Here is a 57,380-nt window from a genome sequence, read left to right as displayed (position 1 = left end):
CCGGCCAAAAAACCTGGCACGAAATGGAAAGAATCGGCACTTGATTGCTTCCGACGATAAAGATTGATGGCTCCCGGACCAAAGCAGCGTCACATTACTACAAGCCAATGCTGATCGACGCTCCGCCGCGTTACCGCGGCAAACAAGGTCGTCGTCGAGTGGTGGGTCGGCATCGTCTGTCCTGCGCAAGACTCGCCAGCACGGCGACCCTGGCAAGCAATTGGCGCAGCCCATACTTTCGCGTATAGTTTTCGACAACTTGACCATTACCGGTTCAGCTTAAGAGGTTGTCGGCCTATCCATGATCGACTCCTCTGCGCTCGTCGAAGGCGTGATGCTCGGCGCCAGTCTTTTTGCCTCGGTGGGTCCGAAAGACACATTCGTCGTCAAGATTTCCATTCCCAGTGCCTATCCCCTGCTCATCGCCTGCGTTTGTGCAGGCAGTGACGCATTGTTGATCGCGGCCGGCGCCAGTGGTCTCGCGGCCGCGGTGTCGCACAGCCCACGCATCCTCGCCATCTCGCTGCTTGGCGGAATCCTTTATCTCGCGTGCAATGGACTGATCGCCTTGCGCTCGGCGATTCGCAGAAAGCATGCCGATGAGATTAAAGCCGCGGTGAGTCAGCCGCTCCTTCAAACGCTGCTTGCCACGGCGGCTGTTTCTCTGCTCAATCCTTACGCCTGGATCGATACGGTTTTGGTATTCGGTTCAATCGTCGCGAGCCGGCCAGCCGACGCGCGTCTGTCGCTCACAGCGGGTGCCGTGCTGGCATCGCTCATGTGGTTTTTATTGCTGACATATGGCGCGCGATTCTGCCGGTCATTCTTTTCGCGCGCCATCGCCTGGCGGATGCTGGACGGGTTCGCTGCGGTGATGATGATCACTTTGGCGATTCATTTGGCCATATCGAATTTTTGAATCGGGATCGGCGACGCATAGCAGATGGACGCCCTATAAATCGACGCACCGTTTCGATGGGGTTCGCGCATCCAATGAGCGCTTATCGGATTGACCCAATGAAATTGAATTAGCAATGGTTAGCCATCCTGCCAATTAGAGCGGCAACGCCAGCAACCAGCACGGAAATGGGGTGATTCATCGACCCATGCAATCTCATCCACGGAGCGGCCCGCAATTGCCCGGTCCGGTCGCCGATATGAACGTTTGCACGCGCGTCGTCTGCCAGGGCGGCGAGACTACGCGCGCGTGAACTTGCGCCCGCCAATATTTTTATTCTGCGCAGCGGAAATCAACAACGCCAACTCCTGAAACCTTCCCAAGTGGAGTTTCTGCCGCGGCGGACGATTATGCCTTGCAGTCACTGCGCGCTTCGAACGCTCAAATACCTTTATTCCGCTTCCCTTCGCCACGAATCCAGCAATAGCCGTGTTTGCGCACTGACGATCGTTTTCACGAATTCCGCGTTTTCCCCATCGAGATCCGCCCACCCGAGCATCGACAGCGTCGATTCACGCGCGACATGAAACGCGAAGAATTGCCCCCAGATGCTGATCATTCGAACGATGGTGATCGGATCGTTTTCCGCGCGACCCGTAATGCGCGCAACGAGTGCGGCATTGACCTTGTTCATCGGCGAACGCAAGCGATCCCGCAGGATTTGCGAGCCGATTTCCGGCTCTCCGCCGCCCTGCTCGCGCGCGAAAAAGAGCCGCCGGTCGGTCTCGCGCCCCTTCTTGAACATCAGATCGGCAATGGAGCATTGAAGCGTCACGAAAGAATCGATCAGCGCGTCCTGAGTCGCGCCCTCATCGTCCAGCGTGCGTTGAGCCGCCAGCAGCGCGGGTTCGAGCACCTGAAGCGCTTCGTCCGCGATCGACTCCGCGCAAGCCCGGTACACCCCTTCCTTGTTCTCGAAGTAGTACTGCAGCGCGGGTGCGTTGACGCCGGCAAGCGCCGCGATATCGCGCGTCGACGCGCCCGCGAATCCATGTTGCCCAAACAAGGAGATAGCGGCGTCGATGAGCTTTCGGCGGGTTTCTTCGCCGCGCGCATAGCCACCTTCGGTCGAGTGGCGGGGCTTTCGGGATTCAGTCATAGCGGTGGGGAGCTTTCATAACTTGCAAAATATAACACTTGACAGAAATTTACCGACTGGAATAATTCGTCCACTCGGAATAATTTAAGGTTTTCAAACCATGTCGACGACTGCAGGGGCGCCGGTGCGCGATAGCCAGGACACAACACCCACCGCGCCCGCGCGGAGCGCCAAACGGGGCTCGAAGCGCGGCATCGCGATCGGGGCCGCGCTGGTCGCGCTCGCCGGTGCAGCAGGCTGGGCGGGCCACTGGTGGCTCGTCGGGCGCTTCATCGAGAGCACCGACGACGCCTATCTCCAGGCCGATAGCGTGACGATCGCCCCCAAGGTGAGCGGCTATATCACCGATGTTTTCGTGGCGGACAACCAGGCCGTCAAGGCTGGCGACCCGCTCGTGCGCCTCGATACGCGCCAGTACCAGGCCGCGCTCGAACAGGCCAGCGCCACGGTCGATGCGCGTAACGCCGATATCGAACACGCCGACGCACAGCTCGCGCAACAGCGCGCGAACATCGCTCAGGCGGTGGCCCAGGAGGAAGTCGCACGCGTCAGCCTGCGCCATGCTGAGGACGAAGTCGCGCGCTACACGCCGCTCGCGGCCTCGGGCGCTGAAACGGCCGAGAAGCTTTCAGAGCTTAAAAGCTCGCGCGATCAGGCGCAGGCGACGCTCGCCGCCGATCATGCGGCCGTCGAATCGGCACGCTCGCAGGTCGGCGCGCTGACGGCCCAGCTCGGCCAGGCACGCGCCCAGCTCGAAGCGGCCAAGGCGAGCGCCGCGCAATCCCAGCTCGATCTCGACCATACGGTCGTCAAGAGTTCCATTAGCGGCCGCGTCGGCGACCGCACGGTGCGCGTGGGCCAGTTCGTGCAGCCGGGCACGCGGATGCTCTCGGTCGTGCCCGTCCAGGACACGTATCTGACCGCCAACTTCAAGGAAACGCAGATCGGGCGCATGCGCATCGGTCAGCCGGTCGATATCTCCGTCGACGCGCTCCCCGGGCACAAGCTCCACGGCGTCGTGGACAGCTTCTCGCCGGGCACGGGCTCGCAGTTCGCGCTGCTGCCGGCGGAGAACGCCACGGGCAACTTCACGAAAATCGTCCAGCGCGTGCCGGTGCGCATCCGCGTGGAAACCGGGCCGCAAACGCGCAAGGTGCTGCTGCCCGGCATGTCGGTGACCGCCGAGGTCGATACGCGCTCCTCGCGCGACGACGAACGACGCATCGACGTCGAGAATCATCGTGAGTAATGTGAGCAACGCCGCCGCCGGCATGAGCGGCCGCGCCGTGAGCGCCCCGCCCGCGCAGGGCGAACGCGCGAGCGCCTCCGACTGGATCGCCGTCGCCGCGGGCGCGCTCGGCGCGCTGATCGCCACGCTCGATATTTCGATCACGAACTCGGCGCTGCCGCAGATTCAGGGCGAAATCGGCGCAACCGGCACCGAGGGCACGTGGATTTCCACGGGCTATCTGATGTCCGAGATCGTCATGATTCCGCTCGCCGCGTGGCTCACGCGCGTGTTCGGCCTGCGCAATTTCCTGCTCGCCAACGCGACGCTGTTCATCGGCTTTTCGATGATGTGCGGCTGGTCGGGCTCGCTCGCCATCATGATCGCCGGGCGCATCGGCCAGGGTTTCACGGGCGGCGCCATGATCCCGACCGCGCAGACCATCATTCGCACCCGGCTACCGGCTTCGCAGCTGCCCATCGGCATGACGATGTTCGGCCTGACCGCGCTGCTCGGGCCGCTGCTCGGCCCGGTGGTCGGCGGCTGGCTCGCGGAAAACATCAGCTGGAGCTGGTGCTTCTTCGTCAATCTGCCCGTGTGTCTCGCGCTGATCACCCTGCTGCTTTACGGCCTGGGCCCCGATCGTCCGCATTGGGACGCCTTTTTGAAGGCCGACTGGATCGGCATCATGGGACTCGCGATCGGCCTCAGTTCGCTGACCGTGGTGCTCGAAGAAGGACAACGCGAGCGCTGGTTCGAATCGCAGATGATCGTGACGCTCACCCTCGTCTCGCTGTTCGGGATGCTGCTGATCGGCATCTCGCAGTTCGTCGCCAAAAAGCCCATCCTGCGTCTTTCGCTGATGCGTAACCTGCCCTTCGCCAGCGTCAACGTGATCGTCTTCATGGTCGGCGCGGGCCTCTACGGCATTTCGTATCTGCTGCCGCAGTTCCTGAGCCAGGTGTCCGGCTACAACGCCGAGCAATCGGGCATGGTCATGCTGCTTTCCGGCATCCCCGCGATGTTGACGATGCCCTTGCTGCCGCGTCTGCTCGGCAAGTTCGATATCCGTATGCTCGTCGTCACGGGTCTGCTCTTTTTCGCGTGGAGCTGCATGCTCGACACCACGCTCACGGCGCAGAGCGTCGGCCACGATTTCACGTGGTCGCAGCTGTTGCGCGGCGTGGGGCAGATTCTCTCGATGATGCCGCTCAATCAGGCGGCGATGGCCGCGGTCTCGCGCGAAGAATCGGGCGACGCGGCGGGCATCTACAACATGGCGCGCAATCTCGGCGGCTCGGTGGGTCTGGCCATTATCGGCACGCTGATCGACCGGCGCGAAACCTTCCATACGGCCGTGCTCCGCGAGGCCGTCACGAGCAATTCGATCACCGGGCAAACGCATATCGCCGCGAGCGCGGCGAGTTTCTTCGCGCAGACGGGCGACCTGGCCTACGCCAACATGCAGGCGCTCGGGCAACTGGCTGCGCAGATCCAGACCCAGTCGATCGTCATCACCTATTCGGAAACGTTCTGGGTGCTCGGTGTCGCCCTGCTCGTGTGTATTCCCCTGGCCTTTCTGCTCAAGAATCCGCGCCCTGGCGCCGCTCCCGCAGACGGTCATTGAAGCCAACAGAATCGAACATGATGACAAGCTATTCCCTCCGCCCGCGTGCCGCCGCGCTTGCAGCCCCATTTGCAGCCGCACTTGCCGCCAGCCTGCTGGCTGCCTGCACAGTGGGCCCGGACTACCACGGCGCGCCGTCCGTCGCGCCCGACGCGGCCAGCGCCGGCACCTTCGTGCGCGCCCCCGCGAACGGCATCATCGCCACCGCGCCCGCGCCGAACCAATGGTGGCTGGCGCTCGGCGACCCGCAACTGAACACGCTGATCGCAGCCGCGTTCGCGCACAACCCCGATCTGCGCGCGGCCCAGGCGCGGCTGCGCGAATCGCGCGCGCAATTGCAGCAGCAGCGCGCGGCTGAAATGCCCAAAGTGAGCGCCGACGCCGCCGCGATCCGCATGCGCGAGCCCGATATCAGCGCGTTCTCGTCGTCCGGTTCCAGCGCGAGTTCGTCGGGACGCGGCCCGGTCTCGTTCTACACGGCCGGCTTCGATGCCTCGTGGGAGATCGATCTGTTCGGCGGCACGCGCCGCGCGATCGAAGCCGCGGATACGCAGTCCCAGGCCGTCAATGCCGACCTCGCCGATGCGCAAGTCTCGCTGGCCGCCGAGGTTGCGCAGGCCTACATCGATTTGCGCGATCAGCAGCAGCGCCTGATCATCGCGCAACGCACCGCCGAGTTGCAGCAGCAGAGTCTCACGCTCACGGAGCAGCGCCGCGCGGGCGGCACGGCCGCCGAAGTCGATGTCGAACGCCTGACGACCCAGGTCGAAAATACCCGCTCGACCATTACACCGCTCGCGGCGCAGGTCGACATCTCGCTCGATCAGCTTGCGGTGCTCACGGGCAAAGCGCCCGGCGCACTCGACGCCGAACTCGCACAACCGGGCGCCTTGCCCGCGCTGCCGGGCACCGTCGCCATCGGCGATCCGGCCAAAATGCTCGCGCAGCGCCCGGACATTCGTGCCGCCGAGCGTCGTCTCGCGTCGAGCAACGCGCAGATTGGCGAGCATATCGCCGACTTCTTCCCGAAGATCACGCTCTACGGCGATCTGAGCTATTCGGCCGCCGATCCGGGCCACCTGTTCCGCCAGTCCAACGCGACGTGGGTCGGCGCGCCCTATCTCTCGTGGAACCTGCTCGATTTCGGACGCACGCTGGGCGCGGTGCACGGCGCCGAAGCCTCGCGCGACGAAGCCATCGCGAAGTACGAAAAGACGGTGCTCGGCGCGCTTCAGGACGCCAACGACGGACTCTCGCGTTTCGGCTACCAGCGCGAGCATCTGGCGACGCTGGAGAAGGTGCAGAAGTCCGCGCTGCGCTCGGCGGATCTGACGCGCCAGCGGTATCGCGCGGGCACGGTCAGCCTCGTCGATCTGCTCGATACGCAACGTGCCGAGTTTTCGGCGCAGCAGGACGTGATCGCCGGGCAGGCGGAACTGCTCAAGGATTACGTCTCGCTGCAGAAGAGTCTGGGGCTGGGCTGGCAAGGGCAGCAAGAGCCGCAAGCGCAGCAACAGCCGCAACCGGCACAACCGCAGCAGCCACAGGCATAATCGCCGGCCATCGGACGAAAACCGTCGCGTCGATCACGGCAAGCGTGATCGACGCGTCCACCGTGTTCGCGACCTGATGGCCGAACCGCCCGCGCAAATCCGCATGGCGCGCCCGAAGCAAGACGCGGCCAATCCTCGCGGCCGCCACACCTGCCTTTGCCTTACGTAGTCCCGGATGCCCTACTCCAAACTTGTCGCCTGTCGCCACTGTGACGCGCTCTACCGCAAGCCCCGCCTGCTACGACGGCAGTCCGCGCGTTGCTCGCGTTGCGGCACCGCGCTCTACCGCGAAAACGCGGCGCAGCTCGACCGCATCTGCGCGATCACCGTCGCGGCGCTCGTGACCTTCATCATCGCGCAGTCGTTCCCGATCATCGAACTCGACGCCAACGGCATCACTTCGCAGTCGAGCCTGCTCGGCGCGCTCGTGGTCCTGTGGCGCGAGGGCATGCAGTCCGTCGCGTCGATGGTGTTCTGCGCGACCTTCCTGTTCCCGCTGATCGAGATGGTGGCGCTGCTCTACGTCCTGCTTCCCTTGCGTCAGGGCATCGTCGCGCCTGGCTTCAAGCTCGTGATGAAGGCGCTGCGCTTCGTGCGGCCGTGGGGCATGCTCGAAGTCTTCATGGTCGGGATACTCGTCACGATCGTCAAACTGGTGAGCATCGCGCGCGTCATTCCCGAAACGGCCCTGTTCGCGTTCGCCGCGCTGACGCTGATGCTGGCCGTCGTCGCGGCGTTCGATCCGCGCGGGCTCTGGGATCTCGTCGATGCGTTGCGTGCGCGCACGGCGGACGGCTCATCGTCGGCCGACATTCCGGGCACGCCATCGCAACACCATCAGCACCATCAGCACCGCCCGCGCGTCGATGCAGGCGAGCCGAGCCACATTACCGCGCGGGAAGCGGGCCTCGACTGCTGCCACGTATGCGGGCAACTGGAGCCGCAGCAGCCTCATGCACACAATCGGCGCTGCACGCGCTGCGATGCGCCCATGCACACGCGACGCCCCGATGCGCTGCGGCGCACATGGGCGCTGTTGAGCGCGGCGGCGATTCTCTATATCCCCGCGAACGTCCTGCCGATCATGAACACGGCGACGCTCGCACACGATCGCGGCGACACGATCCTGAGCGGCATCGTCCACTTCTGGCTGACGGGCGAATGGCTGATCGCCACCGTCGTCTTCGTCGCCAGCATCATGGTGCCGATGCTCAAGCTCTCGGCACTCGCGCTGCTCGCGTTGACCTCGCAGCGCCGCTCGCAATGGCGCTCGGCGGAACGCACCACGCTCTATCGCATCGTTGAATTCATCGGGCGCTGGTCGATGCTCGACATCTTCGTCATCGCGCTCACCGTTTCGCTGGTGCGCTTTGGCTCGTTCGGCGTCGTCACCGCCGGCCCAGGCGCGATCGCGTTTGGTTCCGTCGTGATCCTGACGATGTTGGCGGCGATGCAATTCGACCCGCGGCTCATCTGGGATCCGGTTCCCGGCGCCACGCAGCGACCCACGCAGCGACCCATGCAAGACACAAAGGAATACACAAAGGAACACGCGAATGACTAGTCCGAAAGGAACCAACGGAACACACCGGCCTTCCGGCGACGCAGATACGCCCGATGCAAACGACCCGGACATCGTCGAGCCGAAACGCTGGCTGCCGTCGCTGATCTGGATCGTGCCGCTGATCGCGGCGCTGATCGGCGTCGGCCTCGTGGCGAAGTCGGTCGCCGCGCGCGGCCCCACCATCACGATCAGTTTCCTGAGCGCCGAAGGGCTCGAACCCGGCAAGACCAAGGTCAAGTACAAGAACGTCGATATCGGCTCGGTGCGCACGGTGAAGCTCTCGCCGAACCTCTCGCACGTGCTCGCGACGGTGGAGCTGACGAAGGACGCCGAGAACTTCGCGCGCAAGGACAGCCGTTTCTGGGTGGTGCGTCCGCGTGTGGGCGCGGGCGGCGTGTCGGGTCTCGGGACCCTGCTCTCGGGCGCGTACATCGGCGCCGACGCCGGCCGCTCGGACGAAACCGATCACGACTTCACAGGGCTGGAGACGCCGCCTGCCGTGACCATCGACGAGAAAGGCCATCAATACGCGCTGCATAGCAAGGACCTGGGCTCGCTCGACATCGGCACGCCGATCTTTTATCGCCGCATGCAGGTCGGTCAGGTGATCGATTATTCGCTCGACAAGGACGGCTCGGGCGTGACCGTGCAGGTGTTCGTGCGCGCGCCCTACGACCAGTACGTGGGCGCCAACACGCGCTGGTGGCATGCGAGCGGCGTGAACGTGCAGCTCGATTCGAGCGGCTTCAAGGTCAACACGCAGTCGCTCGCGACCGTCATGGCGGGCGGTCTCGCCTTCGAGACGCCGCCGGGCCAGTCGGCCGGCACGCAGGCACCGACCAACGCCGCGTTCACGCTCGCCTCCGACGAGAGCGAAGCGATGCACGAACCCGATGGCACGCCCGTGCGCGTGGTGATGAATTTCAACCAGTCGCTGCGTGGGCTGTCGGTGGGCGCGGCCGTGGATTTCCGCGGCATCGTGCTCGGACAGGTGACCGACATCGGCATCGACTACGACGCGAAGAACGGCAATTTCACCATGCCGGTGACCATGAATCTGTATCCGCTGCGCCTCGTGCGCCGCACGCGCGGCAGCCCGACGCCGCCGCCGGATTCGCCGCAGAGCCGCGCGCTGATCGAGCGCCTCGTGCAGCACGGCCTGCGCGGACAGTTGCGCAACGGCAATCTGCTGACGGGGCAGCTTTATATCGCGCTCGACATGTTCCCGAAGGCGGCGCCCGCCAAGGCCGATCTCGACCACGATCCGATGCAACTGCCGACGGTGCCGAATTCGCTCGACGAACTCCAGCAACAGGTCGCCGACATCACGAAGAAACTCAATCAGATTCCGTTCGACAAGATCGGCAACAACCTGAATGAGTCGCTCAAGAGCGCGAACCAGATGTTCGGTCAGGTCAACAACCAGCTTCTGCCGCAGATGCAGGGCACGCTCGCCGAAGCGCAGAAGACCTTCAGCGCCGCGCAGGCCACGCTGCAACAGGATTCGCCGATGCAATCGGACGTGCACCAGGCGCTGCAGGAACTGACGCGCACGCTGCAATCGCTCAACGCGCTTTCGGATTATCTGGAGCGCCATCCCGAATCGCTGCTGCGCGGCAAATCAGGAGACCAGCCATGACGTTTCGCTTCATGCCGCTTTCGGGCGTGTTTTCATCCGCGCTTACGGGCCGCCTTCCAGCGCTTGCCTCGGCGCTCGCCCTCGCGGCGGCGCTCGCGGGCTGCGCCTCGCCCGCCAGCCGCTTCTACACGCTGAGCCCGACCGGCGACGCGGCGCGCACCCAGCCCGCCGCCGCGGCGAACGGCAACCCGGCGTGGCTGATCGAACTCGCGCCCGTCGACGTGCCGCCGCAAGTCGCGAAGACGCAGTTCGTCGTGCAAACCGACGCCGCGCAGGTGCGCGTGCTCGAACAGGAACGCTGGGCGTCGATGCCCGGCGACGAAATCCGCCGCGCGCTCTCGGTCGACCTCACGCAGCGGCTGAACACGATCGACGTGTACGGCTCGCCGCATCCCGACGGCGTGCCGGTCTATCGCGTGAGCGTGAACGTGCAGCGCTTCGAGTCGTGGCCCGGATCGCACGCGTTGATCGACGCGGTCTGGAGCGTGCGTTCGCTCGACTCGCAGACGGTCATGACCTGCCGCACGGTGCTCGATGAACCCGTGGGCGCGGGTTATGACGCGCTGGTGGCCGGGCATCGCGACGCTGTCGGCGCGCTGTCGCAATCCATCGCGAGCGGTCTGCGCGCACTCGCGGCCGGACCGGGACACGCCAGGCCGGTGCGTTGTCCGTTGGACGCGCAGCGCCAGGGCTAACCCTCCCGCCGCTAGCGCATCGACAGCAATGAATTGAACCAATGAATCGGGCCGAGCGCCGCGTCAGAACCGCCGCAGCGCTCGCCCGCCCGTCCGAAATGCATTTCAGGACTCTTATGGATCTTGGCGTTGCCAGCCTCACTGGGCAGCATGACGCTCTCCGGCGCTTTTTACGCCGATTCAAGGTTGCCGCGATCGCAACCCTGATCGCCACCTGCGGCGGCTGCATCGCCCAAACGCCGACGTCAATCTATGTGACCGGAAAAACGATCGAGACGAATCGCGTATGCATCGTCATGCGGCAGACTTCGTACTCCAACGAACTGGTCAGGGTGATTCAGACCGCGCTGCGCGACGAAGGCATTCTCAGCGCGCTCTATAGCCCCGGCACCGAACCCGCCGAATGCAAAACCGTGCTGGACTATTCCGTCTCGATTGCCCTGACCGGCGACGACCCCACCGCCATTGCGAATCAATACTGGGAATCGGTCGATCTCGATGTGTTCCAGAACCACAAGTTTGTCGCCAACGGCCATTTTGACGCGCATGGCTGGAGAAGCCATGCACTGGCGACGCGGATGGTCTCGGCGATGGTGAAAAGCCTGGTGAGACCGGTAAAGGACGGTAGCGTCTGAGCGTCCACCCCGTTCCGGCTCCCCGATAAGTCCCAAAGCGCCTCAGATCTTGACCGCGCTCACGGTTGGCTTCGCGCAGTCGCGCTTCAATGACTGGCCTATAACTTTACGAGGGCCAGACAACCATGAAGCCGACGAAACAACCGACGGAACAGCGGACGAAACAGCGGACGAAACAGCCGACAAACCAACGGACCACAAAGCGCATTCTCCTGGCGGCCGCACTCGGCGCCGCTGCGCTGACAACACAGGCGCAGGCACCGGCACAGGACGCACTGCAACTGCGCGATCTGCGCGGCGTGGTCGACGCAGGCGGCGTGACGGGCTACATCACCGGCACCGCAACCAACGTCACGCGCGCGCGCATCGACACCGCCACCATCACGATCAACCTGCTCGACGGACAAGGCCGGATCATCGGTTCGGCTAGCGCGGCAGGCGGCGGCATTGCGCCGGGCCAGAGCTGGATCTTCCTCGCGCCCACATCGGTGCCCTACGAGCAATCGGTCGTCGCGATGATCAAGACCTCGTAGCACGCCGCGCGCGATCTTCAAACGCGCGCAGCAAAGCGTCAAGCCATCGACCATCGAGACCTGCGCGAAGCGTGCCTTCGCCAAACCGGGGGCGGGTCCGCGCCGCGAGTGGCTTCGCAGGCGCATGGCGATGGCGGCGCGCACAAATCGAGCGATAATCGGCGCAACCCGGCAACCCGCTGCAACTACGCCCCCGCAGCGGAACACCGCCGGCTCATCCGCCCGCACGCCCGATCATGAAACCGCACCACCGCGCCATCGCCACGGCGCTATTCGCCGCCGCGCTGTTCGGCGCGGCCACGCCGCTCGCCAAGGCGCTGCTCGGCGCGATGCCGCCGTTCATGGTCGCGGGCCTGTTCTATCTCGGCAGCGGCGCGGGCCTCGCGACCGCCATGCTGATACGGCGTCTGCGCCGCGCCGCCAGCGCCCCGCACGCCCGGCAGGAACATGCGCCGCTGCGCCTCGCCGAACTGCCGTGGCTCGCGGGCGCGATCGCGGCGGGCGGCGTGGCCGGTCCCGCGCTGCTGATGCTCGGCCTCGTCAGCACGCCCGCCGCCACCAGTTCGCTGCTGCTCAATCTCGAAGGCGTGCTCACGGCGCTGATCGCGTGGGTGTGCTTTCGCGAAAACTTCGATACGCAGATCGCGCTCGGCATGGCCGCCATCGTCGCGGGCGGCGTGCTGCTGTCGTGGAACGGATCGGCCGCCGGCACTGCCAGTGCGCCCGGCGTGGCCCCCGGCGCGCTGTTCGTCGCGGCGGCCTGCCTGTGCTGGGCCATCGACAACAATCTGACCCGCAAGGTCTCCGCCAACGACGCGATGACCATCGCCTGCATCAAGGGCCTGGTGGCCGGGCCGGTGAATCTGGGCGTCGCGCTATGGCTCGGCGCGCACTGGCCCGACGCCGCGCGCATCGCGGGCGCGATGGTCGTGGGGTTCGCGGGCTACGGCGTGAGTCTCGTGCTGTTCGTGGTGGCGCTGCGCCACCTCGGCTCGGCGCGCACGGGCGCGTATTTTTCGGTGGCGCCGCTGTTCGGTGTGGCGTTGTCGCTGCTGATCTGGCCCGAGCGCCCCGCCTTGACGTTCTGGCTCGCGCTCGCGCTGATGGCGCTCGGCGTGTGGCTGCACGTGCGCGAGCGTCACGAGCACGAACACACGCACGAGGCGCTCGATCACACGCATCGGCATCGTCACGACGAGCATCATCAGCACGAGCACGATTTCGACTGGGACGGCACCGAGCCGCACACGCACGCGCACCGGCATCTGCCGCTCACGCATACGCACGCGCATTTTCCCGACGTGCATCATCGGCATTCGCATTGAGCGTGTGCGCCTGAGCGCGCGCGCAAAGCGGCATCGATAGCGATTTTCCCCGGCATCGTGGTCCGGCGCGCGCGCTGGATGACGCTGCGATGCCCGCCTCGTAAAAGACGAAGGAGACAGCGCGATGACTTCCCTTTACCGCGATATTCCGCTGGAAACCACCGCCGAACGCGCCTGGGAGATGTTGCGCGACTCGCGCCAACTGGCGCGCGTCTTTGCTGGCGTGCTGACCGACGCTCGCGTGGACGGCGACGTGCGCACCGTGACCTTCGCGAACGGCGCGGTGGTGCAGGAGCGCATCGTCACGATCGACGAGGCGCGCATGCGCGTGGCTTACGCGGTAATCGGGCCGAATTTCGAGCAGCATGCGGCGTCGATGCAGATCGTGCCGGACGCCGATGGTCGCTGCCGTTTCGTGTGGATCTGCGACTTTCTGCCGGAGGAACGGCGCGCCGTCGTCGAGCCGTTGATGGATGCGGGATGCGCAGCGGCCGCGCGGAATCTGGCCGGTTAGCGCGGTGCTTTAGCGCGGCGTGGCGGTATCTTCGGCGGTCTCCTCGACGGCCGTCTCGCCCGACGTGTCGAATCCCCAATCGCCATAGTCGAGCCAGTCGTCGCCGAGCAGCTCGACGGGATGCTGCGTGCGGCTCGAACCGTTGCCGCAACTGAGCGACGCGGCGGGACAATACCGGTCGCAGCCCCAGCAGACGCGCTCGGGATGCGACGGATGCAGCGGAAATTTCCTGGCCATGACGGTGCGTGAAACGATTCAGACGACAATAAAATCAATATAGGCCGCCGACAAAACCACTCCAGAGGCGCATTGCCGCAGTAAGCTCAGGCCGATTCCACCCTGAATAACGAGATTCAAAACGAGCGTGGAACATCGCCGCGTCACGCCTGCCCGATTGGCCGTGGCATGGCGGGACTGGCAGTTAGTTGCGATTTGACGTCGATCACTTCGCCGCCCAGACCACGTCGCCATCGACCGAATAGAGGCGGCAGCCCTCGTGGCCGTTGCCGCATTGCACCAGCGCCTCGCTGATCGCATCGACGCCCGATGCCTCGCCCCACGCGCCGTCCGGCGCGATGGCGAACGCGCGCGGACGGATCGCCGCCAGATACTGCGCATACGCGCGCCGCCCTTGCGGCTGCAGATACGGCACCGCGCCGACGTTTTGCAGCGCCGCGAAGTTCGTGCGCGGCGGCGCGTCCGGTTGGCGCGGCCACACCACGGTCTTGTCGATCGCATAGATCTGGCAGTACTGCGACGTCTGCCAGCAGCGCGCCAGCGCCGTGCGCGCGGGATCGAAACCGCCCGACGCCCAGATCGCATCGGTGCTGCCGATCGCCAGCGCGCGCGGCAGCGGCGCCGCCAGAAAGCCGACGTAAATCTTCGCCTTCTGCTGCGCGCTCAGGAACGGCACCGCGGCCAGATCGTCGAGCGACGCATAGCCGCTCGGCCGCGGCGCCGCGCGCGGCAGATACTCGGGCGCGACTTCGCGGCCCGGCATGCCGATGGCCGTGAGAAACGCATCGGCCTTTTCGACCCACAGCGGCAGGCCCGCGCCCGAAGCCGTCATCGCGTGCGCGTCTTTCTGGAACGCGCCGTAATCGACGAGTTCGGCACGCGCGCCCGCCGCCGTGTAGCGGCTGTACATGCCGTGCCAGGTCGCGCTCGAAAAGATCTGGTCGTTGTCGCCGTAGAACCAGATCGACGGCAGCCGCGTGCGCGCGCCGAGTTCGCCCGCGCCGGCGACGAGGCTCGCGTCGGGCTGGCGGCAATCGCTCTCCTTCACGCCGCCCGCGAAATTGAGCAGCCCTTTCACATCGGGCGGATTCTGCGCGCCGAACACCAGCGTGTTCCAGCCGCCCATGCTCTTGCCCGCGACGACGACGCGCGTGGCGTCCACGCCCGGCAGCGTCTCGACGACGTCGAGCACCTTGCGGATATCGCGCGCGGCATCGCCGCCGATCGCGAGCACGTCGCAGCCGTGCGGCACCATATGGCCGCCCGATTGCGCAAAGCCGCGCATCATCGGCATGGCGACGGCGTAGCCGCGCGACAGGAAGTACCACGGGATAAATTGATCGGCCACGCGCGGCGCGTTGGGCGGGTCGTCCGACGCGCCGTGATTGACGAGCGCAAGCGGGAACGGCCCGCCGCGCGCGGGCATGTAGACGGTCACTTCGAGCGTCACGCGCGGCGACGCCTGCACCGGCACGCGCAGGATCCTTTCGTTGAGCGGCGCGGCGGGCTCGACGTCCGGGTCGTCGGTGGGCAACGCGGCGCGCGCCAGCGTCGCAAGAAAAACGAAAGCAACCAGGACGAAGAGGACAACGAGGACAAGAAAAACCGGAAGCTTCAGGCGTGACGTCATGGAGCGGCGTGGGTCGGGAGTTCGCTGCGCGCGGCCGCGCCGACTTCACTATCCCCGGCTTCACCGCCGGACAGTCCGCGCACCGCCACGCCATGCTCTACGGCACGTTCTCGGAAAACTTGAGCGCGCTGGCCAAGATGGTTTCAGTGCGCGAATCGCATCGCCGGGAAGCATCGCCGGGAAGCATCGCCGGGAAGCAGCCGCCTGCCGCCCGGCGATTTATTTCGGCATCCCGATTATTGTTCGATCGTCCGCTTCGGTCGACGCACTGCGCGAATCTTGCCGCTCGGGCCGCCGCCGCAGAAAAAGCGCTCGCCGTCATCCGATTCGAGCCCGGAGACGGCCGTCCCCTCGGGCATGTCGATCTGTTCGAGCACCTCGCCCGTGCGCGCATCGATATGGCGCAGGCCGCTTTCGTCGCCTTCCCAGGTGCCGTGCCAAAGCTCGCCATCCACCCACGTCACGCCCGTCACGAAGCGGCTCGACTCCAGCGTGCGCAGCACCGCGCCCGTCTGCGGATCGACCTGATGAATCTTGCGCTCGCGATATTCGCCGACCCAGAGCGTGCCGTCCGCCCAGGCGAGCCCCGAATCGCCACCGCCGCCGGGCGCGGGGATCGTCGCCAGCACGCGGCCCGTTTGCGGATCGATCTTCTGGATGCGGTCTTCGGCGATCTGGAACAGGTGTTGGCCGTCGAAGGCCGTGCCCGCATGCGCGGGCACCTCGATCGCGCGCTGCGTCTGGCCGCTTTGCGGATCGAGCGACTGAATCCGGTCGCCGACCGCGAACCAGACCTGCTGGCCGTCCCACGTGAGGCCGTGGACCTTGTCGATGCCCTCGAACGGCCCATATTCGCGGACGATCTCGGCGCGGGAACGCTTCATGTTGCCTCCTTGCGGTTCGATTGCGATGCGGTTTCGATGCGGTTTCGATGCGGTTTCGATGCGGTTGCGATTCGATTGCGATGCGATTTCGATTCCGGTTCGCTTGCGATGCAAAACGTGCGCGGCGGCGAAGCCCGCACACCAGCGATGCGCACAGCTTAATCGCCCGGCAACGGCGCTGGGAGTAACAAGGTCGTCGCGAATCCCGGCAGCGGCGGCATGGTCCAGCGCCGCGCGCGCCCTTCGCCGAACGACTGCACCTTGTGCGCCGCCGCGAGCGCGTCGAGCGCGCGCTGCACGGTGCGCTGACTCGCGCCCAGCGCCAGCGCGAGCGCCGAACTCGACCACGACTCGCCATCGGCGAGCAGCGCCAGCACGGCCGCGTGTTTTTCTTCGACGGGACGCGCCAGCACGGCCACCTCGGCGGCCTCGCGCGGCGCGAGCGCGAAACCCTGCTGCGTCGCGGCAAACGTCGCGAGCGGACGCAGCAGCGCGCGCAGCCGCCCGATCTCGACGCGCAGACGCGCTCGGTGCGTTTCATCGGCGTGCTTCGTGCGGAAGGCGCGCGCGATCAGCGCATCGCGCGGCACGTCGCCGGGCCAGGCTTCGGCGAGCGCGCGCGCCAGCACGAACAGCACCGGGCGGCGCGCGAGCGCGACCACAACCGCGCCGTGGCGCACGACGTGACGACAGGCATCCACGACGAGCACGTCCGACGCGAGCAGCGCCTCGACATCGTCGAGCCGCAGCGGACGGATTTCGCCGCGCTCGATCAGCCGCGCGGCGGGCGCGCCCAGCAACTGCGCGGCGCTCTCGACTTCGGCGCTCAACGACGCGATGCGCGCCTCGCGGGCGGCCTCGGCCGCCTCGGCGAGCGCCACGCGCGCCGCGCCGGTCTGAATCTGCCGCATCGCAATACCCGCGACGATCAGCGCATGCGTGGCGCGCATCGCGGCGGGCAGGCGCTGCGGATTCATCGCGTCGATCCGGCGCGCGGCCTCGTCGATCTGGCCGATCAGCAGCAGGCGGCGAATGCCGAGGTAACGCGCGTGCGCGGCGTTGAGGACGTCGCCGTGCGCATCGAGCGCCGTTCGCGCCGCGTCGAGCGCGCCCTCCTCCCAGCCGAGATCGCGTGAGGCGAGCGCGATTTCCGCCTGCGCGACCACGCAGCGCGCGCGGGCCACGGCCTCGCGCGGACCGAAGGCGCGCGCCGCGTCGCGCAGCAGCGTCTTCGCGCGCGCGAGGTCGCCGAGCTGCGCCATGGCGATGCCGCGCAGCGCCAGCGCGGGCGCGTCGTCGCGCAAGGCCACGCGGTTGAGCGCGCCGAGCGGATCACCGGCCGCGAGCGCGCGCGCCGCCGCCGTGATCAGCGAATCCATGCTCATGGGAATCCCGCCACACTTGTCACTCCCCACCGCCCGTGGTCCAGACCTAATCTAACACGGCACTTCCGCTCATTCGCTCGCTGCGTCGCTGCATCGGCGCGGCAAACCACAGGAGGACTGAACAATGGCCACGAACCCGACCCAGCCGACTCACCCGACCCACCCCACCGCCAGCCGCGACGCCTGGCTCGCCGCGCGTCTCGATCTGCTCGAAGCCGAAAAGGCGCTCACGCGCCAGAGCGACGCCCTCGCGCGGCAACGCCAGGCGCTGCCGTGGGTGCGCGTCGACAAGACCTACAGCTTCGATACCGAAGCCGGTCAGGCGAGTCTCGCCGATCTGTTCGCGGGACGCTCGCAACTGCTCGTCTATCACTTCATGTTCGGCCCCGATTACGCGGCGGGCTGCCCGTCGTGCTCGTCGATCGCGGACGGCATCGAAGGCGCGGCCACGCATCTCGCCCACCACGACGTGATGCTGATGGCGGTCTCGCGCGCGCCGCTCGCGAAACTGCTGGCCTATCGTGCGCGCATGGGCTGGACGTTTCCGTGGGCGTCGTCGAACGGCAACGCCTTCAATTACGACTTCAACGTCGCGTTCACCGAAGCCCAGCAGCGCGACGGCGCGATCGAATACAACTACGCGCAGCAGGGCCACGCGATGGACCTGACGCCGCCGCCCGAACCCGTCGCGCAGTTCGCGGCGAGCTGCGGCACCGACGCCGCCACCTACACGCGCGACCGTCCCGGACTCAGCGCGTTCGTGCTCGAAGACGGCGTGATCTATCACACCTACTCGACCTACGCACGCGGCCTCGACGGCGTGTGGAGCATGTATCAATGGCTCGACCGCGCGCCGAAGGGACGCAACGAGACCGGCGTGTGGTGGCACCGTCACGACGAATACGCGAAGGCGTGAGCGCGTCATGAACGGCATCGGCGAACGGCTCGCGGCGCCCGTTTCCAGGCGCTGGCGCATCTTCATCGTCTCGTCGGCGTGGCTCGCGGCGAGCAAAGCGATGAACAGCGTGCAGCCCGCCTCGTTCGGCGCGATGGGCGGCATGCCGATGCCGGGCGGCTGGATGCTCTCGCACGTCTGGACGCCGACGTGCGGACACACCTGGCTCGACGCCGCCGTCACGTTCGCCGCGATGTGGCTCGCGATGACGATGGCGATGATGCTGCCATCGCTCGCGCCTGCGCTCTATCGCCATGCGCTTGCGACCTATGCAACGCGCGCCACGCGCTTAATGCGTGCGCCGTCGCTCGCGCTGCTGGTGGGCGCGGGCTATTTCGGCGTGTGGCTGCTCGCGGGCTTGCTGCTGTTTCCATGCGGCGCGGCATGCGTCGCGCTCGCGCTGCACGTACCCGCCCTCGCACGCGCGACGCCAGGGATCGCCGCTTGCATCGTGATCATCGCGGGCGCGCTGCAATTCACACGCTGGAAAATGCACGCGCTGATGTGCTGCCGGATCGAGGCGCATGGCGAGCGCATCGAACATGACGTCAAGTTCGTCTCTTCAATTTCGTTAGTTGCATTAACTTCGTTAGTTGCATTAACAACATGGACGGCGTTGCGCGACGGCACGCGTTTGGGCCTGCATTGCGTGGTGTGTTGCGCGAACTGGATGGCTGCGTTGATCGCCATCGGCATGATGAATCCGCACGCGATGCTCTGCGTGACGGCCGCTATCACCGCCGAACGCGTGCTGCCAAATCAGAGACTTATCGCACGCGCGACCGGTGGCGTTTGCCTCGCTTGGGGCGCGTGGATGATCGCGCGCGCGGCCATCGTTTAACGCATCACGCAAAGCGATGCACATCACGCTGGCGGCAAGCGTGACGAACCGCTAACATCATCGCCTTTTCGTATTTCGGCGCTCGCGCATTTGCCCGATGAAGGCCCCGCTTCTAACCGCCCTCGCGCTCGCTTCGGGCAACACCGTGACGTGGCTGCTCGGCTTGCGCGTCGTCGGCGCGACCGACTGGCTGCCTGGCTGGTATCGGCTGCATCATTGGGGCGATACGACCGTGGTCGTGCTCGCCACGCTCTCGCTCTATCTGATGAGCCGCGCGTCGCTCAAGGCTTATGCCGTGCATTGCCTCGCGCTGTTTCTGCTGTGGGAGATTCCCACCGTGCTTTACGGCGTCGAGCGACTCGCCGGGCCGCCCGTGCCCGACGCCGTGCATGCGCAGATCGCGCCGTTCATCGCGGGCTGCCTGCTGTTGCTAACGGCCGCGTCGGCCATCGGCGCGGCCAATTATGTTGCGCCGCGCCGTAAAACACGGCGTAAAAGATAACCTCGAGATAACCGCGCGATAACCTCGCGATAACGTCGCGCCCGCGCCTCCCGACGGCGATTCACGTCATACTGACGCCTCCATCCGCCCGAGGACCGCACGCGATGACCACGACGCCGACGAACCCCTCCGCCCGCATCGACGAACTGATCGCCGGCATCGACGACTGGCGCGGCGCCACGCTCGCCGCCGTGCGCCAATGCATGCGCGAAGCCGACCCGGCCATCGTCGAGGAATGGAAGTGGATGGGCAGCCCGACGTGGTCGTGCGACGGACTCATCGCCGTCGCGAACGCACATAAGGGCAAGGTCAAGGTGACGTTCGCGCACGGCGCGGGCCTGGCCGATCCCGATGCACTGTTTAACGCGGGACTCGAAGGCAACGCGCGCCGCGCCATCGACTATGCCGAAGGCGACAAGGTCGATGCCCGCGCGCTCAAGCGGCTCGTGCGCGCCGCGATCGACTACAACCGCGCGCATTTGAAGAAGAACGCAAAGACAAAGTCCGCGTGAACGCATCACGCGGCACCGTTCGCGCGCCGGAAGTCGCTCACGCGATCGCCTTCCCCGCCTCCACATCCGCGAGCCGATCCACGGGCACGCGGTACCGCCGCGCCGTGAGATCCGCGACGATCGACAACGCGATCTCGGGCGGCGTGCTGCCGCCGAGATACAAGCCGACCGGCGCGCGCAACGCATCGAGCGCGGCGTCCGTCACGCCGAACAGTTGCAGACGCTCGCGACGCGCCGCGCTATTGCGCCGCGAACCGATCGCGCCGACATAGAACGCGGGCGTCATCAACGCTTCCATCAGCGCGAGGTCGTCGAGCTTCGGATCGTGCGTAAGCGCGATCACGGCCATGCGCGCGTCGGGGCGCATCGCGAGCACGGTGTCGTCGGGCATCGTGCGCACGCGCGCCACGCCCGCCACGCGCCAGTCGTCGAGATACGATTCGCGCGGATCGCAGACCGTCACCGCATAGCCGAGCGGCAAGGCCATCGTCGCCACGTATTCGCTCAACTGTCCCGCGCCGATCAGCAGCAGGCGCCACGACGGACCGTGCACCGTGGTGAGACGTTCGCCGTCGAAGCTGAAGGCATCCGCCTGTGTTGGCGAGTGAGCGTGCGACTGCACGCGCACGAGCGTCACCGCGCCGCTGCGCAGATCGAGCGTGCGGCGCACGAGCTGTCCTTCGCGCAGCGCGTCGAGCAGCGCATCGAGACGGCTATGCGCGCCGAGCGTTTCGCACGCGAGGCGCATCGTGCCGCCGCAAGGCAAGCCGAAGCGATGCGCTTCGTCGGCGCTCAGGCCGTACTCGAGCGTTGACGCGCGCGTGCGCGGCGGACCTTGCGCGCGCAGGCGCTCGACGAGATCGTCCTCGATGCAGCCGCCCGAGACCGAGCCGACGAGATGGCCGTCGTCGCGCAAGGCCATCAGCGAGCCGAGCGGACGCGGCGACGAACCCCACGTGCGCACCACCGTGTAGAGCCACGCCGCGCGCCCCGCCGCCAGCCAGCGCGCCGCCGTTTCCAGCACTTCGCGATCCGCGTCCTGCAGGTTCACGTTGCCTCCGTTTCGCTCCGTTTGCTCCGTTGTGCGCCGTTTTGAATCGGTTGGCGCTGCAAGCTCAATGCGTCTGCGCCCGCACGCGCGCCGACGCGCTCTCCAGATCGCGCCACGCAGGTTCGTCCGGCGCATAACGCGCGCGGATATAGCCCGCGAGTTCGGCCATCTGGCGGTCGTCGAAACTGTCCTTGAAGCCGGGCATGTAGCCGAGCCCCGCCGTGGCGGGCTGGTCGATGCCGTTCATCAGCACGTGCAGCAGATTGTCGGGGCTCGCCTGGCTCACACTCGTGTTCAGCCCCATCAGCGGACGCACGCCGAAATGGCCGACGCCGCCCGATTGCGCGTGACACACCGCGCACGCGGCTTCGAACATGCGCTGGCCGTTCTGGAAGCCGAGCGCGGTGAGCGTGTCGGCGTTCGCGCCCGCCGCGCGCGTGGCGGCGGCGTGCGCGGCGTCGGCCGCTTCGACCGGCGGCGAGAGCGAAGCGATGTAATGCGCGATCGCGCGCACGTCCGATTCGGGCAAGTCGGCGAGACCCGCGACCACGGGCGCCATCGGCCCCGCCGCCACGCCGTGCTCCGGCGAGAAACCCGTGCGCAGATAGGCGAACAGCGCGTCCTCGGTCCATGGCACGGGCGCAGCGCCTTTGCCATCCTTGCTGGTTTTGCCCGCGTGCGCGGCCAGCAGCGAAGGTGCGTCCCAACCTTCGGCGCTGCCGCCCGTGAGGTAGGCGAAGCCGCCCTTCTCCGCGCCGAGCGCGTTGCGCGGCGTGTGGCACGCGCCGCAATGGCCCGCGCCATCGACGAGATATTTGCCGCGATTCCAGAGCGCCGAGCGTTGCGGATCGGGCGCGTACTGGGCGTCGTCGTGGAAAATCCAGTTCCAGCCCGCGACGAGGCGGCGCTGATTCATCGGAAACGGCAGCTTCGTTTCGGGCGCGGCCTGCTTCACGGCCGGTTGCGACATGAGCCATGCGTAGAGCGACATCATGTCGGCGTCGCTCATGCGCGCGAACGACGTGTACGGAAACGCGGGATACAGATGACGGCCGTCGCGCGCAATGCCCTGACGCATCGCGCGCGCGAACGCTTCATAAGTCCATGCGCCGATGCCGGTCTCGCGGTCGGGCGTGATATTGGTCGACCAGACCGTGCCGAACGGCGTCTCCAGCGCGAAGCCGCCCGCGTTGGTCGCGCCGCCCGGCGCGGTGTGGCAGACGGCGCAATCGCCCGCGATGGCGATCTGCCGGCCGCGTTCGAGCATCGCGGCGCTCCATGCCGAGGCGTCCGCGTTCGCGCCCGCGGGCAGCGGCGCAATGGGCGCGGGGCCAGGCAGCATCGAGCATGCGAGGCCGATCAGCCCGCCCGCCACGCCGCCGATGCCGCCGCCCGCGAGCCAGCGTTTCCAGCGCGAGGGACGACGCTGCGCGGCGGGCGCATCGAGCGCGACGGCCGGACCGGCTTGCGCGAAAGCGCGGCGCAGCGTCTCGGGATCGAACGGCGGCGCGCGAAAGCGCACGCCGGTTGCGTCGTAGAGCGCATTGGCGATGGCGGCGGCCGCAGGCGCGCTCATCCGATCGATACGATTTTCGTCTTGATCGTTGCGGCCTTGAATCGATACGGATTCCGAATTACCTGGCCATTCGATCAGGTCGTGCGAGACCGCCGCTTGATTGCTTGAAGGCGCGCCGGTTTCGTCGTGCGTCGCGCGTGCGATGCGACGTACGCCGGTTGCGCGCGCGATAGCCTCTTCGATCTGCCACGCGGGCATGCCCGTGAGCGCGCTTTGATCCGGCGTGCCCGCGCCTTGACCGGCCACCACGCGGCGCACGGCAATATCGCCGGTCTCGCGGTTCACGTCGAGATCGACGACCCATGCGGACCAGCTTGCAACTTGCGTCACCGGTTGTGCCGATGCGCTTTTATCTGCGTAATCGAGTGCGGGCGCTGAACGCGGCGCGTCGTCGGCATGACTTTCGCCATCGAACGCGAACCCGCGACCACGCACCCACGGCGACGCGGGTTCGGCGGCGGGCGCAACCGGCGCGCCCCACGCGGCACGCTCGCTGACCATGCGGATCACCTCGCGCGCCCCGGCGTCGCGGCTCGCGTCGAGATGATCGAGACGCAGCGCGACCGCATCGCGGCGCACGTCATGCGCAATTTCGTCGATGAACGATTCGCGCGCGAACGCATGCGCCTGAGCGGGAATCGCGCGCGCGGGATCGTCGACGGCGACGCTGGCCTGAACATGGCGATACAGCAGCGGCGGCATGGCCGCTTTTTGTGCATCGGCGGATTCAGCCTCTGCGTCGAGACGCGCGCGGTAATGCCACTTCGTCATCGTGCCATCCGCCGCGAGACGGGCTTCGACGGCCAGTTGCGCATCGGCATCGCGTCCGTGAGCGGGCCACGCGTAATCGGCGCGACGCAGCGTGCCGGGTTCGTGCGCGGTCGCGTCTGTATTCAGAGCGGTCAGCGCGGCGTCGGCGCGAACACGCAGCCCTTGCGGATCGTCCTCGCTCATCGCGCCTCGCTTCCCTGCTGGCGTTGCTGCTCCTGCTGCAGATACAGCGCCGCGCGCTTCACGGCGCGCACGATTTCCAGATGCGTGCCGCAGCGGCACAGATTGAAGCGCAGCGCGTCGCGTATCGCTTCTTCATCGGGCGACGGATTGCGCGCGAGCAGCGCCGTCGCGCTCATGATCATGCCGTTGAGGCAATAGCCGCACTGCGCCGCCTGCTCGTCGATGAAAGCGCGCTGCACCGGATGCAGCGCGTCGAGCGTGCCGAGTCCTTCGAGCGTCGTCACCTCGCGTTCGCGCGCCGCCGCGACCGGCACCACGCACGAACGCGTCGGCTGGCCATCGACGAGCACCGTGCACGCGCCGCACTGGCCCAGACCGCAGCCGTACTTCGGCCCATTGAGTTCGCAGTCGTTGCGCAGGATATAGAGCAGCGGCGTGTCGGGCGTGGCGCCCTCGATGGTGCGCGTCGTGCCGTTCACGCTGAGCGTGAGCGGCCCCGCGTGGGAAGCGGAATGCAACATGAACTGACTCGAATTGAAGGTAAACACCGGCCGCATCGTGCATGACGGCTTGCGGCCCTGCGCGGCGTTCGACGAACGCGCGCACAAAACCGCCGCACAAGACCTTATAACCCGCCGAAATTCGACGCGCACGCGCATTCGCGCGTGCGTGCGCAGCGCTGTTATGCCGTGGCGGCCTCGCTGGCCCTCTGCGCGTGCTTCGCTTGCGGCGAAACGAGCGGCGTGTTGAACACGTCATACGCGAACACCCACGCCGGATCTTCGTTCGTGCGCAGCCACGTATTGTTGTGCGAGACCAGTTGCACCTTCGACGCGCGCTCGGCCCGGTTCGCTTCATACAGCGCGAACGCGCCCGCGTAATCGGTCGTACCCACTTCGTCGAGACAGCGCGTGAGCATCGCCGCGTCCTCGATCGCCATCGCCGCGCCCTGCGCCATATGCGGCTTCATCGGATGGCAGGCGTCGCCGAGCAGCACGAGACGGCCACGGCTCCAGAGCGGCAGCGGATCGCGTTCGAGCAGCGGCCACTTGGTGATCGACGGCGACACGTTGATGAGGTTCAGCACGTCCGGGTGATAGCCCGCGAACGCCTCGCGCATTTCCTCGCGGCTGCTCTCCATCATCGAGACGCCCGTGGGCCACTCGGCTTGCGGCACGCCCGTCACGTAGTAGTACTCGTCGCGCTTCTCGGTCACGTAGTAGACCATCATGTGACGATCTTCCGACCACCACTTCACGCACATATCGTACGGACGATTGCCGAGCAGCGAAGCCGGAAACACCGCGCGATGCGCGACATAACCCGTATAGCGCGGCGGCTCCGCGCCCAGCAGATGTTCGCGGATCTTCGAGTTCACGCCGTCCGCGCCAATCACGATATCGGCGGTTTCCACGCTGCCGTCGGCGAACGTCAGGCGCACTTCGCTGCCCGTGTCCTCCACCGCGCTCAGGCACTTGCCGAACGCGATCGTGCCCGGCGCAACGGCGTCGGTCATGAGCTTGTGGAAGTCGCCGCGATGCACGGTCAGGTAGCTCGCGCCGTAGGTCTTGAGCGCGTAGTCGCCGAGCGGAATCTGCGCAATCGCTTCGGCCGTCTGCCAGTCGCGGCTGTACCAGTAATCGGGGTGCGAGCCCATGACGTTGAGCGCGTCCTCGCAGCCGATGCGGCGCATGATTTTCATGACGTTCGGCCCGAGGTGGATGCCCGCGCCGAGACGCGAAAACGCGGGCGCCTGCTCGTAGAGGCGGACGTCGTGGCCGCGGCGCTGCATCAGCGCGGCGGCTGCCACGCCGCCAAGGCCTGCGCCGATGATGGCGATACGGGGTTTGCTCATGATTTCTCCAGGTCGTGCGCCCTCGCGGCAAACGCGCCGCCGGGCCGGGTTGAGTTCGAGGTCTGCCGAAGTGAAATGTAGCGTACACATTAGAAAATAAATCGGCAAGCACAAACTTTTCCTCTGCATATCCCGCACGTTTACAGCACAAAATCGCTATATATGAAGCGACTCGCGCAGACGATTAATTTTCCACGTTGCACATTTAAAACGTACACACTAGACTTTGCCCAGATTTCGACGACGCCTGCGCCAGGCGGGTCTCGTCGCCGCCCAACTGCAATGGAGTGAGCGTCATGAGCAAGACTTACCGCATCGGCCAGATCGTGCCGAGTTCGAACACCACGATGGAAACCGAGATTCCGGCGATGCTGCGTCTGCGCGAAGCGATCCGCCCCGAACGCTTCACGTTCCATTCGAGCCGCATGCGCATGAAGAAGGTCGTCAAGGAAGAACTCGCCGCGATGGACGCCGAATCGGACCGCTGCGCCGTCGAACTCTCCGACGCGCGCGTCGACGTGCTCGGCTATGCGTGCCTCGTCGCCATCATGGCGATGGGCCGCGGCTATCACCGCGTTTCGCAGGCGCGCCTCACGAAGCACACGGCCGAAAACGGCGCGGCCGCGCCGGTGCTCACGAGCGCGGGCGCGCTCGTCGACGCGCTCAAGGTGATCGGCGCGAAGCGCATCGTGGTGGTCGCGCCGTACATGAAGCCGCTCACGGAACTCGTGGTCGATTACATCCGCCACGAAGGCTATGAAGTGCTCGACTGGCGCGCGCTGGAGATTCCCGACAATCTCGAAGTCGGCCGCCACGATCCCGCGCGTCTGCCCGAGATCGTCAAGACGCTCAATTACGCCGACGCCGATGCGATCGTGCTGTCCGCCTGCGTGCAGATGCCGTCGCTGGCCGCCGTCGCGAAGGTCGAAGCGATGACCGGCAAGCCGGTGATCACCGCCGCCATCGCGACCACCTACGCGATGCTGCGCGAACTCGATCTCGAACCGATCGTGCCGGGCGCGGGCGCGCTGCTCTCGGGCGCTTATTAAGTCCAATCGATCTCAATCGATCTCAACGACCGCAATCGATCCGTCAAGCAACCGGAGCCCCTCATGTCCAGCACGTTTCTCTACGGCGCGAACGTTCACGCGAACGGCATCCGCCAGCACTATCTGCGCTACGGCGGCAATGATCGCGCGCGCGCCGCGCGGCCCGCGGTCATCGTCATTCCCGGCATCACGAGTCCGGCGATCACGTGGGGCTTCGTCGGCGAGGTGTTCGGCGCGGCGTTCGACACCTATGTGATCGACGTGCGCGGACGCGGTCTTTCCGAAGCGTCGGCCACGCTCGATTACAGCGTCGATGCGCAAGCCGCCGACGTGGTCGCGCTCGCCGCCGCGCTCGGCCTCGAACGCTATGCGCTGGTCGGTCATTCGATGGGCGCGCGCATCGCGGCCCGCGCGGCGCTGCGTGCGGATCGCGCGCTCGAATCGGTGGTGCTGGTCGATCCGCCGGTCTCCGGCCCGGGACGCCGCGAGTATCCGGGCAAGCTGCCGTGGTACGTCGATTCGATGGCGCTCGCGCGTCAGGGCATCGACGCCGAAGGCATGCGCGCGTTCTGCCCCACGTGGACCGACGAGGAATTGCGTCTGCGTGCCGAATGGCTGCACACCTGCGATGAGCGCGCCGTGCTCGCTTCATACGAAGGCTTCCATACCGACGACTTCCACGCGGACGCCGCGCAACTGACGCTGCCCGCGCTGCTCATCACCGCCGAACGCGGCGACGTGGTGCGCGACGAAGACGTGGCAGAACTGCAGCGCGCCACGCCTGCGATGCAGCACGTGCGCGTGCCCGACGCGGGCCACATGATTCCGTGGGACAACGCCGCCGGTTTCTACGCGGCGTTCGGCGATTTTCTCGGCGCGCCGCTCGCGCAAAACGCCGACGTCAACACGGCCGTCACGGCTTGATTCGCAACGCTCACCGGAGAACTCACGATGCCCGTCAGCGACCATCAATTGATCGAAGCGTGGAAAGAAGTGCTCACGCTCTCGCGCCTCGAAGCCGGCCAGACCGTCACGATCCTCACGAGCGTGGCCACGCATCCGCAAACGCTCGCGTGTGCGCTGATCGCCACGCAGTCGATGGGCGCGATCGTCAACCGGCTCGACCTGCCGCCCGTCAATGGCGAAAAAGCCTTTAGCCGCGACTCGCTCGCGTGGCTCGGCACCACGCCGCTTACGGGCAATCACGCGGCCATCGCGGCGCTCAAGGCCAGCGATCTCGTGCTCGATCTCATGACGCTGCTCTTTTCGCCCGAGCAGCACGACATCCTCAAGTCGGGCACGAAGATCCTGCTCGCGGTCGAGCCGCCCGAAGTGCTCGCGCGCCTCGTGCCCACGCGCGAAGACCGCGAGCGCGTGCTGGCCGCCGCGAGCAAGATTAGCGCAGCGCGCGAGATGCGCGTGAGTTCGCCCGCGGGCACGGCGCTCGTCTGCCCGCTCGGCGAATTCGGGCCGACCGCCGAATACGGTTTCGTCGACGAACCGGGCCGCTGGGATCACTGGCCGAGCGGTTTCGCGCTCACGTATCCCGACGACCGCACCGCGCACGGCACCATCGTGATCGATCGCGGCGACATCCTGCTGCCGCAAAAGCGCTATGTGACGGAGCCGATCGTGCTGACCGTCGAAGGCGGCTACGCGACGAAGATCGAAGGCGGCGTCGATGCCGCGCTGCTGCGCGACTACATGGAAACGTTCGCCGATCCCGAGGGCTATGCGATCTCGCACATCGGCTGGGGATTGCAGCCGCGCGCGCGCTGGTCCACGCTCGGGCTCTACGATCGCGAGGCGACCATCGGCATGGACGCGCGCGCGTTCGAAGGCAACTTCCTGTTCTCGCTCGGACCGAACAACGAAGGCGGCGGCTCGCGCACCACGACCTGCCATATCGACATTCCGCTGCGCAACTGCACCGTCAAGCTCGACGACGACACCGTCGTGCGCGACGGGCGCGTCGTGCGCTGAGCGCCGCTTCTAAGCGCCGTTTCTGAGCACACCTCCATTCGCAGGACATTCGCAGGACATTCGCACATGAACGATCACGCACATCACAGCGATCACGCCGAAGCCGCCGTCTACCGCCAGCAAGGCTTCGGCACGCCGCTGCCCGTGAAGGGCAACATCGGCCTGCTCATCATCGACTTCGTGGTGGGTTTCGCGGATCCGAAGACCTTCGGCGGCGGCAACATCGCGCCCGCCATCGCCCGCACGCAGCAGGCGCTCGCCCTCGCGCGCGAACACGGCTGGCCGGTCGCGCACAGCCGCATCGTCTACGCGGCCGACGGCAGCGACGACAACGTGTTCTCGCTGAAAGTGCCGGGCATGGCCACGCTCACCGAGGATCATCCGAACAGCGCGATCGTGCCCGAACTCACGCCCGCGCGCGGCGAACTCGTGGTGCGCAAGACCGTGCCGTCGGCGTTCTTCGGCACGCAGCTTGCGCCGTGGCTTTCGCAACGCGCGGTGCAGACGCTGCTGGTCGCGGGCGCGGTGACGAGCGGCTGCGTGCGCGCGAGCGTCGTCGATGCGATGTCGCATGGTTTTCGTCCGCTCGTGCTCTCCGACTGCGTGGGCGACCGCGCGATCGAGCCGCACAACGCCAACCTCTTCGACATGCAGCAGAAGTACGCCGCCGTGATGCCGCTCGACGACGCCATCGCCGCAATCGAAGCCGCGCCCCGCTGAGCGCAACCTTCGCGCGTTGTTCGTCGTTGCGCCTCGTTGTTGCGCCTCGTTGCTGGGCCCATTGTTTGACGCGCGTTTTTTGTCGGCTTAACGTCAGGCGAACGCGCGCGCACGGGCGACAGGCGAACCCGGCCACCTCACACGCCCGCCCGCCGCGCCGCCACAGGAACTCTCTGCCGTGAACCGCTCCGAACTGCTCGCGCGCGCGGGCTGCCTCACCGTCGTGCGTCAGCCCGCGCCGCCCGTCAAGCCCGCGCCCGGCCAGCCGGGCAGCCTCTCGTCGTTCGTGCCCGAGGTGCCGGAAGTGTTCGTCGCCGTGCTCGACGACGGCCGCATTCTCGCGTTCAACGGCCACGTCGATCTGGGCACGGGCATTCGCACCTCGCTCGCGCAGATCGTCGCCGAGGAACTCGACGTGCCTGCCGCGCGCGTATCGATGCAACTCGGTCACACTGCCGCGACGCCGAACCAGGGGCCGACCATTGCGAGCGCCTCGATCCAGATTTCGGCCACGCCGCTGCGTTGCGCGGCGGCGCAGGCGCGCCATGCGCTGCTCGAACTCGCGGCCCGGCATTTCGACGCCGATATCGACGCACTCGCCACCGATAACGCCGACGTCTTTTTCAAGGATGCGGATCACGACGCGCGCCGCGTGAGCTTCGCGCAACTCGTGGCGAACCAGCGCATCGCGCTCGATCTCGATCTCAAGGCCGTGGTGAAGGACCCGTCGACGTATCGCGTGATCGGCAAGTCGTCGCCGCGCGTGGATATTCCCGCGAAGGCCACGGGCGCGCTGACCTTCGTGCACGACATGCGCGTGCCCGGCATGCTGCACGGCCGCGTGGTGCGTCCGCCTTATCGCGGCATCGATAGCGGCGCGTTCGTCGGCAAGCTGCTCGATAGCGTCGATCGCGAATCGGTTGCGCATGTGCCGGGGCTGCGCGCCGTGGTCGTGCACGGCGATTTCGTCGGCGTGGTGTGCGAACGCGAGGAACAGGCGATGCGCGCCGCGCGCGAATTGCGCGTGACGTGGAAGCCGCTGCCCGCGCTGCCTTCGCTCGACGATCCCGGCGCGGCCATCCTCGCCGCGCCCGCCGTGCGCCGCCCGCTGCTCGAAGAAGGCGACGTCGAGGCCGCGCGCGCCGCGCCCGACGCTCTCACGCTCACACGCACCTACGTCTGGCCGTATCAGATGCACGGTTCGATCGGGCCGTCGTGCGCGCTCGCCGATTATCGCGAGCCGGGCGCAGGACGCATCACCGTGTGGTCGGGCACGCAGAATCCGGTCTCGCTGCGCTACGACCTCGCGACGCTCGCGGGCCGCGACGAAGCCGACATCGACATCGTGCGCATGGAGGCCGCGGGCTGCTATGGCCGCAATTGCGCCGACGATGTCTGCGGCGACGCGCTGCTGCTCTCGCGCGCCGTGCAGGCGCCCGTGCGCGTGCAACTCACGCGCGCCGACGAGCATGCGTGGGAGCCGAAGGGCACGGGCCAGGTGGTCGAGGTCACGGGCACGGTGTCGCGCGATGGGCGCATGACGGGCTATGACTTCCGCACGCGCTATCCGTCGAACGATGCGCCGTTGCTGGCCGCACTGCTCACGGGCGTGGTGGCGAGCGAGCCGCGCGTGTTCGAAATGGGCGACCGCACCGCCGTCTCGCCCTATGTGAGTGAGAACCGGCGTTTCGTCTGCGAGGATCTCGCGCCGCTCGTGCGGTCGTCGTGGTTTCGCGGCGTCTCCGCGCTGCCGAATTCGTTCGCGCACGATGCATTCGCCGACGAACTCGCGGCGCAAGCGGGCGTCGATCCGCTCGACTTCCGCCTGCGTCATCTGCAAGATGAGCGCGCCGCCGAGTTGCTCGAAGCGGTCGCGCAACGCGCGGGCTGGAGATCGCGCACGAAAGGCAGCGCAACGGCAAATGAAGACGAACGCGACGAGCGATATGCACGCGGACGCGGCATCGCCTACGCGCGCTACGTGCATAGCCGCTTTCCGGGCTTCGGCGCGGCGTGGTCCGCGTGGGCGGTCGATCTCGTGGTCGATCGCGTGACCGGCGAGGTGCGCGTGGAGCGCATCACCGTGGGCCAGGACACGGGCACGATGGTGAATCCCGACGGCGTGCGTCATCAGATCCACGGCAACGTGATTCAGGTGTTGAGCCGCTCGCTGAAGGAGCGCGTGCGTTTCGCCGACGGCAAGGTGGCGAGCCGCGAATGGGGCAGCTACCCCATCCTGACCTTCCCCGAACTGCCCGCCGTGGACGTCGTGCTGATGCCGCGCCAGGGCGAGCCGCCGATGGGCGCAGGCGAATCGGCTTCGGTGCCGGGACCGGCCGCGCTCGCGAATGCGATTTTCGATGCGACCGGCGTGCGCTTTTACGCGCCGCCCTTCACGCCCGACACGATCCGCGAAGGCTTGCGCGCGGCGGGCAGATTGCTCGACGCGCGCCACGCGGAAGCGGCTGGGGCCGCCCGCTAGCGGCGCGCGTTTTTACTACGTTATTCGCCGTCCGATTCCATCATCTTGCGCAGCAGGAACAGCAGCGCCACGCGCTCGCCCGCATTGAGTTCGCCGTAGGTGCGCTCGGTCACCTGCTTTGCGAACGGCACCGTGCGTTCGATCAGCGCGAGACCGGCGGGCGTGGCGCGCACGAGCAGCTTGCGGCCGTCATTGGGGTCGGGCAGCACTTCGATCAGCGCACGCGACTTCAGGCGCTCGACCACGCCGCGAATGGTGGCCTGGTCGATGGCCGTGGTCTTGACGATGTCGTTGAGCGAGCAGCCCTGCTTTTCCTTCACGGCGCACAGCGTGACGAACTGCGCGGCGGTGAGGTCGGAATCGGGAATGGCTTCCTGGAAGATCGAGACGTGACGCTGATAGGCGCGGCGCAGCAGATGGCCCACCTGATCGTGGAAGTCGTAAGAGTCCTTGGGAGACGGCATGAAGATCCGGCCGGAGACGGCCTGTTGGCGAAAAAATGTAGTGTACACCTTAGACATTGACGCCCGATACGCGCGGCTGCACGCAATTTGCTTTCGATCATCCGCGCATTTGTTACGCCGATACAGGGACGAAAACGAACGAGCGTGCCACGAGACTCGGCCAACGCAAGGATCAGGCCAGTCTCAATCCAGCGTCAACGCTATGAATTCGAGCGTATTCGCACAAATTTAGTGCTGTTTCAGCACCATCTCGCTGCGTGAACAAGCCCGTATTCGCAGCGCAAATACGCCTTGTTTAAAGGCTGAAAGCTTCGCCAACGCGCGCCTGATGAAAACCCTTACCTCTACCGATCCACCAGAATATTTAGAGCGTATACGCTTAGTTTTTGACATGCTATACAGTCATCTGTGAGCGCTCGATGTGTGCACGCATCGGACGACTAACTTCCATCCGCTTCATCCCACCAGGGAGCCTTCCATGTCAACCGTGCAATCCGGCAGCGCCACACTTTCACCTGCCGGCGCCCAACACGGCGAGCTATACCGCAAGGTCACGTTCCGCCTCATCACGATCTTTTGTCTGTGCTATTTCGCGGCCTACCTGGACCGGATCAACATCGGCCTCGCGAAGCTCCAGATGCTCGACGCGCTCAAGTTCAGCGACACGATCTATGGTCTGGGCGCGGGCCTGTTCTTCGCGGGCTATATCCTCTTCGAAGTGCCGAGCAACCTCATTCTTCAGCGCGTGGGCGCGAAGCTGTGGATCGCGCGCATCATGATCACGTGGGGCATTCTCTCGGGCGCGACGATGTTCGTGACCACGCCCATGCAGTTCTATATCGTGCGCTTCCTTCTGGGCGTGGCCGAAGCCGGCTTCCTGCCCGGCGTGCTGCTCTACCTCACGCAGTGGTATCCCGACGCGCGGCGCGCGCGCATCGTCGCGCTGTTCATGGTGGGCCTGCCGCTCTCCAGCATGATCGGCAGCCCGATCTCGGGCTGGATCATGCGCTTCTTCGACGGCGCACACGGCCTCGGCGGCTGGCAATGGCTGTTCTTCATCGAAGCCCTGCCCTCGGTGCTGCTCGGCCTCGCGATCCTGCGCTGGCTGCCGAACAACATCGAATCGGCACCGTGGCTCGACGCGCAGGAAAAGAAGACCTTGCGCGGCAATCTCGACGCCGATTCCACCGGCGGCAAGAACCATGCGCTCGGCAAGGCCTTTGTCGATCCGAAGGTGTGGGCGCTCGGCCTGATCGATCTGTGCGTGCTGCTCGGCCTCTACGCTGTGAGCTTCTGGCTGCCGACGATCCTGCGCGACACCGGCGTGAAAGACACCTACACGATCGGCTGGCTGATGGCCGTGCCCAACGCCGCCGCCGTGATCGCCACGCTCTGGTGCGGCGCGAGTTCGGACCGTCTGCGCGAGCGCCGCTGGCATATCGTGGTGCCCTTCCTCGTCGCGTCCGTGGCGCTGGCCGTCGCGGCGGGCGGCTCGCACGGCACGCTGTCGACCGTGCTGCTGTTCTCGCTCGTAAACGCGGGCGCGGCAGCAGCCATGCCGGTCGTGTGGTCGCTGCCCTCGACCTTTCTCAAGGGCTCGGCGGCGGCGGGCGGCATTGCCTTCGCGTGTTCGATTGCGAACCTCGGCGGCTTCGGCAGCACCTACTTCATCGGCTGGCTGCGCGATACCTTCCATTCGCAAAGCGCCGGTCTGTATGGCTTCGCCGTCTGCATGGTGATCGGCGGCGCGCTCGCGCTGTCGTATCCGAAGCAGGTCGTCAATCGCTGATCGACCTGGGGCGCGCATGATGGCATAGCGTTGTCTGAAACACGTTAGCCAAACCATCCGCTGGCAATTTTCAAACCCGCTCAGAAGAACGCGCATCGCCGTCCCTCAACCGGACGGCGATGCGCTTTTCATTGGACGAATCATTCAGCACCACGCATCAATCGTGCGAGCACGATCGTTCATACGCATCGCGCATTACCCATCCGCATGACAAGGGCACCCATCGCGCATCAGGTCGAAATGCGCCGAAAAAAATGCGTCTTTGACCGGATGGACTTATCGCGGCAACCATGCCAGATTGCCCTTTCATGCGCGTCATCTACGAAGATGACGCCCCGCTTCACTCACAACGGGGGACAGTGTGCACCACCCGATTTTCTCCCCTGCCCACGCTGGCTGAACGGCGATGAGCATCGAACGCGCCAGCCCGCTGCGTACGGACCCGATGCGTACGCCCGCCGCGCCGCGCATCGTCGTGCTCGGCGCGGGGCCTGCGGGCGCCGCCGTCGCGCGCGCGCTCGCGATGCTCGGCTACGCGGTGCAAGTGGTCAGCGACTGGCGCCGCTTCGATGCTGTCGAAGCGTTGTCGACGCGCGTCATCGAAGGGCTGCGCCACGCGAATCTGCATCGCGCCGCCAGTTGCGCGCACGGACCTTGCGTGCGCACGACGCTCTGGAACGGCGTGCTGCAAACGCTTAACGCGGAGTTTCTGGTCGACCGCCGCGAGTTCGACGAAGCGCTGCGCGAGGACATGCGCAGCGCGGGCGTCGACGTGATCGAAGCGAACGTGCGTACGCTGCAATCGTCACCGGACGGACACGATCTCATGATCGAGACCGGCGATGGCCCGTTCTCGCTGCGCGCCGACTTTCTCGTCGAGGCGCGCGGACGGCTCGCGCCGCTCATGCGCGACGCCACGCGCGGCCCGCAAACACTCAGCCTGCTCAATAGCTGGGACGGCCAGCCCGGCCGCGCGGCCTGTGCCGTCGAAAGCCTGCCGGACGGCTGGGCGTGGATGGCGCGCCTGCCCGACGGCCGCTGTTACTGGCAGATGACGCTCGACGTCGCGTGCGCCGAGCTGCCGCCCCGCAACGAGTTGCCCGCATTCTGCGCGCGCATGCGCCACGCGCCGCTCGCGAGCGACTTCTTCGCGGGCGACACCGACACCGACGCGCGCCTCTACGCACGCAGCAGCACGGCCACGCTCTGCGGACGCACGGGCGCGGACAACTGGCTGCGGGTCGGCGACGCGGCGCTGGCCGTCGATCCGCTGTCGGGCAACGGCATCTTCCAGTCGTTGTCGTCGGCCTTGCAGGCGCCCGCCGTGATTCACACGCTGCTGAGCTGCCCCGAACGCGCGCCGCTCGCGCTGCGCTTTCATCAGCAGCGTATCGAGCAGCTGTTCACGCGTTTCGCGCGCACGGGCCGCGACGTCTACGCGCTCGAACAGCGCTGGGCCGCGCGTCCGTTCTGGGAAACGCGCCGCCTCTGGCCCGACGACGAACCCTCGCAATCGAGCGCCGATTTCAGCCAGCTGGTGATCGAGCGCGCGCCCGTGATCGACGGCGACCTCATCGCCGAAGCCGAAGTGGTCGTGACGCCCGATCAACCGCTCGGCGTCTGGCATCTGCAAGGCGTGCCGCTCGCGCCCATCGTCGAAGCCTTGCGCAAGCAGCCCGCCGAACAGGTCCTCAAATCGCTCGACGCCGAACAGGCGCGCATGGTGCGCCACTGGCTGTCCGCACACGGCTATCCGCAGCCGTCGGCGTGAGGCATTGCGCGTGCTTCATGTGTTTTTCACGCGTCTTTCACGCAGTCTTCAAGCACCGCTTTCATCACGCGAACTGAAACACCCCGCGCGTTTATTACGCAAATGTGCACATGCACAGCTCGCGACGCGCCGCGCGAATTCAAAATGCGCAGCGTGACGCCATCGCTTTTTCATCCTCTCTATACTCATGCGCGTGTCCGGGCCACGCTGCCGCGCACGCATGAATCCGTCTGATCGCGCATGACCTCTGGCGCCGGACGCAGCCTTCGCCACGCCGCCACGCAGCGCGTCGCGAAACCTCGCGGCTCCGGCGTCACTCCCCTCGTCGTTTCTTCCCCGGCTTGAACAAGGAGAGCTGCACATGAGCACGTTCACCACTCGCGATGGCACGTCGATTTTCTACAAGGATTGGGGCAGCGGACGCCCGGTCGTGTTCTCCCACGGCTGGCCGCTCACGGCCGACGCCTGGGACGCGCAAATGCTGTTTCTCGTGCAGCAGGGCTTTCGCACCATCGCGCACGACCGCCGCGGCCACGGCCGTTCGGACCAGCCCGCCAAGGGCAACGACATGGACACCTGGGCCGACGATCTCGCCGACCTGCTCGACAAGCTCGACGTGAAAGAAGCCACGCTCGTCGGCCATTCGACGGGCGGCGGCGAAGTCGCGCACTACATCGGCCGTCACGGCACGAAGCGCGTCGCGGGCGCGGTGCTGATCGGCGCAGTGCCGCCGATCATGATCAAGAGCGAAAAGAATCCGGGCGGGCTGCCGAAGGAGGTGTTCGACGGCATCCGCAAGGGCGTCGTCGACGATCGTTCGCAATTCTTCAAGGATCTCGCGGTGCCGTTCTATGGCTTCAATCGCGAAGGCGCGAAAGTCTCGCAGGGCACCATCGATTCGTTCTGGCAACAAGGCATGTGGGGCGGCATCCTCGCGCTCTACGAATGCGTGCACGAATTCTCGGAAGTCGATTACACCGAGGACCTGAAGAAGATCGACGTGCCCACGCTGATCCTGCACGGCGACGACGACCAGATCGTGCCGATCGACGACGCGGGCAAGCTCTCGGCGAAGATCGTCAAGGACGCCACGCTCAAGATTTATCCGGGTGGCCCGCACGGCATGTGCACGACGATGGCCGATCAGGTCAACGCGGATCTGCTGGCGTTTTTGAACCGCAAGTAAGCGTCTGCCACGCGGGCGCTTGCGCAAAAGCCGCAAGCCCCGCGTGCCGATCCATCTCGCGCAGCTCGTTCGCATACGTTGCGGCACACGCGCGGCGCGAGCGCGATGATCGCAACGACTGCACCGATCGCCACAGCCACAACCGCCCCGCCCGCGATCCAGTCCAGCGCATCTTCGCGCGCGTCCTTTCGCTTTTGCGCACACGCACAATCCGCGCTCGATCGCCGTATCGCCCCCTCCAATAATTCGCAAGGCAATCGATATCCGCACCGCGTCCCGGTCCGGCGCCGATCGTTTTGCGCATTGCAGCACGACCAATACCCCACTAAACGACCAGGAAAACGCCCCCCGAAACGATCTGTCCCGGAAAAAAATTCTTCTATAAGACTGGCCGATTCGGTCGGCTTTTCGCAAGGGTCTTTACCAGCTTGACAAAGAATCGAGGGCCAAAACGAAAATGGGCGCGGAAGGCCGCCGGAACGCCCTCGACACGCCATTAACCCTTATGCGACGGCCACTTGGCGCGATAACGTTTTCAGCGCGCGCCCCGCTCGAACACGCCAAACGCGACGTCTTCGTGACGAAACGACGCCACGCAACGCAATTTCACCATATGAAATCCTTGTTCGATTGGCCCCCGGGCCGCTCCAAAATCAGGCAAAATCCAGGTGTTTCGCCGACTGCGCGCAGCCGGTGGTGTCACCACCCTGTTTGAGAACCCGCCAAGAAGCCGATGAGTACCCAGCAACCCACCATCATCTATACCCTGACCGATGAAGCGCCGCTGCTCGCCACCAGCGCGTTTCTGCCGATCATCCGCACCTTCGCTGCGCCGGCCGGCGTGAACGTCGAGACCAGCGATATTTCCGTGGCGGGCCGTATCCTCGGCGAGTTTCCGGAATTCCTCACGGAAGAGCAGCGCGTCCCCGACAACCTGGCTGAGCTGGGCCGTCTGACGCAACTGCCGGAAACCAACATCATCAAGCTGCCGAACATCAGCGCATCGGTGCCGCAGCTCGTCGCCGCGATCAAGGAACTGCAGGGCAAGGGCTACAAGATCCCCGACTTCCCCGAAGATCCGAAGACCGACGAAGAAAAGGCCATCCAGAAGCGCTATTCGAAGTGCCTCGGCTCGGCCGTGAACCCGGTCCTGCGTGAAGGTAACTCGGACCGCCGCGCACCGCTGGCCGTCAAGAACTACGCGAAGAAGCACCCGCACAGCATGGGCGAGTGGAGCATGGCTTCGCGCACGCACGTCGCGCACATGAAGCATGGCGACTTCTACCACGGCGAAAAGTCGATCACGACCGACAAGGCGCGCGAAGTGCGCATGGAACTCGTGACGAAGAGCGGCGAGACCATCGTCCTCAAGCCGAAGGTTTCGCTGCAAGCCGGCGAGATCGTCGACAGCATGTTCATGAGCAAGACCGCGCTGCTGGCTTTCTACGAAGACCAGATGGAAGACGCGCGCAAGACGGGCATCATGCTCTCGCTGCACGTGAAGGCGACCATGATGAAGGTCTCGCACCCGATCGTGTTCGGCCACGCCGTGCGCACGTTCTACAAGGACGCGTTCGCGAAGCACGCCAAGCTGTTCGAACAACTGGGCGTGAACGTCAACAACGGTCTGGTCGATCTGTACACGAAGATCGAAGCGCTGCCGGAATCGCAGCGTGAAGAAGTCATCCGCGACATGCACGCGTGCCACGAGCACCGTCCGGCGCTGGCGATGGTCGATTCGGCCAAGGGCATCTCGAACCTGCACGCACCGAACGACGTGATCGTCGACGCATCGATGCCCGCGATGATTCGCGCAGGCGGCAAGATGTGGGGCGCCGACGGCCGTCCGGCCGACACGAAGTGCCTGATCCCGGAAAGCACGTTCGCGCGCATCTACCAGGAAATCATCAACTTCTGCAAGACCAACGGCGCATTCGACCCGAAGACCATGGGCACGGTGCCGAACGTCGGCCTGATGGCGCAGAAGGCTGAAGAGTACGGTTCGCACGACAAGACCTTCGAAATCCCGCAGGACGGCACGGCGCGCATCGTCGACAACGCCACCGGCGAAGTGCTCGAAGCCCTCACGCAGCCGGTCGAGCAAGGCGACATCTGGCGCATGTGCCTCGTGAAGGACGCGCCGATCCGCGACTGGGTCAAGCTCGCCGTCACGCGCGCGAAGAACTCGGGCACGCCGGCCGTGTTCTGGCTCGACCCGTACCGTCCGCACGAAAACGAAGTGATCAAGAAGGTCGAAACCTACCTGAAGGATTACGACCTGACGGGCCTCGACATCCAGATCATGTCGCAAGTTCGCGCGATGCGTTACACGCTCGAACGCGTGATCCGCGGCCTGGACACGATCTCGGTCACCGGCAACATCCTGCGCGACTACCTGACCGACCTGTTCCCGATCATGGAACTGGGCACGTCGGCGAAGATGCTCTCGATCGTTCCGCTGATGGCCGGCGGCGGCATGTACGAAACGGGCGCCGGCGGTTCGGCTCCGAAGCACGTGCAGCAGCTGGTTCAGGAAGACCACCTGCGCTGGGACTCGCTCGGCGAATTCCTCGCGCTGGCCGTCTCGCTGGAAGACCTCGGCATCAAGACGAACAACGCGCGCGCCAAGCTGCTCGCGAAGACGCTCGACGCCGCCACCGGCAAGCTGCTCGACAACAACAAGGGCCCGTCGCCGAAGACCGGCGAGCTGGACAACCGCGGCAGCCAGTTCTATCTGTCGCTGTTCTGGGCGCAAGAGCTGGCCGCGCAGAAGGACGACGCGGAACTCGCCGCTCACTTCGCGCCGCTCGCGAAGGCACTGGCCGAGAACGAGCAGAAGATCGTCGGCGAACTGGCCGCTGTTCAGGGCAAGCCGGTCGACATCGGCGGCTACTACAAGCCTGACTTCGCGAAGCTCGCGGAAGTCATGCGTCCGAGCAAGACGTTCAACGACGCGCTCGCAGCCGCAGCGAAGTAAGTGTCGATCATGCGCCTCGCCTTGCGCGGGGCGTCGTGAGCGTCACGCAAAAACGCCCTTGCAGCATCACGCTGCAAGGGCGTTTTTTTGAGCTCGAAATTAATTCGACATACTTACTTTTTATTCAGCGCGATTTCATAGCGGATATGTCCGCTGCGCGGCACGATGCGGTCGTACACGGCCTGTGCCGCTTCGTTCGCCTCGTTCGTGATCCAGTAGAGGCGAAACCAGTGCTCGCGCTCGCCGATCTCCCGCAGCCGCTCGATGAAGGCCGTGGCCACGCCCTTTCTGCGCCCTTCCGGCGCCACGTAGAGATCTTCCAGATAGCAGACTTGCTGGTCGCTCCATGTGTTCGGATGCAGCACGTAGTTGCACAGACCGAGCGGCTCACCGCTCTCACCGTGTGCGATCAGCGCGTGAATCGGCTCCGCAGGATCGGCGATGCGCGACCACGTGCGCGCGGTCACGCGCTCGTCGAGCGTCACGTCGTAGTGACGGCAATAGGCCTGCCAGAGCGCGAGCCACGCGGCATGATCGGCGGCCTCAACGGGACGGATGGCGAAATCGGCGGACGGCACGAACGGGCTCCTCGTTATCGTTCATAGCACGCCTTCATCGTACCCGATTACTTCGCTATCCTGCCGACCTCGCGTGCTGGACGGCCGCCTCGCAACCCGTTATGCTGAAATCATCCATCTCGATGACACAGCAAATCTGAAATCATGCCCGCCGATATCAGGACGATCGACCTGAACCTCTTGCGCGCGCTCGACGCCCTGCTCGACGAGCGCAACGTCACGCGCGCGGCGCGCCGTCTCGCGCTCACGCAGCCCGCCGTGAGCGGCATGCTCGTGCGCCTGCGCGAAGCCTTCGACGACCCGCTGTTCATCCGCACCCAGCGCGGCATCGCGCCCACGCTGCGCGCGCTCGAACTCGTCGCGCCGCTCAAGCAGATACTCGGCGAAGTGGAAACGCTGCTCACGCCGCAAGCCTTCGATCCCGCGAGCGCCGACTTCACGCTCACACTCGCCGCCACCGACTACGCGCTGCAAGCCGTCGTCGCGCCGTATCTCGCGGTGCTGCGCCGCGAAGCGCCGGGCATCCGCGTGGCCGTGGTGCCGGTGCAGGATCCATCGCTGCACGCGCAACTGGCGCGCGGCGACGTGGACGTGGCGCTCGTCACGCCCGAGAGCACGCCCGCCGATCTGCACGCGCGGCGTCTGTTCGACGAACGCTATGTGTGCGTGATGCGCGCCGATCATCCCGATGCCGCGCGCGGACGCATCACGCTCGCGCGTTTTTGCGCGCTCGATCATGCGCTGGTGTCGTACACGGGCGGCGGCTTTCATGGTGTCACCGACGAAGCGCTCGCGCAGCATGGCCGCACGCGCCGCGTCGCGCTCTCGGTCACGAGCTTTCTCGTGCTGCCCGAGATCCTGCGCGCGAGCGATCTGATCGCCGTGGTCCCGCAACGTCTCGCGCAGCGCGCCGAAGGCCTCGCCGTGCTGCCCGCGCCGCTGGAAATTCCCGGCTTCACGAAGACCGCCGCGTGGCACGAACGTACGCATCGCGATCCGGCGCGGCGCTGGGCACGCGCATTGCTCTTTGAAACCTGTGCATCGATTCAAAGCGCTTAAACCCAACAAGCGCGAGTCGAGCGCGAATTAAGTGATTCGTCCAGCATTCGATTCTGCTTGCGAACGCAGCGATTTCGAACGGCGGCACGCCACATAACTCGCCTTCGACAGACGCCTGGCGTTAGAATCGAAACTCCCATCGTTCACATCGCCCTCACTCATGCTCCGACCGTCTGCACCGGAAAACGAAGCCGAGCGTGTGGAGACACTGCGGTCGTTTCAGATCCTCGACACGCAACCCGAGGAACGCTTCGACCGCATCACGCGCCTCGCACGACGTCTGTTCAACGTGCCGATCGCCGCCGTCACGCTCGTCGACACGCGGCGTCAATGGTTCAAGTCGCATCCGGGTCTCGACGTCTCCGAAACCCCGCGCGACGTCTCGTTCTGCGGCCATGCGATTCTCGGCGACGACCTCTTCTTCGTCAGCGACGCGCGCACCGACGTGCGCTTCGCCGACAACCCGCTCGTCACGGGCGCGCCGAACATCCGCTTCTACGCGGGCTGTCCGCTCTCGGCCGGACAGCAGATGCGGATCGGCACGCTCTGTCTGATCGACAGCCGCCCGCGCGAATTCGACGACGAAGAACGCGTGGTGCTGCGCGACCTCGCCGACATGGCGCAGGAAGAAATCGCCGCCACGCAGATGGCGACCACCGACGAGCTCACCGGCCTGTCGAACCGGCGCGGCTTCAAGCAGCTCGCCGAACAATCGTTGCGCATGCGCCGCTGCGCGCAGCGGCCCGTCTCGCTGCTCTATCTCGACCTCAACGGCTTCAAGCAGATCAACGACACCTACGGTCACGCCGAAGGCGATCACGCACTCGTTGCGTTCGCAACGATCTTGCTGACCGCATTGCGCGAAGGCGACGTGATCGGCCGGCTGGGCGGCGACGAGTTCGCGGTGCTGCTCGGCGACGCCGACGAAGCCGGCACGCTCGCCGCCATCGAACGCATCCGCACGCAGCTCGACGTGTTCAACCGCACGGCGCGCAAGCCCTACGAACTGCGCTGCAGCGTCGGCAACGCGGCGGCCGGCGGCGACTTCACGGGATCGATCGACGACTTGATGGTGCGCGCCGACACCTCGATGTATCAGCAAAAGCGCGCCACGGGCAGCGAGCGTCGATAACAACGGGCGCCAGGCGCGCCACCAGCCCATCATGCGTTTTTCGCATGTTTTTCGCGGCGTCTATTTTTGTCCGCGGATGTCGTCCGACTTCCGGCGACGTATCGTCATGACGTGCGGCACGCTTTTTGCGTGCACACGATGACTACGTTCGTCGGGGATCGACATGATGAAATCACTACACGAAGCGCGCGAGCGCACGATGATGGCCGCGACCGGCCTGGCCGTCGGACTCGCCGCCACGGCGGCGGGCGCGGGACTCTGGTTGCGCGCGCTGGCGAGCGACAGTGCCGCGAACGCCGACGTTCAATCGGCTTCGGTGGCCGCCATCCTGCTCGGCGTGTTTCTCGCGACCTGCGCGGGCCACGAAATCTGGCGCGGCCGCGCGCGCTGAACGCCCTAGCAGCCCGCTATTTCAGGCGCTTACGCGCTCCAGGCCCTCTTCTTCGATCATCGCCATCAGGAGCGTCGTGAAGGCGCTCGCGGCTAGCGTGGGCGTCGCGCGCTTGCGCGCCAGCAGCGCCACCGTGCGTTGCGGCAGCGCGGGCGTGACCGGCACGCTGGCGAGTCCGCGATGCTCGCGCAGCACCGTGGAAGGCAGCACGGTCGCGAGCGCGCCGTCCTTCACGAGCTTGAGCACGGTGCCCACGGCATTGGCCTGCACGATCACGGGTGGGCTAATCTGGTGCGCACGAAAATAGGCATCGGCGAATTTACGCACCACGAAATCCGGGCTCAACAGTGCGAGCGGCACGTCCTGAAGCTGCTGCGCCGTGACCGGCTTGCGCCGCCGCGCGAGCGCGTGGCCCGTGCCGACCAGCAGCGAGATCGGCTCCGCGAAAAGCGGCTGGGTGTGCAGCTGTTCGGAGCGCACATCGGTAAAGCCGATGCCGAGATCGAGCGCGTCGCGTTCGAGCCGCGATTCGATTTCTTCGAGCGGCAGCTCGCTCACTTCCACGGCGATGGCGGGATGCGCCGCATGAAAACGGCGCAGCGCGGGACCGATCAGATATTCGGCGAAGGTGGGCGCATAGGCGAGACGCAGCAAACCGCGCGTGAGGCCGCGCACGTCCTGCAAGGCGCGCTTGCCCGCGTCGAGATGATCGAGCGCCTTGCGCGCGTGCTCGATATAGACGCGCCCGAAATCGGTGAGGCTGATCGCGCGGCCGCTGCGGTCGAACAGCGCCGCGCCGAGTTCTTCTTCGAGCTGACGAATCTGCTGCGAAAGCGCCGGCTGCGAGACGTGCAGCACCTCGGCCGCGCGGGTGAAATTCTTCAACTCGGCCACGGTGAGCACGTAGCGGATCGGGCGAAGCATCAAGGCGGCGGTCTCCTGGATTGGGCTCAGCGGTGTTCTCGGCGCACCTTTCGATTGTCCGACATCGACGCCACATCCGCCCGCAGCGACGCGGCAATCCAATCATAAGGCGCGCTTATCGTGCCGATCGCAATAACGTCTTGGACGCGCGCGGGCGCGCTGCGCAAAATGGGGTCGTGCGCGCCAAACCTCGGCGCGCCCTCATTCTACCGTCGGGGGAAAGGATGTTCGAAGCTTTCGCGATGTCCGCCGTCGCCGTCACGGCGGGGGCGAGTCTGACCTTCCTGTGCGCGATCCTGTTGCCGGATACGCTCGCGAAAAAGAGCGCCGAGCACGGCCGCTACGCGGCGCTCGGCACCGCGCCGGGCCGTCCGGCGAGCACGCGTGCGCGGGGCGAACGGCGCGTGCGCCGTCATCGGCATGCGCTGCCGTAACGGCTCGATGGCCTCAATGAGCGCGATAACGTCAGCTGAAATGCGCGCCCGCGTTCAATAGACGTCGCGCACATAGCGCTTGTCGCGCGCCATCTGTCCGACGTATTCACTGGCGGCCTCGTCGCTCATGCCGCCATGCTGCGCGACCACCGACTTGAGCGCGGCATCCACGTCCTTGGCCATGCGGCTCGCGTCGCCGCAGACGTACAGATGCGCGCCCTCTTCGAGCCATGACCACATCTGTGCGCCCTGCTCGCGCATGCGGTCCTGCACGTAGATCTTGTCCTGCTGATCGCGCGAGAACGCGAGGTCGAGGCGATTGAGCAGACCGTCGTCGCGCATCTGCTCCAGTTCCTCGCGATAGTAGAAGTCGGTGGCCGCGTGCTGCTCGCCGAAAAACAGCCAGTTGCTGCCCGAGTCGCCGCGCGCGCGGCGCTCGTGCAGGAAGGCGCGGAACGGCGCGACGCCCGTACCGGGGCCGACCATGATCATCGGCGTATCGCCATGGCGCGGCGGACGGAAGTGCGTGCTTTTCTGCACGAACACCGGCACGCTGCCTTCGGCCACGCGGTCGGCGAGAAACGTCGACGCCACGCCTTTGCGCTCGCGGCGGCCGTTGTTGTAGCGCACCGCCGAGACCGTCAGGTGCACTTCGCCCGCATGCGCCTTCGGGCTCGACGAGATCGAATAGAGGCGCGGCTGAAGTCGCTTGAGCATGCCGATCAGTTCGGGCGCCGAGAGTTCGACCGGGTATTCGTGCAGCACGTCGGCGAGCTGCTGGCCCCAGAGCCATTGCTTGAGGTCGCCCTTGCGGTCCTCGCCGAGCATCGCCGCGAGTCCCGTGTCCTTGGCACGCGCGGCGACGAAGGCCAGCGCGTCGGGACCGGGCCGCGCGATTTCGTAGTGCGTGGCGAGCGCCTCGGCGAGACGCATCGTGCCCGCGCCCGGCACGTCCACCGAGGCGTCGCCGTGCAGATGCGTGAGATCGAGCAGTTCATCGACGAGCGCCGGGCAGTTGGTCGGCCACACGCCGAGCGCATCGCCCGCTTCGTATTCGAGTCCCGCCTCGCCGGTGGCGAGCGAGAAGTAACGCGTGTCCTTCGACGCGCCCTTCATGTTCAGGCGCACGTTGCCGATCAGACGCGACGCGGCGGGCCGCGCCTTGGTCGGCGCGCTGCCGGGCAGCGCCTCGGGAATCGCGCCGCCGGCGGGCACCGCGTGCAGCGCCGCGTCCTCTTCCTTGATGCGCAACACCACGCGATCGAGCCACGCGTCGGCGGCCTCCTGATACTCGCTGTCGCAATCCACGCGCGCCATCAGGCGTTGCGCGCCGAGCGCGTCGAGCCGCGCATCGAGATTGCGGCCGTGGCCGCAGAACTGATCGTAGTTGCGGTCGCCGAGCGCCAGCACGGCATAGCGCAGCGACGCGAGGCGCGGCGCATTCTCCGCCTTCAGCGCCGACCAGAACGGCTCGCCGTTGTCGGGCGCATCGCCATCGCCGAACGTGCTGGTCATCAGCAGCACGTACTGGGCTTTTTCCAGCGTCTCCAGCGAATAATCGGCCATGCAGGTCGCGCGGATTTCGAAGCCCGACTCCATCAGCTGCATCGCGTAACGCTCGACCAGCGACTCCACATTGCCGGTCTGCGAGGCCCACAGCAGCGTCACTTTCGGACGCGCATGCGCGATGCGCACGGCCGAAGCCTTGTCGCCTTGCAGCGCGTGAATCGCGTGATTGCCCTGCGTCGATTGCGTCGATTGCGACGATTCCAGCGCGGCGGGCGCGCCGACGCTGAACAAGCCCGCCAGCGTGCCGTCGAGCCACGCGCGCGTGGCGGGCGCGAACGGCGCATGCGCGGGCAGCGACGGCACCGCCTCGCCGCGCGACTGCGACGCACGCAAGCCGCCGACGAAACCCGCCAGCCAGAGCCGTTCCGTCTCGTTCAGCGACGGCGCGGCCAGCTCGCCCAGTCCAAACAGATTCGCAAACGCGTCGAGGCGCGCGCCGTCGTGGGTCACTTCGCGGGACATGGTACTTTCCTGGAGCAGTGGAGCGGCGGCGCGCTCGGGAGTCGGTTGGGCGTCGGGCGCGGCGGTGCCGGGTGCGGGCACGGCTTCGGCTTCGACGCGCGTCAGCGCGACTGCACAAAATTTTAGTTCGGGCTGCTGAGAAACGGCATCGATGGCGTCGTTGGTGACGGCGTTCACGCAGAGTTCGTCGCCGAACACGTCGTTCCAGTGCATCGGCGCGAAGCAGTTGCCGGGCATCACGCGATCGGTCACGACGGCGGGCAGCACGACGCGGCCGCGCCGCGAACGCACTTCCACGCGATCCTTCGCGGCGATGCCGAGCGCGCTCGCATCCTCGGGATGAATCTCGACGAACGGCGCCGGATTGAGCTTGTTGAGCATCGCCACCTTGCCGGTCTTGGTCATGGTGTGCCACTGATGCTGCAATCGGCCCGTATTGAAGACGATCGGGAAGGTGCCGTCGGGTAGTTCGGCGGGCGCGACGTGCGGACGCGCGAAGAACACGCCCTTGCCGTGCGGCGTGGCGAACGCGAGACGCGGGCGCGTGCCGTCGGCGTTTTCGCGCAGCGTCTGGCTCACGCCGTCGTTCAGATAGCGCAGCGGATTGCGCTCGTTCTGCGTGCCTTGCACATCGGCGGGCGCGCACGGCCATTGCAGCGGCGTTTCGCGCAGCTTCGCGTGGCTCGCGCCGCGCAGGTCATAACCGGTCTTCGGATTCGAAAAGCCGACGATCTCGTCGAACACTTCCGCCGCGCTCGCGTAGCTGAATCCGTCTTCGTAACCCATCGCGCAGGCCACGCGCGCGATCAGTTCCCAGTCGGGCAGCGCTTCGCCCGGCGGCTCGACGGCTTGCTGCATGAGCGTCATGTTGCGCTCGGAATTGATCATCACGCCTTCGGCCTCGGCCCAGAGCGCGCCGGGCAGCAGCACGTCGGCGTAGGCGTTGGTCTCGGTGTCGAGAAAGGCGTCCTGCGCGATCACGAGCTCGGCGGCGCGCAAACCGGCCACCACGTTCTTGCGGTTCGCGACCGAGGCCACCGGATTCGTGCAGATGATCCAGCACGCCTTGATCTCGCCGGCCGCCATGCGCTCGAACATGTCGATGGTGCCACCGCCGAGCTTCGTCGTGAGCGTGCCGCGCGGCAGCGACCACGCGTCTTCCACGAAGCCGCGATCTTCCTCCGAGAGCACCGAGCGCTGGCCCGGCAGGCCCGGACCCATATAACCCATCTCGCGCCCGCCCATCGCGTTCGGCTGGCCCGTGAGCGAAAACGGCCCGCTGCCGGGACGGCAGATCTTGCCCGTCGCGAGATGCAGATTGCAGATCGCGTTGGTGCTCCAGGTGCCGTGCGTGCTCTGGTTCAGGCCCATGGTCCAGCAGGTCATGAACTCGGGCGCGTCGCCGATCATCTGCGCCGCGCGGCGGATGTCGTCGGCGGGAATGCCGGTGATTTCCGCGACTTTCTCCGGCGTGTAGTCGGCGAGAAACGCGGGCATCTCGTCCCAGCCCTGCGTGTACTGCGCGATGAAAGCGGCATCTGTGCGGCCGTTTTCGTGCAGCAGATGCAGCAGACCGTTGAGCAGCGCGAGGTCGGTGCCCGCCTTGATCTGCAGGAACAGCGAGGCCTTGTCGGCAGTCGCATTACGGCGCGGATCGACGACGATCAGCTTCGCGCCCGCCTTCACGCGGTCCATCATGCGCAGGAACAGGATCGGATGGCAGTCCGCCATGTTCGCGCCGATCACGAAGAACAGATCGGCCTTGTCGAAGTCCTGATACGAACCGGGCGGGCCGTCCGCGCCGAGCGAGAGCTTGTAGCCGCTGCCCGCGCTCGCCATGCACAGGCGCGAATTCGACTCGATGTTATTGGTGCCGACATAGCCCTTCGCGAGCTTGTTGACGAGGTACTGCGCCTCGATCGACATCTGGCCCGAGACGTAGAACGAAAGCGCTTCGGGGCCGTGCGCGTCGAGCGTCGCGCGCAACCGCGCGGCCGTGTCGGCGATCGCCTGGGCGATCGGTAGCGGCACCGGGTCCTCGTCGCGCGCGTGACGCACGAACGCGCGTTCGAGACGGCCCGAATTGCGCAGCGCCACGTGCGCCGACGAACCCTTCGTGCACAGACGTCCGAAGTTGGTCGGATGCTCGGCGTCGCCGGCGATCTTCGTGACCGCGCCATCCTCGACGTGCAGGATCATGCCGCAGCCCACACCGCAGTATGGGCACACGGTCTTGACGGTTTTCGCGGACTTCGGGCTGGTCATGCGCGTTCGGGCCTGGCTGGTGTGATCGAGGTTCGAATCAGAAAAGCAGCGAGAAAAACAGCGGAAAAATCAGGCCGAAATCCACACCTGGCCGTTTTCCACGCGCGTGGCGAACGCGTTCACCGAGCTGTCCGGCACTTCGAGACACTCGCCGGTTTCCAGATCGAAGTGATGCTTGTAGATCGGCGAGGCCACCACGATGCGCTCGCCGAGGCTGCCGACGAGACCACGCGAGAGCACGGCCGCGTTCGAGTTCGGATCGTAGTTGCCGATCGCGAACACGCGCGCCGCGCCGTCGTCGACATGGAACACGGCGACCTGCTCGCCGTTCACGAGCGCGCACACGCCGGTGTTCGGCACGATGTCGTCGAGCTGGCAGATCGAGACCCAGGTTTCGTCTTGCTGAAGAATGGCGTTCATTTCGGATTCCTCGTTATCTAGCGGTTGGATCGAGCAGTTGAAAACAGCCACGTCACATCGTTTCGGCGACGACCGGAATCGCCGCCAGGCCTTCGTACTGCGCACGCACCGGCATGCCCTTGCGTTCTTCGAGCGTGGCCGGACGAATCTGGCCGCGCTCCTCGACGAAGGTCACGTTCTCGTCGCCTGCTTCGCTGTTGACGAAGTGACGGAAGCGGCGGCGCGTGGCCGGATCGGTCACGGCGACCTTCCATTCGTCTTCGTAGGTGTCCACCACGAGTTGCATTTCGGCTTCGAGTTCGGCGGCAAGACCGAGCTTGTCGTTCACGACCACGTCGATCAGATAATCGAGGCCGCCTTCGAGGTTGTCGCGCCAGACGCTCGTGCGTTGCAGGCGGTCGGCCGTGCGCACGTAGAACATCAGGAAGCGGTCGATGTAGCGGATCAGCGTTTCGCGGTCGAGGTCGGCGGCGAGCAGTTCGGCGTGACGCGGCTTCATGCCGCCGTTGCCGCAAACGTAGAGATTCCAGCCCTTTTCAGTGGCGATCACGCCCACGTCCTTGCCCTGCGCTTCCGCGCATTCGCGCGTGCAGCCCGAGACGCCGAACTTGATCTTGTGCGGCGCGCGCAAGCCCTTGTAGCGGTTCTCCAGACCAATCGCGAGGCCGACCGAATCGCCCACGCCGTAACGGCACCACGTCGATCCCACGCACGACTTCACGGTGCGCAGCGACTTGCCGTAGGCGTGACCCGATTCGAAGCCCGCATCGATCAGTTCTTCCCAGATCAGCGGCAGTTGCTCGACGCGCGCGCCAAACAGGTCCACGCGCTGGCCGCCCGTGATCTTCGTATAGAGGCCGTACTTCTTCGCGACCATGCCCACCGCGATCAGCCCTTCGGGCGTGACCTCGCCGCCCGGCATGCGCGGCACGACCGAATAGGTGCCGTCGCGCTGGATATTGGCGAGGTAGTAGTCGTTCGAATCCTGCAGGCTCGCGTGCTCCTTCTTGAGCACGAACTCGTTCCAGCACGAAGCGAGAATGCCGGCCACCGCAGGCTTGCAGATATCGCAGCCGAGACCGTGGCCGTGCTTCGCGAGCAGGTCGCCGAAGGTCTTGATCTGCTCCACGCGCACGATGTGATACAGCTCCTGGCGCGAATACGGGAAGTGCTCGCAAAGATGATTGTTGACGCTGAGGCCCTGGCGCTTCATCTCCGACTTCATGATCTGCGTGACGAGCGGCACGCAGCCGCCGCACGACGCGCCTGCGCAGGTCGTGGCCTTCATCGCGCCGATGCTGGTCGCGCCGTCGCGCACCGCCGCGCAGATCTGCGCCTTCGAGACGTTGTTGCACGAGCAGATCTGCGCGCCGTCGGGCAGCGCTTCCACGCCGAGCGCGGGTTTGGCGCTGCCATCGGATTGCGGCAGGATCAGGAATTCGGGCGCTTCGGGCAGCGCGATGCCGTTGAGCATCATTTGCAGCAGCGTGCCGTATTCGCTCGCGTCGCCGACCATCACTGCGCCCAGCAGCTTCGTGCCACATTCGGACACGACGAGCTTCTTGTAGACCTGGCGGCGTTCGTCGGCGAAACGATAGGCGCGGCTGCCCGGCGTCTTGCCATGCGCGTCGCCGATGCTCGCCACGTCCACGCCCATCAGCTTGAGCTTGGTGCTCATGTCGGCGCCCGCGAAGCACGTCGCGGCTTCGCCCGCGAGCGTCTTCGCCACATTGCGCGCCATGTCGTAACCCGGCGCGACGAGGCCGAAAATCTGCCCTTGCCACAGCGCGCATTCGCCGATCGCGTAGATATGCGGATCGCTCGTGCGGCAGTCGTTGTCGATGGCGATGCCGCCGCGCGGGCCGACTTCGAGCCCGCAGGCACGCGCGATGTCGTCGCGCGGACGGATGCCCGCCGAGAACACGATCATGTCGGTTTCGAGGTGCGTGCCGTCGGCGAACACCATGCGATTCGCGGCGCTTTCGCCGTCGACGATCGCCGTGGTGTTCTTCTGCGTGTGCACCGTCACGCCCAGTTCTTCGATCTTCGCGCGCAGCACGCGGCCGCCGTCGTCGTCGACCTGCACGGCCATCAGGCGCGGCGCGAATTCCACCACGTGCGTTTGCAGGCCGAGATCGCGCAGCGCCTTCGCGCATTCGAGACCGAGCAGGCCGCCGCCCACCACCACGCCGGTTTTGGCGCTCGCGCCGCGCGCCTGCATCGCTTCGAGATCTTCGATCGTGCGATATACGAAGCAATCCTGACGATTGTTACCTTCGATCGGCGGCACGAACGGCACCGAGCCGGTAGCGATCACGAGCTTGTCGTAGGCGAGCGTTTCGCCGTTCGACACGCTCACGGTGCGCTGCTCGCGGTCGATCGACACGGCCTTCGCGTCGAGCACGAGGCGCACGCGCTCGCGCACGTCGTCGCGTTCGAAGAAGCCCGGCGCGACGAGCGAGAGATCGTCGGCGCTCTTGCCCGAGAAAAATTCGGAGAGATGCACGCGGTCGTAGGCGGGACGTGGCTCCTCGCAGAGCACCGTGACGCGCACGTTCGCGCTTTCCGCGAGCACGCTCTCCAGAAATTTATGGCCCACCATGCCGTGGCCAATGACGACGACGTTCAGACCGTTCACTGCGAGCGTAGTTTGCGTCATGCTTGTGCACCAAATAAAAAGGCGTCCCGCGATGCCAGCTTGCGAAAAGCCAGACTCGGGGGACGCCGTTGCCCTGAATTCAATCGATTTGCACTGCTCTGCTGCTGCGCAGCCGGATCGCCGTTGATCCTGTTGAATGATCGTTATGCAAGCGCTGTGCCAATTCGCACGCATACCGCGAAAGCCCCGTCTGGCGGGCGTTTCGCGACAGCGCCGGCGCAGCGCGCACAAAAACGGCACGACGCTTCGTGATGCAGCAGGGCACAGATTTGGTGCCGTGCAGCACATTCGCTGTGCGCTGCGTTCTTGCAGGTGCGTGCGTTGTCAATGCGGGCGAGCCCGGTTTCGGGTGCGCCGCGTGCGGCTGCAAAGGCATCGGGAAGCGATCGGCAAGATCAGTACGCGCGCTGGTCTGGAACTTGCGTGATCGACGCGTGTGAGTCGATACGAACGGCAACGATGCCGGACGCGTCGCGCGCGACGAAGCGCGCGGCGCATCGTCCTCGCAGGATGGACAGAACACAGGACAACGGCGTCCCCTCGTCATCGATGACGAGCGGACGCCGTTTTTTATTGGCGACACAGCCACACAGCCATACGGGTACACGACATGACGAACACGAACGCCATGAACACGACGGGCAAGGTCACGTTATTGAGCGCGGGTCCGGGCGACCTCGACCTGCTGACGTTGAAGGCCGCGAAAGCGCTCGCGAGCGCCGACGTCGTGCTGATCGACGACCTCGTGAATCCCGAGATCGCCACACTCGCACCGCAGGCGCGCGTGATCAAGGTCGGCAAACGCGGCGGCTGCCGCTCCACGCCGCAAGCGTTTATCGAGCGTCTGATGCAGCGTTACGCGAAGAAGGGTTTGCACGTGGTGCGCGTGAAAGGCGGCGACGCGCTGCTGTTCGGCCGCGCGGGCGAGGAACTCGCGGCGCTCGATCGCGCGGGCATTCCGGTGGAGATCGTGAACGGGATTTCGTCGGCGTTCGCGGCGGCGGCGGGACTGGGCGTGTCGCTCACGCATCGCGATCATTGCCAGGGCGTGATCTTCGTGACGGCGCATCTGCGCGATCACAGCGAGCCCGACTGGCGCGCGCTCGCGGCCACCGGCATGACGCTCGCCATCTATATGGGCATGAGCCGCATCGAGGGCCTGTGCGCGACGCTCGCGCAATCGCTCTCGCCCGCCACGCCCGCCGCCGTCGTGCAGTGGGCGGGCAGCGCGAACGAGCGCCGCGTGACGGGCACGCTCGGCACCATCGCGGCGCGCGCGCGCGACGCCGGGCTGGGCAGTCCGGCGATCATTCTGGTCGGTGATGCGATTGGCGAGGCGCTGGCGTTCGCGCCGCGTGACAGCGAGTGCGCCGCGCTGCTGTCGGCAGGCATGCTGCCGCAATTGCGCCGCGCGTAAGCGCCGCGTGGGCGCTTACTTGATCTCGATTTCGACGAACACCACTTCGCGCGGCGACGCATTGACGACGTTGTGCTCCACGCCCTGCAAGCCCGCGTAGCTCTGGCCCGCGACGAGCGCCTTCTCGCGCGGACCGTCGCGGGTTTCGATCAGCAGCGTGCCATCGGTTTGCGGCACGACGATGTAGTCGTGGCCGTGCACGTGCCAGCCGGTTTCGGCGCCGGGCGCGAAGCGCCATTCGGTGACGATGGCGCTCGCGTTCGAGACTTGCACGGTGGGGACGGCTTGCGGTCGGGACATGGGGCGCTCCTTGCTCCTGATTGTTATCGGCGATGTATTACGCCGATTCTCAGGCAAGCGAGCCTTACGGGAAATAGACAGTGCGTGCGCGCCGACCAGCACAGTTGCACACACTCACGCGAACGCGCCGCTCAATTAGTCAGCATGCCGAACAAAACTCAGCGCCCGCCGCCCACCACGCGCTTCACCACCAGACCCGGCAAACGCAAGCCGAATCCGGCCACGAGCCGCAGATGCATCCACGAGAGCAGCAGGTTGTCGCGCGCATAGTTGAAGTGCGAAACGCCGCCTTCGTCGGCCTTGAAATAGCGCACCGGCGCTTCAATCTGGATCGGCCGCACGCCCGCCCAGCACAAACGCACGGCGGCTTCGGGATCGAAGTCGAAGCGGCGCATCCACGACAGACGCGTCATGATCGTGCGCAGCGGCGCGATCGGATACACGCGGAATCCATACAGCGAATCGCCGATCCCGGCCCACAGCGTTTCCACATCGGCGAGCAGGTTCGACACGCGGCGGCCCTGCACGCGCAGCTGCGGCGCGCTCGCGTCGAACTTCGGACGGCCCAGCACCATCGCCTCGGGATCGGCCTGCGAGGCGGCCATGAAGCGCGGAATCAGCTCGGCGGGATGCTGGCCGTCGGAGTCCATCGTGAGCGCGTGCGTATAGCCCTGCGCGGCGGCGGCCTCGATGCCCGCGAGCACCGCGCCGCCCTTGCCGCGATTGTGCGGCAGCACGATCACGCGCAGGCCGTCGTCCTGCGCGGCCATCGCCTGAATACGCCCGGCGCTGCCGTCGGTGCTACCGTCGACGACCACCCACACGGGGTTCCAGTGCGCGCGCGCGGCGCGCACCGTCTCGTCGACCTTCACGCCGGGGTTATAGCTCGGGATCAGGACGAGATGCGTCGCGCTGGCGCGCGGCGGGGTGGAGGTAACGTCGGCTTGCATGGAACGGGGTACGAGAAGCGGAAAGGTTGGGACGGCGCGCGCGATCAGGCGAGGCCGCCGTTGATCGACAGCACCTGGCCGGTCACGTAGGCGGCGGCGTCGGAGACCAGATAGGCGACCATGGCCGCCACTTCCTCCGGCTTGCCGGCGCGCTGCGCGGGCACGATCTGCTTGAGGCGCTCGGCGGGAAACGCGCGCTCCGCCATCGGCGACTCGATCACGCCCGGCGCGATCGCGTTCACGGTGATGCCGCGCGACGCCACTTCGAGCGAGAGCGCCTTGGTCGCGCCGATCAGCCCGGCCTTGGCCGCCGAATAGTTGACCTGGCCGCGATTGCCCATCACGCCCGCGAGCGACGCGACGTTCACGATGCGCCCGCGGCGCGTGCGGATCATCGGCAGCAGGAGCGGCTGCGTGACGTTGAAGAAGCCGTTGAGCGACACGTCGATCACGCTGCGCCACTGCTGGCGCGACATGCCGGCCATCGGCGCGTCGGCGGTGATGCCCGCGTTGTTGACGAGGATCTGCACCGGGCCGCCGTTGGCGTCGTCGATCAGCGGGGCGAGCGCGGCTTCGGTGGCGTCGGCGTCGGTGACGTCGAAGGCAATCGCGTGCGCCTGGCCGCCCGCGGCGACGATGCGCTGCGCCACGGCCTCGGCCTGCGCGAGCTGCCGGTTCGCGTGGACCCAGACTTCATGGCCCGCCGCGGCCAGGGCGTCGCAGATCGCCTGGCCGATCACTCCGCTGCCGCCGGTCACGAGTGCGCGCATCGGCTCTCTCCTGTCGTTCGTCGGTCGCGTGGCGCGTGCGATCAGCGCACGCGATGCGCGTCGACGTAGGCGGCCAGCGCGCCGAGCGTCGCGAAGATCTTTTCGTTGTCGGGGTTATCCGAGCGCAGTTCGAAACCGTACTTCTTCGAGATCAGCAGCGCGATTTCGAGGATGTCGATGGAGTCGAGACCGAAGCCCTCGCCGTAGAGCGGGGTCTCGGCGGTGACGTCGTCGAGCGCGACGTCTTCGAGATTCAGTTCGCCGACGATGAGCGCGGCCAGTTCGTGTTCGAGAGCGTTCATAGGCGTGCGGGTCGTTTGACGGGTCGGGTCGAATCGGGGCCGCACGGGCGGGACATTTCACGCGCCGCCGCTTGCCGCGCCTGGGCGCCACCCCGCTCCGCCTGCCCGATTTAGGGATCGTTGGGTAAAAGTTACGCGGATTCTAGACGATGGGTATCGGGGCGTATACGGTGTCGCCGGCCGAAAGGTTACAGACGTTCCGAACCGTCTCACCCGCAATTTTGGGACACGACCGCCGCAGACGCTTGCACGGCATTGGACGCGCCGCGTTCGGAGCGGGCCCGCGCCTTGCAGTAAGGCATACAAACGGTTACAAACCTGCCGGTGCCTTGTCGGACGGCGCTGCGCCGCCACCCTAAAATACGCCTGCCGTCCTCACGCGGCCCTTTTTTGTCATACGTATGAGGATTGACGGCATGGAAAATAGCGCCACCGCCGTCTTCCGCCACTACCATTCAAGATAAGGAACCTGATGTCACGCCGCACCGCCCAGCCTGCCGCGCCCGCGCCGGACCGCCGTCCGGGCAGCGCCCGCTCCCCGAGGGAAGCGGCGCTGGGTGTCGTGCGCGCCGGGCTCGGCGTGGCGGTCGTGGTCGCCTATCAGCTGCTCGCGCATCGCGCGGTCGCGACGCCCGGCGAACAGGGCCTCGGACTCGCGATGGCGCTACTGCCGCCGCTGGCGCTCGCGCTGTCGGCCGCCGCCGGATCGCCGCGCCGCGCCTGGCTGCTGCCGCTCTGGGCGCTGGCCGCCGGGGCCTTGTGGAGTGCGCGCACGCCGCTTGCTTATCATTTCGAATGGGGACTGTATCTGGAGCACGTGAGCTTCAACCTCGCGCTGGCGCTGCTGTTCGGCCGCACGCTGGCCGCCGGGCGCGAGCCGCTGTGTACGCAGTTCGCGCGCACGATACGCGGCGGCGGCCCGATGCCGCGCGCCATCGTGCGTTACACGCGCCGCATCACGCTTGCGTGGACGCTGTTTTTCGTGGCGATCGCCGCCGTCTCGACGCTGATGTTCGCGTTCGCGCCGATCGTCGCCTGGGCGACCTTCGCCAACTATGTCGCGCTGCCGCTGGTGGGCGCGATGTTCGCCGCCGAGCACGCCTGCCGCGCGCTGGCGCTGCCGCACGAACCGCGCGCCCGCATGCTCGACGCGGTGCGCGCCTACCGCGCGCGCGCCATGTCATAAACGTCGCGCAGGCCGCGCAAAGCCGCGCCGGCCGGGGATTTCGCAGGGTATTCGTATCAACCGATTTATGCAGACTCATCCGTTGCTGTTTCACGCTTCGCCCCGCCAGGTCATCGCCTGGCGCGATGGCGCGCCCGTCACCGTGCAAGGCTTTCTGGCCGACGTCGCACGCGTGGCCGACGCGCTGCCGCCGGGCGGGCACGTGTTCAACGTCTGCCGCGACCGCTACCGCTTCGCGGTGAGCCTGTGCGCGGCGCTCGTCGCGGGCCGCATCAGCCTGCTGCCGTCCACGCACGCGCCGGAGACGGTCCGACAGCTCAAGGCCTTCGCCCCCGACACGTTCTGCCTGCACGACGCGCCCGAGTGCGCGATCGACCTGCCGCGCTTTC

The 57,380-nt window shown here is 66.3% G+C and carries 50 protein-coding genes (1 of these 50 only partly in view); 31 read left to right on the top strand and 19 right to left on the bottom strand.

Annotated elements, in window-relative coordinates:
• Positions 1-301 precede the first annotated feature (301 nt).
• Entirely contained in the window at positions 302-919 is a 618-nt protein-coding gene (locus U4Y88_RS17935; protein ID WP_321785460.1) for a LysE/ArgO family amino acid transporter, read from the top strand.
• Between the two features lie 430 nt (positions 920-1,349).
• Here the strand turns inward: U4Y88_RS17935 and U4Y88_RS17930 are convergent, their stop codons facing one another.
• Entirely contained in the window at positions 1,350-2,057 is a 708-nt protein-coding gene (locus tag U4Y88_RS17930) for a CerR family C-terminal domain-containing protein (protein WP_321785458.1), read from the bottom strand.
• A 100-nt stretch (positions 2,058-2,157) separates the two neighbouring features.
• Between U4Y88_RS17930 and U4Y88_RS17925 the strand changes: the two genes are divergently transcribed.
• The 10 genes from U4Y88_RS17925 to U4Y88_RS17880 all read left to right on the top strand — a co-directional run bounded on the left by U4Y88_RS17925 (position 2,158) and on the right by U4Y88_RS17880 (position 13,370).
• A complete protein-coding gene (locus tag U4Y88_RS17925) occupies positions 2,158-3,306 on the top strand; it encodes an HlyD family secretion protein (protein WP_321785456.1) in 1,149 nt (382 codons plus the stop codon).
• Between the two features lie 22 nt (positions 3,307-3,328).
• Positions 3,329-4,912 carry an MDR family MFS transporter gene (locus U4Y88_RS17920; protein ID WP_321785503.1) on the top strand — a complete coding sequence of 528 codons (1,584 nt, stop codon included), beginning with the start codon at positions 3,329-3,331 and terminating at the stop codon, positions 4,910-4,912.
• A gap of 20 nt (positions 4,913-4,932) precedes the next feature.
• On the top strand, positions 4,933-6,465 hold the full coding sequence (locus U4Y88_RS17915; RefSeq protein WP_321785501.1) for an efflux transporter outer membrane subunit: 1,533 nt from the start codon (positions 4,933-4,935) through the stop codon (positions 6,463-6,465).
• A 175-nt stretch (positions 6,466-6,640) separates the two neighbouring features.
• Complete coding sequence (locus U4Y88_RS17910; protein ID WP_321785454.1) at positions 6,641-8,029, top strand: paraquat-inducible protein A; 1,389 nt, start codon at positions 6,641-6,643, stop codon at positions 8,027-8,029.
• The gene (locus U4Y88_RS17905) at positions 8,022-9,668 is read left to right on the top strand and encodes an intermembrane transport protein PqiB (RefSeq protein WP_224017174.1); all 1,647 of its coding nucleotides are present in this window, start codon (positions 8,022-8,024) and stop codon (positions 9,666-9,668) included. The genes U4Y88_RS17910 and U4Y88_RS17905 overlap by 8 nt, the downstream gene beginning before the upstream one ends.
• A gap of 11 nt (positions 9,669-9,679) precedes the next feature.
• Positions 9,680-10,363 carry a PqiC family protein gene (locus U4Y88_RS17900; RefSeq protein WP_321785499.1) on the top strand — a complete coding sequence of 228 codons (684 nt, stop codon included), beginning with the start codon at positions 9,680-9,682 and terminating at the stop codon, positions 10,361-10,363.
• Positions 10,364-10,404: 41 nt separating this feature from the next.
• A complete protein-coding gene (locus U4Y88_RS17895; RefSeq protein WP_321785452.1) occupies positions 10,405-10,998 on the top strand; it encodes a hypothetical protein in 594 nt (197 codons plus the stop codon).
• Between the two features lie 125 nt (positions 10,999-11,123).
• Positions 11,124-11,531, top strand: coding sequence for an FxLYD domain-containing protein (locus U4Y88_RS17890; RefSeq protein WP_321785450.1), 408 nt, complete (start codon positions 11,124-11,126; stop codon positions 11,529-11,531).
• A gap of 236 nt (positions 11,532-11,767) precedes the next feature.
• The gene (locus U4Y88_RS17885; protein ID WP_321785449.1) at positions 11,768-12,856 is read left to right on the top strand and encodes a DMT family transporter; all 1,089 of its coding nucleotides are present in this window, start codon (positions 11,768-11,770) and stop codon (positions 12,854-12,856) included.
• Positions 12,857-12,980: 124 nt separating this feature from the next.
• Positions 12,981-13,370, top strand: a complete 390-nt coding sequence (locus U4Y88_RS17880; RefSeq protein ID WP_321785447.1) for an SRPBCC family protein — start codon at positions 12,981-12,983, stop codon at positions 13,368-13,370.
• Positions 13,371-13,379: 9 nt separating this feature from the next.
• On the opposite strand, the gene U4Y88_RS17875 is transcribed toward U4Y88_RS17880, so the two are convergent.
• The 4 genes from U4Y88_RS17875 to U4Y88_RS17860 form a co-directional block, all read right to left on the bottom strand.
• Positions 13,380-13,607 carry a DUF3079 domain-containing protein gene (locus tag U4Y88_RS17875; protein WP_321785445.1) on the bottom strand — a complete coding sequence of 76 codons (228 nt, stop codon included), beginning with the start codon at positions 13,605-13,607 and terminating at the stop codon, positions 13,380-13,382.
• A 205-nt stretch (positions 13,608-13,812) separates the two neighbouring features.
• Complete coding sequence (locus tag U4Y88_RS17870) at positions 13,813-15,141, bottom strand: dienelactone hydrolase family protein (protein ID WP_321785443.1); 1,329 nt, start codon at positions 15,139-15,141, stop codon at positions 13,813-13,815.
• 332 nt (positions 15,142-15,473) lie between these two features.
• Positions 15,474-16,121 (bottom strand): glutamine cyclotransferase, encoded by a 648-nt coding sequence (locus U4Y88_RS17865; RefSeq protein WP_321785441.1) that lies wholly within the window; start codon positions 16,119-16,121, stop codon positions 15,474-15,476.
• A gap of 158 nt (positions 16,122-16,279) precedes the next feature.
• Positions 16,280-17,500: a helix-turn-helix domain-containing protein gene (locus U4Y88_RS17860; RefSeq protein WP_321785497.1), complete on the bottom strand. Its 1,221-nt coding sequence runs from the start codon at positions 17,498-17,500 to the stop codon at positions 16,280-16,282.
• A 130-nt stretch (positions 17,501-17,630) separates the two neighbouring features.
• Between U4Y88_RS17860 and U4Y88_RS17855 the strand changes: the two genes are divergently transcribed.
• The 4 genes from U4Y88_RS17855 (at position 17,631) to U4Y88_RS17840 (ending at position 20,316) form a co-directional block, all read left to right on the top strand.
• Positions 17,631-18,422 carry a DUF899 domain-containing protein gene (locus U4Y88_RS17855; protein ID WP_321785439.1) on the top strand — a complete coding sequence of 264 codons (792 nt, stop codon included), beginning with the start codon at positions 17,631-17,633 and terminating at the stop codon, positions 18,420-18,422.
• 7 nt (positions 18,423-18,429) lie between these two features.
• A complete protein-coding gene (locus U4Y88_RS17850) occupies positions 18,430-19,302 on the top strand; it encodes a DUF2182 domain-containing protein (RefSeq protein WP_321785437.1) in 873 nt (290 codons plus the stop codon).
• A 97-nt stretch (positions 19,303-19,399) separates the two neighbouring features.
• On the top strand, positions 19,400-19,804 hold the full coding sequence (locus tag U4Y88_RS17845; protein WP_321785435.1) for a hypothetical protein: 405 nt from the start codon (positions 19,400-19,402) through the stop codon (positions 19,802-19,804).
• A gap of 104 nt (positions 19,805-19,908) precedes the next feature.
• Positions 19,909-20,316: a DUF1801 domain-containing protein gene (locus U4Y88_RS17840; protein ID WP_321785433.1), complete on the top strand. Its 408-nt coding sequence runs from the start codon at positions 19,909-19,911 to the stop codon at positions 20,314-20,316.
• Positions 20,317-20,353: 37 nt separating this feature from the next.
• On the opposite strand, the gene U4Y88_RS17835 is transcribed toward U4Y88_RS17840, so the two are convergent.
• The 4 genes from U4Y88_RS17835 to U4Y88_RS17820 all read right to left on the bottom strand — a co-directional run bounded on the left by U4Y88_RS17835 (position 20,354) and on the right by U4Y88_RS17820 (position 25,752).
• A complete protein-coding gene (locus tag U4Y88_RS17835; RefSeq protein WP_321785495.1) occupies positions 20,354-21,361 on the bottom strand; it encodes an XdhC family protein in 1,008 nt (335 codons plus the stop codon).
• 70 nt (positions 21,362-21,431) lie between these two features.
• Positions 21,432-23,897 (bottom strand): cytochrome c, encoded by a 2,466-nt coding sequence (locus U4Y88_RS17830; protein WP_321785431.1) that lies wholly within the window; start codon positions 23,895-23,897, stop codon positions 21,432-21,434.
• On the bottom strand, positions 23,894-24,418 hold the full coding sequence (locus U4Y88_RS17825; RefSeq protein ID WP_321785429.1) for a (2Fe-2S)-binding protein: 525 nt from the start codon (positions 24,416-24,418) through the stop codon (positions 23,894-23,896). Before U4Y88_RS17825 ends, U4Y88_RS17830 begins: the two co-directional genes overlap by 4 nt.
• Positions 24,419-24,579: 161 nt before the next feature.
• Positions 24,580-25,752: an FAD-dependent monooxygenase gene (locus U4Y88_RS17820; RefSeq protein WP_321785427.1), complete on the bottom strand. Its 1,173-nt coding sequence runs from the start codon at positions 25,750-25,752 to the stop codon at positions 24,580-24,582.
• Between the two features lie 296 nt (positions 25,753-26,048).
• Between U4Y88_RS17820 and U4Y88_RS17815 the strand changes: the two genes are divergently transcribed.
• The 5 genes from U4Y88_RS17815 (at position 26,049) to U4Y88_RS17795 (ending at position 31,986) form a co-directional block, all read left to right on the top strand.
• On the top strand, positions 26,049-26,801 hold the full coding sequence (locus tag U4Y88_RS17815) for an Asp/Glu racemase (RefSeq protein ID WP_183715497.1): 753 nt from the start codon (positions 26,049-26,051) through the stop codon (positions 26,799-26,801).
• 63 nt (positions 26,802-26,864) lie between these two features.
• Positions 26,865-27,725 (top strand): alpha/beta hydrolase, encoded by an 861-nt coding sequence (locus U4Y88_RS17810; protein WP_321785425.1) that lies wholly within the window; start codon positions 26,865-26,867, stop codon positions 27,723-27,725.
• 27 nt (positions 27,726-27,752) lie between these two features.
• Positions 27,753-28,784, top strand: a complete 1,032-nt coding sequence (locus U4Y88_RS17805; protein ID WP_224009787.1) for a 2,5-dihydroxypyridine 5,6-dioxygenase — start codon at positions 27,753-27,755, stop codon at positions 28,782-28,784.
• A gap of 66 nt (positions 28,785-28,850) precedes the next feature.
• A complete protein-coding gene (locus tag U4Y88_RS17800) occupies positions 28,851-29,504 on the top strand; it encodes an isochorismatase family protein (RefSeq protein ID WP_224009785.1) in 654 nt (217 codons plus the stop codon).
• A gap of 178 nt (positions 29,505-29,682) precedes the next feature.
• Positions 29,683-31,986 carry a xanthine dehydrogenase family protein molybdopterin-binding subunit gene (locus U4Y88_RS17795; RefSeq protein ID WP_321785423.1) on the top strand — a complete coding sequence of 768 codons (2,304 nt, stop codon included), beginning with the start codon at positions 29,683-29,685 and terminating at the stop codon, positions 31,984-31,986.
• A gap of 20 nt (positions 31,987-32,006) precedes the next feature.
• Here the strand turns inward: U4Y88_RS17795 and U4Y88_RS17790 are convergent, their stop codons facing one another.
• Positions 32,007-32,450, bottom strand: coding sequence for a MarR family winged helix-turn-helix transcriptional regulator (locus U4Y88_RS17790; RefSeq protein ID WP_065059047.1), 444 nt, complete (start codon positions 32,448-32,450; stop codon positions 32,007-32,009).
• 478 nt (positions 32,451-32,928) lie between these two features.
• Here U4Y88_RS17790 and U4Y88_RS17785 point away from each other — a divergent pair, with 478 nt between their 5' ends.
• The 4 genes from U4Y88_RS17785 to U4Y88_RS17770 all read left to right on the top strand — a co-directional run bounded on the left by U4Y88_RS17785 (position 32,929) and on the right by U4Y88_RS17770 (position 40,173).
• The gene (locus U4Y88_RS17785) at positions 32,929-34,239 is read left to right on the top strand and encodes an MFS transporter (RefSeq protein WP_224009781.1); all 1,311 of its coding nucleotides are present in this window, start codon (positions 32,929-32,931) and stop codon (positions 34,237-34,239) included.
• Between the two features lie 406 nt (positions 34,240-34,645).
• Positions 34,646-36,010, top strand: coding sequence for a tryptophan 7-halogenase (locus tag U4Y88_RS17780; protein WP_321785421.1), 1,365 nt, complete (start codon positions 34,646-34,648; stop codon positions 36,008-36,010).
• A gap of 361 nt (positions 36,011-36,371) precedes the next feature.
• On the top strand, positions 36,372-37,196 hold the full coding sequence (locus tag U4Y88_RS17775; protein ID WP_321785419.1) for an alpha/beta hydrolase: 825 nt from the start codon (positions 36,372-36,374) through the stop codon (positions 37,194-37,196).
• 733 nt (positions 37,197-37,929) lie between these two features.
• Entirely contained in the window at positions 37,930-40,173 is a 2,244-nt protein-coding gene (locus U4Y88_RS17770; protein WP_321785416.1) for an NADP-dependent isocitrate dehydrogenase, read from the top strand.
• Positions 40,174-40,286: 113 nt separating this feature from the next.
• Here the strand turns inward: U4Y88_RS17770 and U4Y88_RS17765 are convergent, their stop codons facing one another.
• Positions 40,287-40,751: a GNAT family N-acetyltransferase gene (locus U4Y88_RS17765; RefSeq protein WP_321785414.1), complete on the bottom strand. Its 465-nt coding sequence runs from the start codon at positions 40,749-40,751 to the stop codon at positions 40,287-40,289.
• A 144-nt stretch (positions 40,752-40,895) separates the two neighbouring features.
• Between U4Y88_RS17765 and U4Y88_RS17760 the strand changes: the two genes are divergently transcribed.
• The 3 genes from U4Y88_RS17760 to U4Y88_RS17750 all read left to right on the top strand — a co-directional run bounded on the left by U4Y88_RS17760 (position 40,896) and on the right by U4Y88_RS17750 (position 43,333).
• Positions 40,896-41,810, top strand: a complete 915-nt coding sequence (locus U4Y88_RS17760) for a LysR family transcriptional regulator (protein WP_224009772.1) — start codon at positions 40,896-40,898, stop codon at positions 41,808-41,810.
• A 160-nt stretch (positions 41,811-41,970) separates the two neighbouring features.
• Positions 41,971-42,942, top strand: a complete 972-nt coding sequence (locus tag U4Y88_RS17755; protein ID WP_321785412.1) for a sensor domain-containing diguanylate cyclase — start codon at positions 41,971-41,973, stop codon at positions 42,940-42,942.
• Positions 42,943-43,108: 166 nt separating this feature from the next.
• On the top strand, positions 43,109-43,333 hold the full coding sequence (locus tag U4Y88_RS17750) for a hypothetical protein (RefSeq protein WP_321785410.1): 225 nt from the start codon (positions 43,109-43,111) through the stop codon (positions 43,331-43,333).
• A gap of 21 nt (positions 43,334-43,354) precedes the next feature.
• On the opposite strand, the gene cynR is transcribed toward U4Y88_RS17750, so the two are convergent.
• Positions 43,355-44,257 (bottom strand): transcriptional regulator CynR, encoded by a 903-nt coding sequence (gene cynR, locus U4Y88_RS17745; RefSeq protein ID WP_321785408.1) that lies wholly within the window; start codon positions 44,255-44,257, stop codon positions 43,355-43,357.
• A gap of 242 nt (positions 44,258-44,499) precedes the next feature.
• Here cynR and U4Y88_RS17740 point away from each other — a divergent pair, with 242 nt between their 5' ends.
• Complete coding sequence (locus U4Y88_RS17740; protein WP_321785406.1) at positions 44,500-44,691, top strand: hypothetical protein; 192 nt, start codon at positions 44,500-44,502, stop codon at positions 44,689-44,691.
• Positions 44,692-44,745: 54 nt separating this feature from the next.
• Here the strand turns inward: U4Y88_RS17740 and U4Y88_RS17735 are convergent, their stop codons facing one another.
• From U4Y88_RS17735 to nirB, 3 genes are all read right to left on the bottom strand, one after another.
• Positions 44,746-48,987 (bottom strand): bifunctional nitrate reductase/sulfite reductase flavoprotein subunit alpha, encoded by a 4,242-nt coding sequence (locus U4Y88_RS17735; protein WP_321785404.1) that lies wholly within the window; start codon positions 48,985-48,987, stop codon positions 44,746-44,748.
• 69 nt (positions 48,988-49,056) lie between these two features.
• Positions 49,057-49,407 carry a nitrite reductase small subunit NirD gene (gene nirD, locus U4Y88_RS17730; RefSeq protein ID WP_224009761.1) on the bottom strand — a complete coding sequence of 117 codons (351 nt, stop codon included), beginning with the start codon at positions 49,405-49,407 and terminating at the stop codon, positions 49,057-49,059.
• A gap of 52 nt (positions 49,408-49,459) precedes the next feature.
• Positions 49,460-52,036, bottom strand: a complete 2,577-nt coding sequence (nirB, locus tag U4Y88_RS17725; RefSeq protein ID WP_321785494.1) for a nitrite reductase large subunit NirB — start codon at positions 52,034-52,036, stop codon at positions 49,460-49,462.
• Between the two features lie 658 nt (positions 52,037-52,694).
• Here nirB and cobA point away from each other — a divergent pair.
• Entirely contained in the window at positions 52,695-53,483 is a 789-nt protein-coding gene (gene cobA, locus U4Y88_RS17720) for a uroporphyrinogen-III C-methyltransferase (RefSeq protein ID WP_224009806.1), read from the top strand.
• Positions 53,484-53,498: 15 nt separating this feature from the next.
• On the opposite strand, the gene U4Y88_RS17715 is transcribed toward cobA, so the two are convergent.
• The 4 genes from U4Y88_RS17715 to U4Y88_RS17700 form a co-directional block, all read right to left on the bottom strand.
• Entirely contained in the window at positions 53,499-53,783 is a 285-nt protein-coding gene (locus U4Y88_RS17715; protein ID WP_224009759.1) for a cupin domain-containing protein, read from the bottom strand.
• 158 nt (positions 53,784-53,941) lie between these two features.
• Positions 53,942-54,733 carry a glycosyltransferase family 2 protein gene (locus U4Y88_RS17710; RefSeq protein ID WP_321785402.1) on the bottom strand — a complete coding sequence of 264 codons (792 nt, stop codon included), beginning with the start codon at positions 54,731-54,733 and terminating at the stop codon, positions 53,942-53,944.
• A 44-nt stretch (positions 54,734-54,777) separates the two neighbouring features.
• On the bottom strand, positions 54,778-55,503 hold the full coding sequence (fabG, locus tag U4Y88_RS17705) for a 3-oxoacyl-ACP reductase FabG (RefSeq protein WP_224009756.1): 726 nt from the start codon (positions 55,501-55,503) through the stop codon (positions 54,778-54,780).
• A gap of 41 nt (positions 55,504-55,544) precedes the next feature.
• Positions 55,545-55,850 (bottom strand): phosphopantetheine-binding protein, encoded by a 306-nt coding sequence (locus U4Y88_RS17700; protein WP_310631117.1) that lies wholly within the window; start codon positions 55,848-55,850, stop codon positions 55,545-55,547.
• A gap of 427 nt (positions 55,851-56,277) precedes the next feature.
• On the opposite strand from U4Y88_RS17700, the gene U4Y88_RS17695 reads away from it, so the two are divergent.
• Entirely contained in the window at positions 56,278-56,991 is a 714-nt protein-coding gene (locus U4Y88_RS17695; RefSeq protein WP_321785399.1) for a hypothetical protein, read from the top strand.
• 67 nt (positions 56,992-57,058) lie between these two features.
• Positions 57,059-57,380, top strand: partial view of an AMP-binding protein gene (locus U4Y88_RS17690; protein WP_321785397.1) — the 5' end (the start) only. It continues 1,505 nt past the right edge of the window; the window shows 322 of its 1,827 coding nt (coding positions 1-322); its start codon is at positions 57,059-57,061; its stop codon lies off the right edge, out of view.

The organism is Paraburkholderia sp. J94 (assembly GCF_905220285.1).
Lineage (GTDB): Bacteria > Pseudomonadota > Gammaproteobacteria > Burkholderiales > Burkholderiaceae > Paraburkholderia > Paraburkholderia tropica_A.
Note: the sequence above shows the minus strand (reverse complement) of the source record. Positions and strands in the feature narration are given on the sequence as shown.

Bases quoted from the DNA above. Each gene is read 5' to 3' on its own strand.
- U4Y88_RS17935 (WP_321785460.1), top strand. From the start codon at position 302: ATGATCGACTCCTCTGCGCTCGTCGAAGGCGTGATGCTCGGCGCCAGT.
- U4Y88_RS17930 (WP_321785458.1), bottom strand. From the start codon at position 2,057: ATGACTGAATCCCGAAAGCCCCGCCACTCGACCGAAGGTGGCTATGCG.
- U4Y88_RS17925 (WP_321785456.1), top strand. From the start codon at position 2,158: ATGTCGACGACTGCAGGGGCGCCGGTGCGCGATAGCCAGGACACAACA.
- U4Y88_RS17920 (WP_321785503.1), top strand. From the start codon at position 3,329: ATGAGCGGCCGCGCCGTGAGCGCCCCGCCCGCGCAGGGCGAACGCGCG.
- U4Y88_RS17915 (WP_321785501.1), top strand. From the start codon at position 4,933: ATGACAAGCTATTCCCTCCGCCCGCGTGCCGCCGCGCTTGCAGCCCCA.
- U4Y88_RS17910 (WP_321785454.1), top strand. From the start codon at position 6,641: ATGCCCTACTCCAAACTTGTCGCCTGTCGCCACTGTGACGCGCTCTAC.
- U4Y88_RS17905 (WP_224017174.1), top strand. From the start codon at position 8,022: ATGACTAGTCCGAAAGGAACCAACGGAACACACCGGCCTTCCGGCGAC.
- U4Y88_RS17900 (WP_321785499.1), top strand. From the start codon at position 9,680: ATGCCGCTTTCGGGCGTGTTTTCATCCGCGCTTACGGGCCGCCTTCCA.
- U4Y88_RS17895 (WP_321785452.1), top strand. From the start codon at position 10,405: ATGAATCGGGCCGAGCGCCGCGTCAGAACCGCCGCAGCGCTCGCCCGC.
- U4Y88_RS17890 (WP_321785450.1), top strand. From the start codon at position 11,124: ATGAAGCCGACGAAACAACCGACGGAACAGCGGACGAAACAGCGGACG.
- U4Y88_RS17885 (WP_321785449.1), top strand. From the start codon at position 11,768: ATGAAACCGCACCACCGCGCCATCGCCACGGCGCTATTCGCCGCCGCG.
- U4Y88_RS17880 (WP_321785447.1), top strand. From the start codon at position 12,981: ATGACTTCCCTTTACCGCGATATTCCGCTGGAAACCACCGCCGAACGC.
- U4Y88_RS17875 (WP_321785445.1), bottom strand. From the start codon at position 13,607: ATGGCCAGGAAATTTCCGCTGCATCCGTCGCATCCCGAGCGCGTCTGC.
- U4Y88_RS17865 (WP_321785441.1), bottom strand. From the start codon at position 16,121: ATGAAGCGTTCCCGCGCCGAGATCGTCCGCGAATATGGGCCGTTCGAG.
- U4Y88_RS17860 (WP_321785497.1), bottom strand. From the start codon at position 17,500: ATGGATTCGCTGATCACGGCGGCGGCGCGCGCGCTCGCGGCCGGTGAT.
- U4Y88_RS17855 (WP_321785439.1), top strand. From the start codon at position 17,631: ATGGCCACGAACCCGACCCAGCCGACTCACCCGACCCACCCCACCGCC.
- U4Y88_RS17850 (WP_321785437.1), top strand. From the start codon at position 18,430: ATGAACGGCATCGGCGAACGGCTCGCGGCGCCCGTTTCCAGGCGCTGG.
- U4Y88_RS17845 (WP_321785435.1), top strand. From the start codon at position 19,400: ATGAAGGCCCCGCTTCTAACCGCCCTCGCGCTCGCTTCGGGCAACACC.
- U4Y88_RS17840 (WP_321785433.1), top strand. From the start codon at position 19,909: ATGACCACGACGCCGACGAACCCCTCCGCCCGCATCGACGAACTGATC.
- U4Y88_RS17830 (WP_321785431.1), bottom strand. From the start codon at position 23,897: ATGAGCGAGGACGATCCGCAAGGGCTGCGTGTTCGCGCCGACGCCGCG.
- U4Y88_RS17825 (WP_321785429.1), bottom strand. From the start codon at position 24,418: ATGTTGCATTCCGCTTCCCACGCGGGGCCGCTCACGCTCAGCGTGAAC.
- U4Y88_RS17820 (WP_321785427.1), bottom strand. From the start codon at position 25,752: ATGAGCAAACCCCGTATCGCCATCATCGGCGCAGGCCTTGGCGGCGTG.
- U4Y88_RS17815 (WP_183715497.1), top strand. From the start codon at position 26,049: ATGAGCAAGACTTACCGCATCGGCCAGATCGTGCCGAGTTCGAACACC.
- U4Y88_RS17810 (WP_321785425.1), top strand. From the start codon at position 26,865: ATGTCCAGCACGTTTCTCTACGGCGCGAACGTTCACGCGAACGGCATC.
- U4Y88_RS17805 (WP_224009787.1), top strand. From the start codon at position 27,753: ATGCCCGTCAGCGACCATCAATTGATCGAAGCGTGGAAAGAAGTGCTC.
- U4Y88_RS17800 (WP_224009785.1), top strand. From the start codon at position 28,851: ATGAACGATCACGCACATCACAGCGATCACGCCGAAGCCGCCGTCTAC.
- U4Y88_RS17790 (WP_065059047.1), bottom strand. From the start codon at position 32,450: ATGCCGTCTCCCAAGGACTCTTACGACTTCCACGATCAGGTGGGCCAT.
- U4Y88_RS17785 (WP_224009781.1), top strand. From the start codon at position 32,929: ATGTCAACCGTGCAATCCGGCAGCGCCACACTTTCACCTGCCGGCGCC.
- U4Y88_RS17780 (WP_321785421.1), top strand. From the start codon at position 34,646: ATGAGCATCGAACGCGCCAGCCCGCTGCGTACGGACCCGATGCGTACG.
- U4Y88_RS17775 (WP_321785419.1), top strand. From the start codon at position 36,372: ATGAGCACGTTCACCACTCGCGATGGCACGTCGATTTTCTACAAGGAT.
- U4Y88_RS17770 (WP_321785416.1), top strand. From the start codon at position 37,930: ATGAGTACCCAGCAACCCACCATCATCTATACCCTGACCGATGAAGCG.
- U4Y88_RS17760 (WP_224009772.1), top strand. From the start codon at position 40,896: ATGCCCGCCGATATCAGGACGATCGACCTGAACCTCTTGCGCGCGCTC.
- U4Y88_RS17755 (WP_321785412.1), top strand. From the start codon at position 41,971: ATGCTCCGACCGTCTGCACCGGAAAACGAAGCCGAGCGTGTGGAGACA.
- U4Y88_RS17750 (WP_321785410.1), top strand. From the start codon at position 43,109: ATGAAATCACTACACGAAGCGCGCGAGCGCACGATGATGGCCGCGACC.
- cynR (WP_321785408.1), bottom strand. From the start codon at position 44,257: ATGCTTCGCCCGATCCGCTACGTGCTCACCGTGGCCGAGTTGAAGAAT.
- U4Y88_RS17740 (WP_321785406.1), top strand. From the start codon at position 44,500: ATGTCCGCCGTCGCCGTCACGGCGGGGGCGAGTCTGACCTTCCTGTGC.
- U4Y88_RS17735 (WP_321785404.1), bottom strand. From the start codon at position 48,987: ATGACCAGCCCGAAGTCCGCGAAAACCGTCAAGACCGTGTGCCCATAC.
- nirD (WP_224009761.1), bottom strand. From the start codon at position 49,407: ATGAACGCCATTCTTCAGCAAGACGAAACCTGGGTCTCGATCTGCCAG.
- cobA (WP_224009806.1), top strand. From the start codon at position 52,695: ATGAACACGACGGGCAAGGTCACGTTATTGAGCGCGGGTCCGGGCGAC.
- U4Y88_RS17715 (WP_224009759.1), bottom strand. From the start codon at position 53,783: ATGTCCCGACCGCAAGCCGTCCCCACCGTGCAAGTCTCGAACGCGAGC.
- U4Y88_RS17710 (WP_321785402.1), bottom strand. From the start codon at position 54,733: ATGCAAGCCGACGTTACCTCCACCCCGCCGCGCGCCAGCGCGACGCAT.
- fabG (WP_224009756.1), bottom strand. From the start codon at position 55,503: ATGCGCGCACTCGTGACCGGCGGCAGCGGAGTGATCGGCCAGGCGATC.
- U4Y88_RS17695 (WP_321785399.1), top strand. From the start codon at position 56,278: ATGTCACGCCGCACCGCCCAGCCTGCCGCGCCCGCGCCGGACCGCCGT.